Below are 57,671 nucleotides of genomic sequence, written 5' to 3' on the forward strand. Positions count from 1 at the left end.
CCGCCTTGGTGCGCAGCGCCGAGGCGAGGTCGCGGCGGGACTGCGGGGAGCGCGGGTTGAAGCTCTTCGGGATCCGCATGCGGTCCAGCGGCTCGACGGGCACCGGGAAGTCCATCGACGCCAGCCGCTTGACCTGCCGTTCGGCGGTCAGCACCAGCGGGCGCGGGCCGTCGTGGTGGTCGAAGCCGCGGTGGCCGTTGGACCGGCCGGCCGGCAGCCCGGGGTCCAGCACCAGGGCCAGCCCCGCGTACTTGCCCGTCGGGACGTGGATGACGTCACCCGGCTTGAGCCGCTCCAGGGCGACGGCGGCCTCCGCGCGCCGCAGGTTCGCGCCCTGCCGGGCCAGTTCGTTCTCGCGGTCCTTCAGTTCGCGGCGCAGCCGCGCGTACTCCTCGAAGTCGCCGAGGTGGCAGGTCATGGAGGCCTTGTAGCCCTCCAGGCCCTCCTCGTTGCGCTGCACCTGCCGGGAGATCCCGACGACCGACTTGTCGGCCTGGAACTGCGCGAACGAGGTCTCCAGCAGTTCGCGCGAGCGGTGCCGCCCGAACTGCTCGACCAGGTTGACGGCCATGTTGTACGACGGCTTGAAGCTGGAGCGCAGCGGGTAGGTGCGCGTGCCCGCGAGACCGGCCAGGTGCTCGGGGCTCATGCCACGCTGCCAGAGCACCACAGCGTGGCCCTCGACATCGATGCCGCGGCGCCCCGCGCGGCCGGTGAGCTGGGTGTACTCGCCCGGTGTGATGTCGGCGTGCTGCTCGCCGTTCCACTTGACGAGCTTTTCCAGCACCACCGAGCGGGCGGGCATGTTGATGCCGAGCGCGAGGGTCTCGGTGGCGAACACGGCCTTCACCAGGCCCCGCACGAACAGCTCCTCCACGACCTCCTTGAAGGTCGGCAGCATGCCGGCGTGGTGGGCGGCGATGCCGCGCTCCAGGCCCTCCAGCCACTCGTAGTAGCCGAGGACGTGCAGGTCCTCCGGGGCGATGTGGGCGGTGCGCTCCTCGACCAGGACCCGGACCTTCTCCCGGGCCTCGTCGTCGTTGAGCCGCAGGCCCGCGTACAGGCACTGCTGGACGGCGGCCTCGCAGGCGGCCCGGCTGAAGATGAAGGTGATGGCCGGGAGCAGGCCCTCGGCGTCGAGCCGCTCGATGACCTCGGGGCGCCCCGGCGTCCACACGCGCGAGCGCTGCCGGCGCTCCCGCTCCCGGTCGGCCTCGCGCATGGCGCGGCCGCGCCGGCGGTCCTGGTACGACGGCCGGGTCGCCTCCATGCGGGCCATCCGCACGAGGTCGGGGTTGACGGCCTTCTTGTGGCCCTCGCCCTCCTCGAACAGGTCGTACATCCGGCGCCCGGCGAGCACGTGCTGGAACAGCGGCACCGGCCGGTGCTCGGAGACGATCACCTCGGTGTCGCCGCGGACGGTGTCCAGCCAGTCACCGAACTCCTCGGCGTTGGACACGGTCGCCGACAGCGACACCAGCGTCACCGACTCGGGCAGGTGGATGATCACCTCTTCCCAGACGGCGCCGCGGAAGCGGTCGGAGAGGTAGTGCACCTCGTCCATGACCACGTAGCCCAGGCCCAGGAGGGTCTGCGAGCCGGCGTAGAGCATGTTCCGCAGCACCTCGGTGGTCATCACGACCACCGGGGCGTCCGCGTTCACGCTGTTGTCGCCGGTCAGCAGGCCGACCTTCGCCGTGCCGTAGCGGCGGCACAGGTCGGAGTACTTCTGGTTCGACAGGGCCTTGATGGGTGTCGTGTAGAAGCACTTCTTGCCCTGGAGCAGGGCCAGGTGGACGGCGAACTCGCCCACGATCGTCTTGCCCGAGCCGGTGGGGGCGGCCACCAGCACGCCCTTCCCCGCCTCGAGCGCCTGGCAGGCCTCGATCTGGAAGGGGTCGAGGCCGAAGTCGTACATCTCGCGGAAGGACGCGAGGGCGGTGGCCTGCTCGGCTGCCCGCCTGCGGGCTGCCGCGTACCGCTCGGCCGGTGAGAGGTCCTCTGTCATCGTGCTTTCGAGCGTACCGGGCCCCACCGACAACAGGACGATCATTATCCGGAACGTGGGCTGATCGGCAAAGACGGATGCCCCCGTCCTCGCCGGGCGGGGGCATCACGCGCGGGCCCGGGGGCCGGGTGCGGGATCAGGTGACGTCGTCGTAGCCGTTGACCCGCTCCGCGGTGGTCTGCTCGGGCAGGGCGCGGGCGGCCGGGACGGGTTCGATCTCGCCGATGTCCTCGGGGGTCAGGTCCAGCTCGGACGCCTCGTCGTCGGCGGGACCCAGGGACGCGCGGCGGGCCCGGCGCCGGTCGTTCAGCAGCGAGAACGCCACGGCGATGAAGAACAGGCCCCAGATCGGCGCCGCCAGCGCCAGCATCGTCATCGGGTCGGGGCTGGGCGTGGCCACGGCGGCGAAGACGGTGATGCCGACGACCATGCCGCGCCACCAGCCGAGCATGCGCCGCCCGGAGAGCACGCCGGTGAGGTTCAGCATGACCAGCAGCAGCGGCATCTCGAAGGCGAGGCCGAAGACGACGATCATGCGGGTGATCAGGTCCAGCAGGTTGTCCAGCGGCAGCAGGTTCTCGGCGCTGTCCGGCGTGAGGTCGATCATCACCTTCGCCGTGGTGGGCAGCACGTGGTAGGCGAGGTAGCCGCCGCCCAGGAAGAGCGGGAAGCCGAAGCCGACGAAGGCGTAGGCGTACTTCTTCTCGTTGCGGTGCAGCCCCGGCGCGACGAACGCCCACAGCTGGTAGAGCCAGACCGGCGACGCGAGCACGACGCCCGCCGTCAGCGCGACCTTCAGGGCCAGGGTGAACGGCGCCAGCAGGCCGCTGACCGTGATGTGCGCGCAGTGGGCGTTCTTGACCTTGGCCAGCTCCCCGAAGGTCGCCTTGCAGCCGACCTCGTCGAGCACCGGCTCGGTGATGAAGTTGATGATGTCCCGGTAGAAGAACGCCGCCACGATCGTGACGACCAGGATGGCCAGGACGCCCTTCGCGAGCCGGTTGCGCAGCTCACGCAGGTGATCCGCGAGCGGCATCCGCCCCTCGGGATCTCTCTCCTTCTTGCGGGCAGGCTTGAGCAACCCACATCCTCATCTCGTGCAGCGGACCGGTGGCATCCGGCCCTCGCGTCAGCGCTGGGTCGTGTCCGTCGGCTCGTTGACCGGGCGGGAGCTGGTCACGTCGCCGGGAGCGGCCTTGATCGTGCGCTGAGCCGGAGCGGGCTCCTCGGTGGACTGGGCGGTGCCGGCCGGCTGCTTGCCGTCCTCCTTCATCGCCTTCGCCTCGCTCTTGAGGATGCGCGCGGACTTGCCGAGCGAGCGCGCCATGTCCGGAAGCTTCTTGGAGCCGAACACGACGACGAGCACCAGTACGAGGACCACCAGGTGCCACGGCTCAAGTCCGTTGCGGAACATAGTTCTTCACCTTCTCACCGAGGCGGGGAGTGTCCGACGGGTCGGACACGAGTCTGACCATCGTGCTGGCAGCGATCGTAACGCCCGGGAGTGAACGTGGAACAATCCCCTCGCGTATTTCTCCGCCGGCGGACCGTGCCTCGTTCACCGGCCCGCGACCTGCAGCGTACCTGGCCGGACCCGGGCCATGACAGGGCGAAGTGCCCCAGACCGTATGAGACGCGAGACTCACAGCGCGTCCACGGCGCGGGCGGTGCCGGCCGCCGCACGCTCCAGGTCCGCGGCGGCCCGGTCGATCCGGCTCGCGGACCGCGCCACCTGCTCCCCGAGGCGCCGCGCCTCCACGAAGACCCTCACGGCGAGCACCCCCAGCACGGCGAGACCCACGAAACCCACGGCTACGGCGAACATCGGCCAGAACATGCGTCGACCCTAGACCGTCCCGGACCGGACCTACACCGTGGAGTGCAGCCGCAGGGTGCGCACGCCGCCGCCGGTGAGCAGTTCGACGATGCGCTCCCCGGCCGGCTTGCGCACGGCGGCTCCGCAGTCGGGGCAGGTGAAGGAGTAGAACGTCGTCCGGCTCGTGGCGCCGATGGCGAGGCGCAGGGCGCCGGCGGCGAGCTCGAAGCGGCCCCGGCAGTCCGGGCAGCCGGCCCGGAACACCACGGGCACCACTCTTCTCATCCCGGCGAAGGCGGCCGACACCGTCATCTGGCCCGCGCCGTCCTGCGCGCCCGGCCCCGCGAACTCGCTCACACCCGCTCCTGACCATCGGGAACACCGTGCACCGCCCGCGGCGGTGTGTCGTCGTACGCCGCCAGTGCCTCCGCGGCCGCCCGGCGGGCGCTGTCGGCCAGCTCGGGCGGCGAGACGATCCGGCCGTCGCGGCCGAGCCGCAGGGCCAGCCGGCGCAGGGAGGCCGGATCGGGGGTGCGCAGAGTGATACGCAGCCCGCCGTCGGGAAGCTCATCGGCGCTGTCGTGCGGGTAGTACTCGGCCACCCAGCGGCCGCCGGGGCCGACCTCGATCACGACCTCCGGGTCCTCGGCGGCCGGCTGGACCAGCGCCTGCGACAGGTCCCGCAGCTCCACCTCGGGCGGCGCGGACGGCTCGTCGAGGATCCTGATCTCGGCGACCCGGTCCAGCCGGAAGGTGCGCCGGGCCTCGGAGCGGCGGCACCAGGCCTCCACGTAGGTGTGGCCGACGCTGACCAGGCGGATGGGGTCGATCTCGCGCTCGGTGACCTCGTCCCGGGCCGGCGAGTAGTAGCGGATCCACAGCCGGCGGCGCTCGGATATGGCCCGGTCGACGTCGGCGAAGACGCCCCCCTCGGACTCGAACGTCACCGACAGCCGGGCGCTGGCGCCGGCGGCTTCGCCGGCCGCCGTCTCCACCTTGGCGGTGGCCCGCAGCAGGGCCTGCCGGTCGCTCTCCCGGAGGCCCGGCAGGGTGGACACCGCGCGGGCGGCCACCAGCAGGGCGGTGGCCTCGTCGGCCGCGAGCCGCAGCGGCTCGGCCGCCTCCTCGCCGAGCGCGGCCGGGTTGTGCCACCAGATGCGCTCGCCGTCGGTGTCGATGTCCAGCAGGTCGCCGCCGCGGAAGCTGGTGCCGCACATGGGCAGCAGATCGAGGTCGGAGACCAGCTCGTCCTCGGTGATGCCGAAGGCGCGCGCGACGTCCTTGATCCGCGCGCCGGGGCGCTCCCTGAGGTAGGTCACCAGGGAGAGCATCCGCCGGGTCTGGTCGATGGCGTTCACGGGCCTGACCGGTTTGCCTGCCATTGGTTGTGCTCCGCTCCCCCTCAGCCCTTGGCCACGGCACGCAGCCGGTCGACCACGTCGGCGCGCAGCTCGGCCGGCTCCAGGACCACCACGTCCGGCCCGAACTCCACCAGCCAGGCGTCCAGGCCGTGCCCGTACGGAATCTCCAACTCGTCCCAGCCGTCGCCGAGTTCCCGGACACGCACGGCTTTCGCCCGAAGGGGGTAACCGGCGCCGGAACGCAGCCGGATCAGCGCCGTGCCGTCGGCGATCTCGCCGGCCCAGCTCGCGACGGTCTCGCGGACGGTGACCACGTCGGGGACGGGAGCGGTGAAGCCGGTGCCGCGCGAGCGGACCCTGCCGGTGATCCGGGAGAGCCGGAAGACGCGCTCGGCGCCCCGGTCGCGGTCGAAGCCGGCCAGGTACCAGTGGCCGCGCCAGCACTCCAGCGCCCAGGGTTCGACGTGCCGGGGCTCGGGGCGGGCGGCGGAGGCCTTGCGGTAGTCGAAGACGACCGGGCGCCGGTCGCGGCAGGCCAGCATCAGCGGCTCGAAGGCCGCCTCGTGCACGGGGATGCGCGGTTCGAGGGCGCCGTGCGCCTCGTAGGGGTCGACGTCCTCGGGGAGTCCGGCGGCGCGCAGCTTCTGCAGGGCGCCGCTGGCGGCGCCGGCGAGGCGGGCCTGCTGCCAGACCTTGGCGGCCAGGCCCAGGGCGGCGGCCTCCTCGGCGTCCAGGGTGATGGCGGGCAGGCGGTTGCTGTCGCGGCGGGCGAGGTAGCCGACCTCGCCGTCGATGTTCTCCACCGTCTCGATGACCAGGCCCAGCTCGCGCAGGTCGTCCTTGTCCCGCTCGAACATCCGGTTGAAGGAGTCGTCCGACGCCGCCGCTCCCTTGTCCGTCCTGGGGGCCTCGACGTATGCCTCGATGGAGTCGCGCAGCTCGCGCTTGCTGAGCGGCCGCCGCGTGCCGAGCAGGCACAGCGCGAGGTTCATCAGCCGCTCGGCCTTGGCAATCGCCATGGACGCCCTTCGCCTTCCCTGTGGTGCTTTCGACCGATGACCGTACCGCTCCGGGGTGGCGCGGCAAAAGCCGGAGCCGGGAAGGCGGGCCGGTACGGACCCGGGGTGCCGCGCGGACGGGGCCCGTGCTGTCGGCACGGGCCCCGTTCGAACCGGCTCCGGTCAGCGCTTGCCCACGCCCACCAGGTCGCAGACGAAGATCAGGGTCTCGCCCGGGGCGATCGCGCCGCCGGCGCCGCGGTCGCCGTAGGCGAGGTGCGCGGGGATGGTCAGCTGGCGGCGGCCGCCGACCTTCATGCCCTGCACGCCCTTGTCCCAGCCCTGGATGACCTGGCCGACACCGAGCTGGAAGTCCAGCGGGGTGCCGCGGTTCCAGGAGGCGTCGAACTCCTCGCCGGTGGAGAACGCGACGCCCACGTAGTGGACCTTGACGAAGTCCCCGGCCTGGGCGACCTCTCCGTCGCCCTCCCAGATGTCCTTGATCTCGAGGTCGGCCGGCGGCTCGCCGCCCGGGAAGTCGATCTCGGGCTTCTCGATGCTCACGTCAAAAGCTCCTGCTTGTGTACGACACGAAACACGGACAGTCTGTCATCCCCGCAGGTCTGCCGCCCGCCATCACGGCTGCGGCGGGCCGGGCTACATCGCGGCGAGGATGTCCACCGAGAAGACCAGCGTGGAGCCCTTCTGGACGACGCCGCCGCTCGGCGGGGTGTTGCCGTAGCCGAGGTCCGGCGGGATGACGACCAGGACCCGGCTGCCCACCTTCTTGCCGGTCAGTCCCTGGGCCAGGCCCTTGACGGCCTGCTGCATCTGCTCCAGCGAGAACTGGGCGAGCCGCCCGGACCCGTAGGTCTCCTGAAAGGTCTTGCCGCTCTCCCAGACCACGCCCTTGAACTGGCACAGCACGGTCTGGTCCGCCGTGACCGCGGGGCCGTCGCCCTCGAGGACGTAGGTCGACACCAGCTTCTTCGGCGGGGCGTTCTTCTTGTCGATCTTGATGTCGGGGGCGCTGCCGTCGGTGTTGGTGCCGACCGTGGGCAGGGCGGCGTCGTTCTGCGGGACCGGCTTGCCCTTGGCGGAGCTCTTGGAGTTGAAGGAGTCGATCACGTCGATGACGAACACCAGCGTGTCGGTGCCCTTGATGCCTGCCTGGGCGTTGCCCGACTTGCCGTAGCCCCAGGTGGGCGGGACGGCGATCTGGACGCGACTGCCGGCCTTCTTGCCCGTGAGGGCGTAGCGCCAGCCGTCGATGATGCTGCCCTGGGCGAGCTGCAGGACCAGCGGGCGGTGGCGGTCGTAGGAGTTGTCGAAGACCTTGCCGGTCGCCCAGATCTGGCCGAGGTAGTTCGCCTCGACGAAGTCGTTCTCGGCGACCGTGCGGCCGCTGCCCGGGATGATCGTCTTGACCGCGAGGTCCTTCGAGGGGTCGCCCTGGCCCTTGGCGACGGTCGGCTTCTCACCGAACTTCGTGCCCGCCGTGATCGCCGGCAGCGGCCCCTCGACGATCTTGGGCGGGGGCGGGGCGGACGCCGAGGGCGTCGCGGAGGCGCTCGCCTTGCTCGAGTCGGACTTGCCGTCGCCGCACCCGGCGAGCGTGGCCAGGCCGGCGGGGACGGCGGCTAGGAGGAGTGAGCGTCGGCGCACGAAAAAGCCTCGTAATTCGTCGGTCTTGCGGATTCACGTGCGCGCAACTCTACGGGGCGCGACGGGCGCCGTACGGCAAACGTACGGCGCCCGTGTGGCGCCCCGGCATTTCGGTGCTCAAACGCTTGACTTGGCAGGCTTCGTCACATTCCGGCGATGAGCTTCTCCACCCGGTCGTCCACCGAACGGAACGGGTCCTTGCACAACACGGTGCGCTGGGCCTGGTCATTGAGCTTGAGGTGCACCCAGTCGACCGTGAAGTCCCGGCGCTGTTCCTGTGCCCGGCGGATGAAGTCGCCGCGCAGCCGGGCCCGAGTGGTCTGCGGGGGCACCGACTTGCCCTCGAAGATCTTCAAGTCGTTGCAGATCCGGGTGGCTTGCCCCTTCTTCTCCAGCAGGTAGTACAGGCCGCGACGGCGGTGGATGTCGTGGTAGGCGAGGTCTATCTGGGCGACCCGCGGGTGGGACATGGTCATGTTGTGCTTGGCCCGGTACCGCTCGATGAGCTTGTACTTCATCACCCAGTCGATCTCGGTGCCGATGCGGTCCAGTTCCTCGGTCTCGATCGCCTCCAGGGTGCGGCCCCACAGGTCGAGGACCTGCGCGACGGTGCCGGTGCGGATGCCGCGGCGGTCGCAGAAGTCGACGGCCTTGTCGAAGTACTCGCGCTGCACCTCCAGCGCGGAGGCCTCCCGGCCGCTGGCCAGGCGCACCTTGCGCCGGCCGGTGATGTCGTGGCTGACCTCGCGGATCGCCCGGATCGGGTTCTCCAGGGTGAGGTCGCGCATCACGGTGCCCGCCTCGATCATGCGCAGCACCAGGTCGGTGGCGCCGACCTTGAGCAGCATGGTCGTCTCGGACATGTTCGAGTCGCCGACGATGACGTGCAGCCGGCGGTACCGCTCGGCGTCCGCGTGCGGTTCGTCGCGGGTGTTGATGATGGGCCGGGAGCGGGTCGTCGCCGAGGAGACGCCCTCCCAGATGTGCTCCGCGCGCTGGCTGACGCAGTAGACGGCGCCGCGCGGGGTCTGCAGGACCTTGCCCGCGCCGCACAGCAGCTGTCTCGTCACCAGGAAGGGGATGAGGATGTCCGCGAGCCGGGAGAACTCCCCGTGCCGGGCCACCAGGTAGTTCTCGTGGCAGCCGTACGAGTTGCCCGCCGAGTCGGTGTTGTTCTTGAAGAGGTAGACGTCGCCCGCGATTCCCTCCTCGTGCAGGCGTCGTTCCGCGTCCACCAGGAGTCCTTCGAGAATGCGCTCGCCGGCCTTGTCGTGGGTGACCAGTTCGGTCACGTTGTCACATTCGGGTGTCGCGTATTCCGGATGTGAGCCCACGTCGAGATAGAGCCGGGCGCCGTTTCGCAGAAAGACATTGCTGCTGCGGCCCCATGACACGACACGGCGGAAGAGGTACCGCGCCACCTCGTCGGGAGACAGGCGCCGCTGTCCCCTGAACGTGCATGTGACGCCGTACTCGTTCTCCAGCCCGAAAATGCGGCGGTCCATGAGTGAACATTACGCCCGATCCCCTGAGCTGAAACGGGGTTCGGCAGCACGATTTGGATCATTTTCCGGTGAAGCCGCAACAACCTCGCCCCGCGCGGGAGCTGCGAGGACCCCCCGGGTGGCGAGCAGGACCAGCAGGGACACGGCTCCCGCGGCGCCCGGGAGCACGAATCCCCACCGGGCGCCACCGGCCTGCACGACCGGGCCCGCCAGGCCGGTTCCGACGGAGGCGCCGACGGTGAACGTGGTCACCAGCCAGGAGAAGGCCTCGGTGACCGCGCCGCGCGGCGCGTGCCGGTCGACGATGATGAACGCGCAGGCGATGCAGGGCGCGAGGAACACCCCCGCGACCACGGTGAGCAGCACCATGGCGACCGCCCCCGGCATCAGCGTCAGCGGCAGGTAACACACAGCCAGGAGCGCCACCAGCAGGCGCAGCCGCCGCTCGGGCACGCCGCTCCACCGGCGGGCGCCGTAGGCGGTGCCGCCGACCAGGGCGCCGAGGCCGATCCCGGCCATCATCCAGCCGTACACGGCGTCGCCGCCGTGGCCGTCGGCGTACGACACCGAGGCGACCGTGATGGAGCCGAGCGCGATCCCGACGAACAGGAAGGCGCCGAGCAGGGCGAGCAGGCCCGGCGAGCGCAGGGCGCCCAGCCAGTGGGCCTCGCGCGGGGCCGAGCGCCACGCGCGCGAGGGCGGCGCGAGCACCACCCACAGGGCGCCGAGGACGCCGACGGCGCTGAGCACCAGCAGGGCGGCCCGCGCCGACCACAGCGACACGCACAGGGTGACGAGCAGCGGTCCGACGGTGAACATGATCTCCTGGGCGACCGCGTCCATGGCGTACGCGGTGTGCACCTGGTCCTCGCGGGGCAGCACGGAGGGCCACAGGGCGCGCAGGCCGCCCTCCAGGGGCGGGGTGAACAGGCCCGCGGCCGCGACGGCCGCGTACGCGAGGGCCGGCGAGCCGGTACCGCGGACGGCGAAGACGGACATCGACAGGGCGGACAGGACGGCGGCGGGCAGCTGGACGCGCGGCTGCCCGTGGAGATCGACCAGCCTGCCGAGCAGCGGCTGGCCGACCGCGTTGGCGACGCCGTACACCGCCGCGAGGCCGCCCGCGAGGCTGTAGGTGCCGCCCTCGGCGCGGACGAACAGCACCAGGGCGATCGCGGCCGTCGCGTTGGGCAGCCGGCCCACCAGGGTGCCGGTGAGCAGCCGCAGCGCGTGCCGTGCCCGGAGTATCTCCAGGTATCCCGTGGCCATGTCCTGCCTTCCCGTGGCTCGTACGGGACGCCTCGACGGCCCGACGTTTTACGTATAACCCCGCTTGCCATACGTACCATGTGCGCTGTCACACGTCCAGGCGGACGACCCCACGGCAGCAAGAGGAGCACCCCCACGGTGGCACCCAGCAGCACGCGCCCGACCAGCCGGGACGTCGCCCAGGCGGCCGGGGTCTCCCAGGCGGCCGTCTCGCTCGTGCTCGGCGACAAGTGGCGCGGCCGCGTCTCCGAGACCACCGCCGAACGCGTCCGCGAGGCCGCCCGCGACCTCGGCTACCGGCCCAACCTCGCCGCCCGCAACCTGCGCCTGGGCCGCACCCGCACCGTCCTGCTCGTCGTCCCCGCGCTGACCACCGAGTTCTTCGCCGGCGTCTACACCGGCGCCGCCCGCGTGGCCGCCCGGCACGGCTTCGGCGTCGTCCTCTACCCCTCCCCCGAGGGCATCGGCCCGGCCCGCGACCCCTTCGCCTCCGCCCAGGCCGCCCTGGACGGCGTCATCGCCTCCTCCATGGCCGCCGACGCCCTCACCGCCATCCGCGGCGACCAGCTCCCCCTCGTCATGCTCGACAGCGACCCCCACGGCAGCCTCGGCGCGGCCACCGTCAACCTCGACATCGCCGACGGCGTCCGCCAGATCGCCGACCACCTGCTCGGCCTCGGCCACCGCCGCATCCTGCACCTCGCCGCCGACGTCCCCTCCTGGACCTTCGAGGTCCGCGCCCGCGAACTGGCCGCCCGCCTGGCCGCCGTACCGGGCACCCGGCTGAGCACGGCCCGCGCCCCCATCTCCATCGACGGCGCCCAGGCCGCCGCCGACGCCGCCCTCACCGCGCCCGGAGACCGTCCCACCGCCCTCGTCTGCGACGACGACAAGCTCGCCGCCGGCGCCTACAAGGCACTGCGCCGCCTCGGCCTCGCCGTACCGGACGACATCTCCGTCACCGGCCTGGACGACCTGGCCCTGGCCACCGCCCTCGACCCGGAACTGACCACGGTACGGCTGGACGCCGAGCGCTTCGGCGAACGCGGCATGGAGGCCCTCCTGGCCGTCCTGGACGGCCGCGAGCCCGACGCCGGCGACATCCCCGTCCAGCTCGTCGTCCGCGGCTCCACCGCGCCGCCACCGGTGTCCTAGGCCCTGTCGTCGTACTCCCGACCGCCCCCACCCGCCCGAAGGGCGTGGGAGGTGCCACCACTCGCCGCACCCGGCCCCGGCCCGAGTCCGTCCGGTACGAGGGCCGGGGGCCCGGCACCCCCAGCCTCCGGCCGGGGACTTCAGAGCACGCACCCGACGCCGCGGGAGCCGCCCCGCGGGCGGGCGGCGCGAGGGCTCGACGACAGGACCTAGCCCGCGTCCGGCACCGGCACCAGCCGCCCCACGGCCCGCTCCAGCCGCGGCAGGGCCCGCTGCCCGGCCAGCGCCACCGCGATGCCCAGGACGACACCCGCCCACGCCACCGGACCCAGCGGCGTACAGCCGACCGCACGGGTCACCACCGGCGTCTGGATCAGCGCGACCAGCGCCACCGCCGAACCCAGCGACGTGAACCGCACCAGCGGGCTGCCCCGCCGGTCCAGCAGCGTCTGCGCCAGCTGCGTGCCCACCACCCCGCACAGCGCCATCGTGCTCGAACGGCGCGCCGTGCCCGGCGTGAACCGGCCCACCAGCCAGGCCGTCACCGCGCCCAGGCACGTCGTCAGCGCCCGGTGCCGGATCTGGCGGATCAGCGGCTCCCCCAGCACCCCGCCCGCCACGTCCTCAGGCGAGCGCGGCCCCGTCTGCCGGCCGGCCTCCTCGCCCGCCTTCGGCGTCACCGCCACCGCCATCGCCGGGAACAGGTCCGTGAACAGGTTCACCAGCAGCATCTGCCGCGTCGACAGCGGCGCCCGGCCCGACAGCAACGTACCGACCAGACCGAAACCGACCTCCCCCGCGTTGCCGCCGATCAGGATGGCGATCGCGTCCGCGACGCTGTGCCACAGGGCCCGCCCCTCACCGATCGCGTCGATCAGCACCGTCAGGTCGTCGTCCGTCAGCACGATGTCCGCGGCGTTGCGCGCGGCAGCAGAACCCCGCGCGCTGATCCCGACACCGATGTCCGCGGCCCGGATCGCCGCCGCGTCGTTGGCGCCGTCACCCACCATGCCGATCACCCGGCCCGCGTCCCGCAACGCCTCCACGACCTGCAGCTTCTGCTCCGGCGCCACCCGGGCCACCACGCCCGCGTCCCGCAGCATCCGGGCCCGCGCCGAACGGTCCGCCGCCGCCAGCTCGTCCCCGGTCACCACCACCAGGTCCGCCGGCCAGCCCAGCTCGGCCGCGATCGCCCGCGCCGTCTGCGGATGGTCCCCCGTGAGCATCACCGGCCGCACCCCCGCCTCGTACAGCCCCCGCACCAGGGCCGTGGACGTCTCGCGCGCCACGTCCGACAGCGCCAGCAGCCCCGTGAACCGCAGGCCCCGCAGCGGCTCCTCCAGGACGTCCGCCTCCCGCTCGCCCTCCGCGAGCCGCCGCTCCGCCACCGCCAGCACCCGCAGACCGTCACCCGCCAGCCCGTGAGCCGCCTCCGCCGCGTGCGACGGCAGCTCCGCACAGGCCGGCAGCACCGTCTCCGGCGCCCCCTTCACCACCAGCACCCGGTCCTGCCCGACCCGGCCCACGGCGGCCGCGTAACCGCGGGCCGCCTCGAACGGCCGCCCCTCCAGCTGCACCCACTCCTCGTCCGGCCCGGCCGCGTCCAGCACCGCCTCGTCCGTCGCGTGCACCGGCCGCTCCGACCCGCCGTTCAGCCGCGGGCACGCCCGCGCCGCCGACCGCACCGTCCCCGCGACCCGCGCGTCCCCCACCGCGCACACCACACCCTCGGCATCCGACACCCGCACCAGCCGCAACCGGTTCTCGGTCAGCGTGCCCGTCTTGTCGAAGCAGATCGTGTCCATCCGCCCCAGCGCCTCCAGCGTGCGCGGCGTCCGCACCAGCACACCGCCCCGGCTCAACCGCCGGGCCGCAGCCAGCTGCGCCACCGTCGCCACCAGCGGCAACCCCTCCGGCACGGCGGCCACCGCCACCGCCACCCCGCCGCTGACCGCCTCCCGGATCGGCGTACCCCGCACCAGCGCCAGCCCCGTCACCGCCGCCCCACCCGCCAGCGTCAACGGCAGCGCCTTGCGCGTCAGCTCCTGCAACCTGGCCTGCACCCCCGCCGCCGGCGGCACCCGAGCCGCCAGATGCACCGCACGGGCGGCCTCCGTCTGCTCACCCGTGTCCACGACCACGCCACGGCCCTGCCCCGCCACCACCGTCGTGCCCTCGAACACCATGCAGCGCCGATCCGCCACCGCCGCGTGCGGCGTCGGAGCCGTCTGCTTCTGCACCGGCAGCGACTCCCCCGTCAGCGCCGACTCGTCGACCTCCAGACCGTCCTCCCACAGCAGGCGCGCGTCGGCGGGCACCACGTCGTCGCCCTTCAGCTCGATCACGTCACCCGGCCGCAAACCGCCCGCGTCCACCGTGTAGGTCCCGCCGGCCGGCGCCTCCGCCTCCGACGGCGCCACCCGCGCCTTGCGCTTCTGATCCGCCCGCAATCCCGACAACGCCCGCTCCGCGCGCAACCGCTGCACGCCCCCCACCAGCGCGTTCAGATCCAGCGCGCCCACGACCAGCAGAGCGTCCACCACCGACCCCAGGATCGCCGACGCCGCCGACCCCACCGCCAGAACCGGCGTCAACGGATCGTGCAGCTCACCGCGGACCGCCCGGCCCAGCAGCACGCCCCAGCGCAACGGCGCCACCGCCGGATGCCCCGCCACCGTCCGCGCGGCCCCACGCACCCCCTCGGCCACCCGCCGCACCCCCGTCGGCGCGGCCTCCACCGGCTCCCGCTCCAGCCGCTCCCGGGCCTCCTTCGTCCCCAGCTCGTGCCAGTGCACCCGTGCCCGCGGATGCGGCGCCCTGGCCACCGCCACCCCCAGCGCCGACCGCACCCCCGACAGCAACGCGCCCGCCGCCGCCACGTCCACCGGCGCATGCCGCATCCCCGGCAGCACCGCCAGACGCCCACGCCCGCGCCCGGACTCCCCCACCGCCACCAGCAGCCCCGACAACGCGGCCCCCGACCGGGCCAGCATCTGCGACCGCCGCCCCACGGCCCGGGCGACCGGAACCGCCAGCAGCACCCGCCACACATCCGGCAGACCACGCCGCGCCACGACATCCGCGCCCCACACCACGGCCCCGTCGTCGTCCGCCAGAGCGAGCGCCAGGTCACTGCCCAGCAGCCCCGCCAGCACCTCCCGCTCCTGCCCCGACCGCATCCGGGCCACCGTGATCACGGCCCCCTCGCCCCGGCGCACCTCGTACACCACGTCGTCCAGCGGCCGCCGGGCGTCCACCACCTGATCCGCCAGCCCCGTGAAGTCCTCCAGCGCCGGATCGTCCACCAGCACCACCTTCAGCCCCGCCCGGCGCGCCGCGTCCAGCACCGGCTCCGCCCACGGATCCGGCTCCCCGTCCGCCCTGCACAGCGCACTCGGATGCAGCACCACCGTGCCCGCCGTCTCCAGCGGCCACAGCCGCTCCGGACTGCGCACCAGCACACCCGCCCGCGCCAGGGCGCCGCCCAGCACCGCGTGGAACGCGGCCGGACCGTACCGGGCGGCCTTCGGCGAACCGGCGAGCACCGCCTCCGCCGCCTCGGCCACGTCGTGCTTCACCAGCAGCGTCGCCGCAGCCCCCAGCACACTGCCCATCGCCGCGTGCGACGCGTACTCCTGCGCCGGCGTCCCCCGCAGCGGCGGGCGCTCCACGTCCACCGCACCCGACCCGACACTCACCCGGTCCGGAGCACACAACTCGTCGTGCACCGCCTCGAACGCGGCGGCACGCGCCACCGCGTCCGCCAGCTGGCACACCCGCAGCGACCCGTCCAGCAGCAAAGACGTCGGAGTCTGCCCCGCACCGTGCGCCGCCGCGTTCGCACAGGCCAGCACCAGATCCATCCCCGGCCCGCCCAGCCTGCCCCGCAGCACCCACCGCACCCGCGGGTTCTCCCGCAGGAACGTCACCAGCGCCGTCACCACCCGCGGCGACGGCGGCAACCGCCACGCGTTCGCCGCCAGCGCCACACCCGTACCCACCAGATCCGCGGCCAGCGCGGCCCCCGCCACCCGCACCCCGATCGGATCCCCCGGGTGCACACCCGCCTCGGCGTCGGCGTCCGCCAGGACCAGCCCGTGCCGCTCCGCCACCTCCAGCACGTACTCCAGCACCTCGTCCGAGAGTCCGTCCTCGGCCGCCGTCACCACCAGCCGCGCCAGCCCCTGGTCCCAGTACGCCAGCACCACGTCCGGATGCTCCGCGACCACCTCCGCCACCCGGCGCGCCAACCGCGCCGTCCCCCGCCTCGCCGCCTCCGCGTGCGCCGGCCGCAACGCCACATGCTGACGGGCACCCGCCCGCCACCGGCCCGCCCCACCCGGCAGCGCGTTCCCGGCGACCCGCGCCACCCGCACCGCCGCGTCCGCACCGCGCACCCCGGCACGTGCCGTACCGGCCACCGCACCCGCCGCCACCCCCACGGCAGGAGCGGCCGTCCTCGCCAGCGCTCGCCGCGCCACGGGCAGCAGCCGCACCGCGGCGGCCGGAGACCTCAACAGGGTGGACGTCATACCAGCATCCTCAGTGCGTCGCACGAGCAGACCGCGCCGTGGGCCCCAGCGGGCCCCCGTGCCCCCCGCGCGGCGATTCCGTGCCCCCCGCCCGCTGCGGGCCCTCATGCGCCGGCGGCCCCGCATGCGTCGCCGCCCGCACCACCGCCTCGTCATCGGGCTCCGCCGGCCGCGCCCCCGCACCCGGCTCCACCGCCTCGCCGCCCCCACCGGCCCCCGCGGAAGGCTGCGCCGGCCGCGGCTGCGTCAGCCACGCCACCGCCGCACCGGTCAGCGCCACCGGCCACTCCACCACCCCGGCGACACCCAGCACACCGGCCCCCGTGTACACAGCCATCCGGCGCCCGCGCGGCGACACCGCGCCCACCTTGTCCAGCGCGCCCTCCGCGGCCCGGGTCACCGTCCCCGCGCCGGGCAGCCGCCCCAGCACCGAGGCCGCGCCCCGCACCGGGGCGGTGAGAACCGAGGACGCCCTCTGCTCAGCCATGACACTCCACCTCTCACCGCACCGACGTCCTGCCGTGCCCCCGAGTGCCCACGACGCGGCAGGTCACCCACGCGCGGGACACGACCCCGGAACGCACCGCGCCCCGGCCGCGTGAACGGCCGGGGCGCGCAGGGTGAGGTGCCCGAGATGCCTGAGGCGTACCAGGCGGAACAGCGGTCCTACTCCTCCTCGGAGCCACCCTCCTCCGAGCTCTCCGCCTCGGTCGCCGCGCCCTGCGCCTCGAGCAGACGGGCGAGCTGACGGCCGACGATCCGCTTGAACTTGCGCTTCTGCGGACGCGTACGGTCCAGCACGGCCACCTCCAGCCGCTCCGCGGGAATCTCCCGCTCACTGCCGTTCGTGTCCCGGGACAGGGCCTGCACGGCCAGCTTCAGCGCCTCGGCCAGCGACATCCCGTCACGGTGCCGCTGGTCCAGGAAGCCGCTGATCTGCTCCGCGTTGCCACCCACCGCCACCGAGCCGTGCTCGTCCACGATGGACCCGTCGTGCGGCAGCCGGTAGATCTGGTCGCCCTCGGGGGTCTCCCCCACCTCGGCGACCACGAGCTCCACCTCGTACGGCTTCTCGGCCGCCGAGGAGAAGATCGTGCCCAGCGTCTGCGCGTACACGTTCGCCAGACCCCGGGCCGTCACGTCGTCCCGGTCGTAGGTGTACCCGCGCAGATCGGCGTACCGCACACCGCCGATCCGCAGGTTCTCGTACTCGTTGTACTTGCCGGCGGCCGCGAAACCGATCCGGTCGTAGATCTCGCTGAACTTGTGCAGCGCACGGGACGGGTTCTCGCCGACGAACACGATGCCGTCGGCGTACTGCAGCACGACCAGGCTGCGGCCACGGGCGATGCCCTTGCGGGCGTACTCCGCCCGGTCGGCCATGGCCTGCTGGGGTGAGACATAGAACGGCGTCGACACCGGTTATCCGTCCCTTTCTGTCAAGGTCACTGTGATCATCTCGCCAAGAACCGGGCCGCGCTCAGAGCAGGGCGGCCTTCGGGCCGTCCGGCTCCTCCAGACGCCCCTGGAGCACCGCACGGGACAGCCCGGAGGACTCCTCCTCCGTCAGCCGGCGGAAACCGTCCTCGGTGATCACGGTGATGATCGGGTAGATCCGGCGGGCGACATCGGGACCACCGGTCGCCGAGTCGTCGTCAGCCGCGTCGTACAGAGCCTGGACCACCAGGGTCGTGGCCTGCTCCTCGGTCAGGTCGTCACGGAACAGCTTCTTCATCGCACCCCGCGCGAAGATCGAGCCCGAGCCCGTCGCCGCGAAGTGGTGCTCCTCGGAACGGCCGCCCGTCACGTCGTACGAGAAGATCCGGCCCCGCTCCCGGTCCACGTCGTACCCCGCGAACAGGGGCACCACGGCCAGGCCCTGCATGGCCATGCCGAGGTTGGAGCGGATCATCGTCGACAGCCGGTTCGCCTTGCCCTCCAGCGACAGCTGCGCGCCCTCGACCTTCTCGAAGTGCTCCAGCTCCAGCTGGAAGAGCTTGACCATCTCCACGGCGAGACCGGCGGTGCCGGCGATGCCGACCGCGGAGTACTCGTCCGCCGGGAACACCTTCTCGATGTCCCGCTGCGCGATCACGTTGCCCATCGTCGCCCGGCGGTCACCGGCGAGCACGACGCCCCCGGGGAAGGTGACCGCCACGATCGTCGTCCCGTGCGGCGCCTCGATCACCCCCTGCGTGGGCGGCAGCTGCCGCTTGCCGGGCAGCAGCTCGGGCTGGTGCTCGGACAGGAAGTCCATGAAGGAGGAGGATCCTGGCGTCAGGAAGGCAGCTGGTAGACGCCCGGTGCTACGAGGATTGGCTTCCACGCGTTTCCTTCCACATATGCAGCAGCCCGCCGTATGGCCTCGGGCTGATCCTTGAACTGCCCCAGCGCGGCATTGCAGCTGAAGCACAGTACGCCTCGGACCCTACCCGTGTTGTGGCAGTGATCCACATGTGCGGGCACGGCAGCCAGGCATGTACAACAGACGCCTCCTTGGGAGGCGATCAACTCGTCGCGCTCGGCTTCGGTGATGCCGTACTGGCGCTTGAGGTGGTCCTGACGCCCGCGCTCGGCGCGGCATGCCTTGCAGCGGGTCGACAAGCCGTCGGAAGCCGTCGCATTGCGATGCCACTCACTGTGCGGCTTGACCTCGCCGCACGCCCGGCAGAGCTTGTGCCCGTCCGGGACGTCCGCCTTCTCGCGGACGGGTTTTCCGATTGCCTCCCGGCGCCGCCGGTAGTGTGCGGCGCTGTATTCCGCCACACACTCCCGGCAGTGCGCCTGGAGGCCATCGCGTCGATTCCTGCCCCTCGCGAACGCCTCCAGAGGCCGGTCCCGCTTGCACTTGGCGCAGCGCTTGCCCGATTCCTCAGCCACCCGAATCCCCCGCCGCCTTCACTTCGAAGGTCAAGCGACCGACAATCCTTTACTCGCCACCCTTTTGCACGAATGAGCGCACGAAATCCTCGGCATTTTCCTCGAGTACGTCATCGATCTCGTCCAGCACGGAGTCCACGTCGTCGCTCAGCTTCTCGTGCCGCTCCTTGAGGTCCTCCGAAGCCTGCGCCTCCTGCGTCTGCTCCTCGGCCTGTTCGGTCGAGTGCGTCGCCTTCGCCTGGCCGCCGCCGGTGTCCTTGGTTGCCATAACCCTCACCCCGCTCAGATCGCCCGACATGGTCGTCAGGTCGGCATTCCTGCCGATCGGTGATGATCAGACCCTACAAGCCGGGTCCGACATCGGCCCCGCAGTTTCCGGAACGTGCGGCGGCCACCTCGATGATTCCCGGGCGGTGGGGTTTCCACCCTGCCCGCCCGGGGCGGTACGAGTACCCGCAATCCCTGCTCAGCCGCCCGACAGCACCCTGACCAGGTCTTCCGCGGTACGGCACCGGTCCAGCAGCTCCTTGACGTGATTTCGCGTTCCGCGTAGCGGTTCCAGGGTTGGGACGCGCTGCAGCGAGTCCCGGCCCGGGAGGTCGAAGATGACCGAGTCCCAGCTGGCCGCGGCCACGTCGTCCGCGTACTGCTCCAGGCAGCGGCCGCGGAAGTAGGCGCGGGTGTCCTCCGGCGGCTTCGTACGGGCCCTGTCGACCTCGGACTCGTCCAGGAGGCGCTTCATGCGCCCGCGGGCCACCAGGCGGTTGTACAGGCCCTTCTCGGCGCGTACGTCGGCGTACTGGAGGTCGACGAGGTGGAGGCGGGCCGCGTCCCAGTCGAGGTCGTCGCGGCGGCGGTAGCCCTCCATGAGCTCGCGCTTGGCAACCCAGTCCAGCTCGCCGGCCAGGCTCATGGGGTCGTTCTCCAGCCGGGTGAGGGTGTCCTCCCAGCGGGCCAGGACGTCCTTGGTCTGCTCGTCGGCGTCCGCGCCGAACCGCTCCTCGACGTACTTGCGGGACAGCTCGTAGTACTCCATCTGGAGCTGGACCGCGGTGAGGGTGCGGCCGCTGCGCAGGGTGATCAGGCGCTGGAGGCCGGGGTCGTGCGAGACCTGGTGGAGGGTGCGTACGGGCTGGTCGACGGCCAGGTCGACCGCGATGAAGCCGTCCTCGATCATGGACAGGACGAGCGCGGTCGTGCCCAGCTTGAGGTAGGTGGAGATCTCCGACAGGTTCGCGTCGCCGATGATCACGTGGAGGCGTCGGTACTTCTCCGCGTCGGCGTGGGGCTCGTCCCGGGTGTTGATGATGGGGCGCTTCAGCGTCGTCTCGAGGCCCACCTCGACCTCGAAGTAGTCGGCGCGCTGGCTGAGCTGGAAGCCGTGCTCGTGGCCGTCCTGGCCGATGCCGACGCGGCCGGCGCCGGTGACGACCTGGCGGGAGACGAAGAAGGGGGTGAGGTGGCGCACGATGTCCGAGAAGGGGGTCTCCCGCTTCATCAGGTAGTTCTCGTGCGTGCCGTAGCTGGCGCCCTTGTTGTCGGTGTTGTTCTTGTAGAGGTGGATGGGCTGGGCGCCGGGGAGCTGGGCCGCCCGCTCGGCCGCTTCCGCCATGATCCGCTCGCCGGCCTTGTCCCAGAGGACGGCGTCGCGCGGGTTGGTGACCTCGGGGGCGCTGTACTCCGGGTGGGCGTGGTCGACGTAGAGCCGCGCACCGTTGGTGAGGATCACGTTGGCGAGGCCGATGTCCTCGTCGGTGAGCTGGCTGGAGTCGGCGGCCTCGCGGGCCAGGTCGAAGCCCCGTGCGTCCCGTAGCGGGTTCTCCTCCTCGAAGTCCCAGCGGGCCCGGCGGGCCCGGTGCATCGCCGCCGCGTAGGCGTTGACGATCTGGGACGAGGTGAGCATGGCATTGGCGTTGGGGTGGCCGGGGACGGAGATCCCGTACTCCGTCTCGATGCCCATTACTCGCCGTACGGTCATGCGGCCCTCCTTGCCCGGCGGCGCCCTCGGTCGTGGGCGCCGCTCGCGTACCGCCGGTGGTGCGGTGCGTGTGCGGTGCCCGTCCCCGCACTGCGCGACTTGGCGGTAGGAAAGAGCCTAGAACGCCTTTGCGCTGGTGGGGAGATCATTTGCGTCATTGCCTGCTCCGGTCGTGGCCTGGAAAACAGTCGGCTGCGGGTACCCGCCGAGGGCACCCGCAGCCGCCCTGCCGTTACAGGTACTGACCGGTATTCGCCACCGTGTCGATGGAGCGTCCGGTGTCGGCGCCCTGCTTTCCGGTGATGAGGGTGCGGATGTAGACGATCCGTTCGCCCTTCTTTCCGGAGATGCGGGCCCAGTCGTCGGGGTTGGTGGTGTTGGGCAGGTCCTCGTTCTCCTTGAACTCGTCCACGCAGGCCTGGAGGAGGTGGGAGACGCGGAGGCCCTTCTGGCTCTTCTCGAGGAAGTCCTTGATCGCCATCTTCTTGGCGCGTCCGACGATGTTCTCGATCATGGCGCCGGAGTTGAAGTCCTTGAAGTAGAGGACTTCCTTGTCGCCGTTGGCGTAGGTGACCTCCAGGAAGCGGTTCTCCTCGGATTCGGCGTACATGTGCTCGACCGCGGTCTGGATCATGCCCTGGACCGTGGTGCTCTTGTCGCCGCTGTGCTCGGCGAGATCGTCCGCGTGGAGCGGGAGACGCTCGGTGAGGTACTTGCCGAAGATGTCCTTGGCGGCCTCGGCGTCCGGGCGCTCGATCTTGATCTTCACGTCGAGGCGGCCGGGGCGCAGGATGGCGGGGTCGATCATGTCCTCGCGGTTGGAGGCGCCGATGACGACCACGTTCTGCAGGCCTTCGACGCCGTCGATCTCGGCGAGGAGCTGGGGGACGATGGTGTTCTCCACGTCCGAGCTGACGCCGGAGCCGCGGGTGCGGAAGAGGGACTCCATCTCGTCGAAGAAGACGATGACGGGGGTGCCCTCGCTGGCCTTCTCGCGGGCACGCTGGAAGACCAGGCGGATCTGCCGCTCGGTCTCGCCGACGTACTTGTTGAGCAGCTCGGGACCCTTGATGTTGAGGAAGAAGCTCTTGCCGGCGGCCTGGCCGGTGACCTCGGCGACCTTCTTGGCCAGGGAGTTGGCGACGGCCTTGGCGATGAGTGTCTTGCCGCATCCGGGGGGGCCGTAGAGCAGGACGCCCTTGGGCGGGCGGAGCTCGTGCTCCTTGAAGAGGTCGGGGTAGAGGTAGGGGAGCTCGACGGCGTCGCGGATGGCCTCGATCTGGTTGCCGAGGCCGCCGATCTGCTCGTAGCCGATGTCGGGGACCTCTTCGAGGACCAGTTCCTCGACCTCGCTCTTGGGGACGACCTCGTAGACGTACCCGGAGCGGGGTTCGAGCAGCAGGGCGTCGCCGGGGCGGATGGTGACGTCCAGCAGCGGCTCGGCGAGCCGTACCACCCGTTCCTCGTCGGTGTGCCCCAGCACGAGGGCGCGTTCGCCGTCCTCGAGGATCTCCTTGAGGGTGACGATGTCGCCGACGCGCTCGTACTCCATGGCCTCGACCACGTTGAGCGCTTCGTTGAGCATGACTTCCTGGCCGCGCCTGAGGTCGTCGAGGTCGACGCTGGGGCTGACGTTCACGCGGAGCTTGCGGCCGCCGGTGAAGATGTCGGCGGTGCCGTCCTCGTTGGCCTGCAGGAAGACTCCGAAGCCGGCCGGCGGCTGGGCGAGCCGGTCGACCTCTTCCTTGAGGGCCACGATCTGGTCGCGGGCCTCGCGGAGGGTGTTGGCCAGGCGCTCGTTCTGGGCGGAGACGCCGGCCAGGTTGGTCTGCAGCTCGACGATCCGCTCCTCGAGAATCCTCGTGTGCCGCGGAGAGTCGGCGAGCTTGCGTCGCAGGACGGCGATCTCCTGCTCAAGGTAGGCGATCTGCCCGGCCGGGTCGTCGGACCCTCGTCCCGGGCGGATGCCGCGGTTCATGTCGTCGTCGTGGGCTGCCACGGTCCTCACCTCCTCCAAGGGGAGCTGGACGCTTCCAGACCCTACCTGGGTGGGTGACGATTGAAACCCCTAGATCACAGAGACTGTCAAGGTGTGTCGTCGGTCACCCGGTGCGCTCTCCCTCGTGCCGAGGGGATACCCACTCAACGTGATTCGGAAGCCGCTTGTTCCGGGTCGGGAACGGTCAAAACCCTTCAGGAGTGGCCGGAGTTGTCCGTTCCGGGGCGGTCGTCCGGTTGGTGGGCAGCGCTGTGAGCGCTCGCGCGCTCATCACGCAGAGCGACGGTTCAGGCGGTGGGCGTCACGCTCGGAGCGGCCTGAAGTGGTCGTCCCGGCGTCCGGGGCTCCCTTCCCCGGTCGCCCGGTCGTACCCGCGGGGGCGGGCGGGAAACCGCGTTTCGCCCGAACGTGGGGCAGGTGAGGGCGGAGGTAGGGTCGGGGGTGTCCAACAACCGCTGGAGCGGACCGGGCTGGCGTGCGCGCCGGGCGGGCCGTCCGGCGAACCGACGGCAGGAGAGGTGACCGTGCAGCAGGAGGCCCCGGGCGGCGAGGCGCTGGAGGTCTGGATCGACCAGGACCTGTGTACCGGCGACGGGATCTGCGCGCAGTACGCCCCTGAGGTGTTCGAGCTGGACATCGACGGGCTGGCGTATGTGAAGGGCGCGGACGACGAGCTGCTGCAGAACCGGGGGGCGACGGTGCCGGTGCCGTTGCCGCTGCTGGCTGATGTGGTGGACTCGGCGAAGGAGTGTCCCGGCGAGTGCATTCACGTGCGCCGGGCCGAAGACGGTGTCGAGGTGTACGGGCCGGACGCGGAGTAGGCCGGGGCCGGACGGGCCGGTCCGCGGGGTGCCGCGGGCCGCGGTGGCCGTCCGGCCGGGCACGCGCGGGTGGGCCCGGTGACCGGTGCGGTGCGGCCGGGTCAGACGCTGTGGGCCGTGGCGGTGGTGGAGCGGACGAACGCGGTGCCGTTCCACCGCCATGTGGTGGGGATCTTCAGGTCGGGGCAGCAACTGGGTACGTCGGCCGTGGAGTAGCCGAGCAGGGTGGCGGTGACGGTGCGCGCCCGGAGGGCGAAGTCGGTGACGGTGCGGCGGTCCTTGGGGTCGACGAGGGTGGCGACCACGCGGGGCTTGGGGTTGTCGGCGCCGCGGGTGAGGACGTAGACGCCGTCGGGCGGGGTGCCCATGGGCGCGTCGCAGTGCACGACGGCGACGGTTTCCGGCCTTCCGTCGCCGTCGAGGTCGCCGGTGGCCTTCTTGACGACGATCGCCTTGACGGGTCCGCAGTCCAGGGGGAAGGTCACGCCGGTGGTACTGGGCGGTGCCGCGGCGGCGGGGGCGGACTTGGCCTCGGTGCCGGGGGCCGCCTGGGCGGCCGTGGCCGAACCGGGCTGTGCCACGGAGGACAGGGCGATCACGCCGGCGACCGCGGTCGCGGTGGCGACCCAGTGGATGGGCCGGGCGTGCGTGTGGGCGAGCTCCGGAACGGCGGATTGCTGCACTAGGAGTGTCTCCTGTGAGGGCTGTGCCGGTGGGGTGGCCAGCATGGTGCCACACGTCACAGTGCGGGGGAACGGCGGGGTCGGTACGGATCGGCGTGGGCCCGCGCCCGGGGGCGGGTGGTGCGCCTTTCCGGTGCCGGCCGGCACCGGCCGGTGCCGGGTCAACGCGCGGGCGCCGTGGCCGAGTTCCCGGGTCGGGTGGGAACTCGGTCACGGCGCCCGTGCGTTGTGGTGTCCGGTGGCGGGCTGTCAGCGGCCGGTGCCGCCGTCGGCGTTGGGGCCGGCGTAGTCCTCGCCGTAGGCGCCCTTGGCGGGGCGGCGGCGGCGCATGGGGGGCTCGACGCCGTCCGCCAGGCGGCGGGCGGTGAGGAGGAAACCGGTGTGGCCGATCATGCGGTGGTCGGGGCGGACGGCCAGGCCCTCGATGTGCCAGTTGCGGATCATGGTCTCCCAGGCGGTCGGCTCGTTGAAGCAGCCGATCTCCCGGATGGACTCCACGGTCCGGGCGAGCTGGGTGGTGGTGGCCACGTAGCAGCACAGGATGCCGCCGGGGACGAGGGCCTTGGAGACGGCCTCGAGGCATTCCCAGGGGGCGAGCATGTCGAGGATGACGCGGTCGACGTCGGTGTCGGACAGGTTGTCCTGGAGGTCGCCGACGGTGAGCTGCCAGGCGGGGTGGGGTCCGCCGAAGTAGCGTTCCACGTTCTGCCGGGCGATGTCGGCGAAGTCCTCGCGGCGCTCGTAGGAGTGCAGCATGCCCTGGTCGCCGATGGCGCGCAGCAGGAAGCTGCTGAGCGAGCCGGAGCCGACGCCGGCCTCGACGACGCGGGCGCCGGGGAAGATGTCGGCGAAGGCGAGGATCTGCCCCGCGTCCTTGGGGTAGACGACGGCTGCCCCGCGGGGCATGGACAGGACGTAGTCGGGGAGCAGGGGGCGCAGCGCGAGGTAGGCGACGTTGCCGGTGGTGCGGACAACGCTGCCCTCGGGAGCGCCGATCAGTTCGTCGTGCGGGAAGGAGCCCTTGTGGGTGTGGAAGTTCTTCCCGGCTTCGAGCGTGAACGTGTAGTGGCGGCCCTTGGGGTCGGTCAGCTGTACCTGGTCCCCGACCTTGAAGGGCCCGCGCCTGCGGGCGGCACCGGTCGGTTCGGACATGTGACCAGCCTACCGGCAGCCGGGCGGGCCGCCGACCACTAGCTGGGGCGGGCCATGGCCTTCACGAAGGCGCGTTCCACGTCGGCGGCGGACAGGACGCCGTAGATCTCGCCGGTCTCCTCGACGACGAGGTACTCGGTGGCCGGGGTGGCCCGCAGGGCGTCGAGGAGTTCCTCGCCGGACAGCTCGGCGGAGACGCGCATGCCGTCGGTGAGTTCCTGGGCGAGGCCGCTGACGGCGACCCAGGGGCGGCGGTGCTCGGGTACGCCGACGATGGCGGCCTCGCGGACGAGGGCGAGGGGGTGGCCGTCGGCGTCGACGACGACGAGGGCGCGGGCGCCGGCGGCGTTGGCGCGGCGCAGGGCCTCGGAGAGCGGGGTGTCGTTCTCGACCGGTACGGCGCGGCGGGTGAGGCTGCGGGCCTTGAGTTCCGGGAGGTGTTCGCGCAGGCGGGCCATGCGCAGGCTGTTGCCGGCGCCGGTCCAGATGATCGCGGCGAGGATGGCGGCGAGCAGGGCGTCGGTGACCGTGTCCATGCCGTTGACGTCCGTGCCGCTGCCGCCGAAGGCGCCGGAGTGGTTGACCAGGGGCAGGCCGACCAGGACGGAGAGGGCGAGGGCGCGGCCGACCCAGGCGGCGGCGACGGTGCCGCTCATCGGCTTGCCGGTGATCTTCCAGACGACGGCGCGGAGCATGCGGCCGCCGTCCAGCGGGAGGCCGGGGAGCAGGTTGAAGATCGCCACGATGAGGTTGGAGATCATGAGGCCGGCGAGCAGGACCCCGAGGACGGTGTCGGGCCGGACCGGCTGCATGGCGAGGTAGAAGACGCCGGCGAGGACGAGGGAGAGCAGGGGGCCGACGAAGGCGAGGACGAACTCGCGGCCGGGGGCCTCGGCCTCCTTCTCGATCTCCGAGACGCCGCCGAAGAACTGGAGCTGGATGCGGCGGACGGGGAGTCCGAAGCGGATGGCGGCGACCGTGTGGGCCAGTTCGTGGACCAGGACGGAGGCGTAGAAGGCGACGGCGAAGAAGAGGGAGACCAGGTAGCGGGCGGCGCCGAGTTCGGGCAGCACGCGGTCGAGCTGGCCGCCGAAGACCCAGGTGATGAGCGCGGCGACGAGGAACCAGCTCGGCGCCACGTACACCGGGACCCCGAACGGCCGTCCCATCAGCAGCCCGCCTCCGGGCTCCTTGGGCCGGCGCTGCGGCGGCTCGCCCTTGGCGATCCCGGACGTGGCGACGGCCCGGTGCTCGGCGGGCGCGGTCCGGTGCCCCGCGGCAGGGACGGCAGGGGGCTGCTCCGCACCGGCCGTGGGGTCGGTGGCCGGAGGCCGGGCCGCCCCTGAGGACGGTGGGACCGCGGCGTGGTCTCCGCGCGGCGGCTCAGGGCGGGCGTCCTCGCCGTCGGGCGCCTGCGCGGGCGCGGGCCGCGCGGTCCGACCCTGCGGGGCGTGAGGCGGGCTGGCTGCGGTGGTTCCGGGCGGTGCGACCGGGACTGTTTCCGGTGCGCCCGGCTCGCCCCCGTCCGGCCCGGGGCGCGGATCCGCGGGTCGCTCGGGGGTGTCCCGGTCGGGGGTCGCGGGGGTCGCCTGGCTTTCCGGGCCGGGGTGGCCGGCGGGATCGGTGGCGTCCCGGGACGGGGGCGCGGGGGTGGCCCGCGGCTCCGGGCCTGGGTGGCCGGTGCGCTCGGTGGCGTCCCGGGACGGGGCCGCGGGAGTCGCCTGGCTTTCCGAGCCGGAGTCGTTGGCAGGACCGGTGGCGTCACGGGACGGGAGCGCAGGAGTCGCCTGGTGCTCCGAACCGGGGTCGCCGGCAGGCTCACGGACGTCCCGGGACGGGGCCGCGGGAGTCGCCCGGCTTCCCGGGCCGCGGTCGCCGGCGGGATCGGTGGCGTCCCGGGACGGGGTCGCGGGAGTCGCCTGGCTTTCCGAGCCGGAGTCGTTGGCAGGACCGGTGGCGTCACGGGACGGGAGCGCAGGAGTCGCCTGGTGCTCCGAACCGGGGTCGCCGGCAGGCTCGCGGGTGTCCCGGGACGGGGCCGCGGGAGTCGCCCGGCTTCCCGGGCCGCGGTCGCCGGCGGGCTCGGTGGCGTCCCGGGACGGGGCCGCGGGAGTCGCCCGGCTTTCCGAGCCGGAGTCGTTGGCAGGACCGGTGGCGTCACGGGACGGGAGCGCAGGAGTCGCCTGGTGCCCCGAACCGGGGTCGCCGGCAGGCTCGCGGGTGTCCCGGGACGGGGGCGTGGGAGTCGCCCGGCTTCCCGGGCCGCGGTCGCCGGCGGGATCGGTGGCGTCCCGGGACGGGGGCGTGGGGGTGGCCCGGGGTTCCGGGCCGGCGGGGTCGGTGGGGTCGGTTGGCGGGGGCACAGGACCCGCGGGGTGCTCGGCCGGCTTGTCGTCGCCGGGCCGCGGCTGCCCGTTCCCGCCGCTCACGTCCACGGTGTCCCCTCGTTCGAAGCGTCTTCCGCGCCTGCCGGGCAGAAGGTCTCGGGTCGATGGTATGCGGCCGTGGTGGCACGTTCCGCCCCGGCTCCCTTTGTGTTTGCCCCGGCGTAGCGCGTCCACGCGGCCCGCGGCTGGGTCACTGTCGGTGCCGGCCCGTATGGTCTGTGGTCATGGACAGCAGCATCGAGGACGCGGGGGCCCGGCCGGGCGCGGCGGAGCCGTCGGCGGCGGGGGCGGACGCGGGGGCTGCCTCGGCGGCCGGGGCCGCCGGTGCGGCCACCGTGCCGGCCGGGGCTACGGCCGAGGTGACAGCCGCGCTCGCCGGGACGGCCGCGCGGACGGGTTCCGTCGTCGCGCCGGTGCCGGAGGCCAGATCGGGTGAGCGGGTGGCGGTGGCACCGGCCTCGTTGTCCCCGTCCCGGGCCAGTGACTTCATGCAGTGCCCGCTGCTGTACCGCTTCCGGGTGATCGACCGGCTGCCGGAGAAGCCAAGCGAGGCGGCGACCCGGGGCACGCTGGTGCACGCCGTGCTGGAGCGGCTGTTCGACGCGCCGGCCGCGGAGCGGACCGCGCCGCGGGCGAAGTCGCTGATCCCGGGGCAGTGGGACCGGCTGCGGGAGAGCAGGCCCGAGGTGGGCGAGCTGTTCGCCGACGATCCGGACGGGGAGCGGCTGGCCCGGTGGCTCGCCGAGGCGGAGCGGCTGGTGGAGCGCTGGTTCACGCTGGAGGACCCGGCGCGGCTGGAGCCGGCCGAGCGTGAGCTGTTCGTGGAGGCGGAGCTGGAGTCGGGGCTGCGGCTGCGCGGCATCATCGACCGGGTGGACGTCGCGCCGACCGGTGAGGTGCGGATCGTCGACTACAAGACGGGCAAGGCGCCGCGGCCGGAGTACGCGGAGGGCGCGCTGTTCCAGATGAAGTTCTACGCCCTGGTGGTGTGGCGGCTGAAGCGGGTCGTGCCGCGGCGGCTGCAGCTGGTGTACCTCGGCAGCGGGGACGTGCTCACCTACGATCCGGTGCTCGCCGATCTGGAGCGGGTGGAGCGCAAGCTGCTGGCGCTGTGGGAGGCGATCCGGGAGGCCACGGAGAGCGGGAACTGGCGGCCGCGGCCGACGAAGCTGTGCGGCTGGTGCGATCACCAGGCGCACTGCCCGGAGTTCGGCGGTACTCCCCCGCCGTACCCGCTGGAGTCGGCGCCGAGGGGGGCCGGTTCCGGCTCCGGGGGGCAGGGCAGAATGGGGCCGGACTAGCGAAGGAGTGTCACGTGGCCATCCGTGTCCTACTGGTCGACGACCAGCCCCTGCTGCGCACCGGTTTCCGGATGATCCTGGAGGCCGAGCAGGACATCGCGGTCGTGGGTGAGGCCGGCGACGGCCTGCAGGCCCTCGACCAGGTGCGTGCGCTGCAGCCGGATGTCGTGCTCATGGACATCCGGATGCCCAGGATGGACGGGGTGGAGGCGACCCGGCAGATCACCGGTCCGGGCCGGGACGGGCCGGCGAAGGTGCTGGTGCTGACCACGTTCGATCTGGACGAGTACGTGGTGGAGGCGCTGCGGGCCGGGGCCAGCGGGTTCCTGCTGAAGGACGCGCCCGCCAACGAGCTGGTGCAGGCGATCCGGGTGGTGGCCGGGGGTGAGGCGATGCTGGCGCCGAGCATCACCCGGCGTCTGCTGGACAAGTACGCCACGCACCTTCCCTCGGGTGAGGAGCCGGTGCCGGACACCCTGCACACCCTCACCGACCGTGAGGTGGAGGTGCTGAAGCTGGTGGCGCGCGGGCTGTCGAACGCGGAGATCGCCGCGGACCTGTTCGTCAGCGAGACGACGGTGAAGACGCACGTGGGGCATGTGCTGACCAAGCTCGGTCTCCGGGACCGGGTGCAGGCCGCGGTGTACGCCTACGAGAGCGGGCTGGTGCGTCCCGGGGCGCAGTGAGGTCCTGAGGACATGAGGTCCTTGAGGACACGGCGAAGGGCGCCCCCCGTCCGGGGGGCGCCCTTCGTGCTGCCGGTCGGCCGCGGGTGCGGTGGTGCCCGTCAGCCGTTCACGCCGCGGCCGAGCTCCCACAGCTGGAGCGTCGCGGACGAGTTGAGGGCGTAGGAGACGCCCGTGACGTCGTCGCGCGCGGCGACGTACTGCTTGCCCTGCCACAGCGGCAGGATGGGGACGTCCTCGGCGACGATGTCCTGAATCTGCGTCAGGGTCTTGGCGGCGTTGAGCCGGTCGGCCTCGCGGCGGGACTCCGGGATCAGCGTGCGCTGGATGGTGCTGTTGGAGTACGGCGAGCCGAGGGTGTTGTCCTTGTCGAGGAAGGGCGCGAGGAAGTTGTCGGCGTCGGGGAAGTCGGGGAACCAGCCCATGCCGTAGACGTCGTACTGGCCCTTCTGCTCGGCGGGCCGGAACGTCGCCCAGGGGTGGCCCTGGATGCTGACGTCGAACAGACCGCTGCCGTTGAGCTGCTTCTGCAGGATCTCGAACTCCTGCTTGGTGGCCGAGCCGTAGTGGTCGGTGGTGTAGTGCAGGGTGAGCTTGACCGGGGTGGTGATGCCGGCCTTGCTGAGCAGTTCCTTCGCCTTGGCGGCGCTGGGGTTGCCGTAGGTGTTGAAGAACGAGTTCGAGTGGCCGGTGACGCTCGCGGGGACCAGCGAGTACAGGGGCTGGGCCTGGGTGCCGTAGACCTTGGAGACGAGCTCACCGCGGTTGATGAGCTGGGCCATGGCCTGGCGGACGGCCTTGTCCTTCACGCTCGGCGCGTTCGTGTTGAAGGCGAGGTAGCGGATCTCCAGGCCGGGCATGTCGACGAGGTCGGCGTTCTCGTCGGAGCCGGCGTCGAGCTTCTGGATCTGCGCCGGGGACATGGTGCGGGTCATGACGTCGATGTCGCCCTTGTCGATCGCGGCGCCCATGTCCTGGGCGTCGTCGAAGGAGCGGAGCACGACCTGGTCGTTGTTCAGCTTCACGTAGCCCTTGTAGTTCGGGTTCTTCGTGAAGGTGGCGCTGACGATCGTGTTGTCCTTGACGTCGGCCTTCATCGTGTAGGGGCCGGAGCCGTCGATGTCGAAGCCGTCCCGCAGCTTGCCCTTGTCGTAGTCCGCGGGGTCGATGATGCCCGCGACCGGGGTGGACAGCTTGAACGGGAAGGTGGCGTCGGCGGTCTTCAGGTGGAAGATGACCTCGCGGTCGCCCTGGGTCTCGACGGTGTCGATGGTGCTGAGCAGGGCGAAGACACCGCTGTCCGCCTTGATGCGCAGGGCGCGCTCGATGGAGTACTTGACGTCCTGGGCGGTGACCTTGTCGCCGTTGGCGAACTTCAGGTCCGCGCGCAGCTTGCAGGCGTACCGTTCGTTGCCGGTGTCGGTGAACGAGCAGCTCTCGGCGGCGTCGGGCACGGGGTCGCCCTCGCCCTTGGGCTGGGTCATCAGCGTCTGCACGGTCTGGCGCAGGATGTTCCAGGTGCCGACGTCGTAGGCGTAGGCGGGGTCGAGAGGCGCGGGGGCGTCGCTCGTGGCGGTGAACCGGTCCGTGGTACCGACGACGATGGCGTTGTCGCTCTTGCTCCCGCTGTCGGATCCGCCGCACGCGGCGAGAACCGGCGTGAGCAGGCCGGCGACTGCCGGCAGCACCAAAGTCTTGCGGTTCATGCGGGAGTTTCTCCAGAGCTGTTCGGGTCCGTGTATCCGGCATGCATCGGTGGTGCGGCGGCACACGGGGGTTACGGCGATGTTCTCGCGACGAGATTAGTCCGCGCCCGCGGGGCGGTTCACAGTCAGCCGAGCCGGTACGCCATCACGGAGTGAAACCGGCTGCCGACACACCGAACACCCGACAGCGGCAGGATTAGTGCAGCGTCCCATGAAACGGGACACAAGGATCCGCCCGGCGACCCCCGTCCGGGCCGGTCGGCATACTTTGGCAACGATGTCGAGCCGTTCGGGGGTGGGGAACGTCACACTGCCAACTGTGGTAGCGCTTACCGGAATTCGGCCGGGCGTTCCCCAGGTAATTACCCGCGGGTGTACTTCCCCGTAATTTTGTCCACCACTCTCCGGCCCTGAGGGTACTCCCCGTGAACGGCTAGAGCATTTCCGTCATCAGGCCGCGCAGAAATGTCAGGTCGACCTCTTCCAGGGAGGTCACGACGGTGCGCCGTTCGGCGGGGACGATGGGGGCGACCGAGGGGACGGCGACGACGTGGCAGCCGGCCGCCTCGGCGGCGGCGACGCCGGTGGCGGTGTCCTCGACGACCGCGCATCGCGCCGGGTCCGCGCCGAGTCCGGCGGCGGCGAGCAGGTAGGGGTCGGGGTGGGGCTTGGTGCGGGAGACCTCGTCGCCGGCGATGGAGAGGTGGAAGTGGTGGTGGCCCAGCACGGACAGCACCCGGTCGATGATGCGCCGGTGGGAGGCGGAGACCAGGGCGGTGGGGACGGCGTGCGTGTGGAGTTCGGCCAGGAGCCGGGCGGCGCCGGGCATCAGGGGCAGGCTGCGGCCGATACGGCTCTCGAAGCCGTCGTTGAGCAGCACCGTGAGTTCGGCGAGGGTGATGTCGGCGCCGGTGGCCTCGATGAGGAAGCCGGCGCTGCGGGTCATCGGGCCGCCGACCACGACGTGCCGCCAGGACTCGTCGAGGGTGTGGCCGAGGGTGGCGAAGACCTCCACCTCGACGTCCCACCAGAAGCCCTCGGTGTCCACCAGGGTGCCGTCCATGTCGAGGAGCACGGCCTGCAGGGTGGAGCCTTCGGCCGTACGTCTTCCGAGCGCGGGGACCGTACTGGTCATCCGGGCGCACCTCCTTGAGGGACGAGCAGGCCGGTTCCCGTACGGGAACCGGCCTGCGGTGGACCGACCAGTGTACGACTCCGCCGGGCAAAGCGCCTCGTTTATCCCACCGGTGTCGGGGTACCCCCTTCAACACCTTCGCGCAGGCCAGGAGGCCCTTCACTATGCCCGCGCGCGGACCGCGCGGGAGGCTCCGCGGCCCGGCGGACGCGGCCGGCCGGCCCCCGGAAGGACGCGGGCGGCGCACCGGCTCTCGACGGGAGCGCCGCACCCGCGGTGGGCCGCACCCGCTGTCGCCCAGCCGCTGTCGCCCAGGCGCCACACCGGGCGCACCGGCCCGACCCCCGTCGGCCGAGCGGGCGTCACCGGTGGCGAGCCCCCGGAGTCCGGCGACCACCGACGCGCACCGGCTGCGAGCCCGCACCGACCCCCGACCGAGCGCGCCGCACCAGCCCGACCGCCGTCGGCCGAGCGGGCGTCACCGGTGCGAGCCCCCGGAGTCCGGCGACCATCGACGCGGCCGGTTGCGGGCAGCGCCACGCGGCCGGCCGGCGCCCCGTGCGGAACGGGGCGTGTCCGGCGTTCCCCGGCCGACCCCGGGAGGGGTCAGCGGGCGTTGAAGTACTTGGCCTCCGGGTGGTGGATCACGATGGCGTCCGTGGACTGTTCGGGGTGGAGCTGGAACTCCTCCGACAGGTGGACGCCGATGCGCTCCGGCCTGAGGAGTTCGGCGATCTTGGCGCGGTCCTCCAGGTCGGGGCAGGCGCCGTAGCCGAGGGAGAAGCGGGCGCCGCGGTACTTCAGGGCGAACATGTCCTCGATGCCGGCGGGGTCCTCGCCGGCGAAGCCGAGTTCCGCGCGGACGCGGGCGTGCCAGTACTCGGCGAGGGCCTCGGCCAGCTGGACGGACAGGCCGTGCAGTTCGAGGTAGTCGCGGTAGGCGTCGGCGGCGAAGAGCTTGGCGGTCTCCTCGCCGATGCGGGAGCCGACGGTGACGACCTGGAGGCCGACGACGTCGGTCTCCCCCGACTCCTCGGGGCGGAAGAAGTCGGCCAGGCACAGGCGGCGGCCGCGGCGCTGGCGCGGGAAGGTGAAGCGGGTGCGTTCGTTGCCCTGCTCGTCCAGGATGATCAGGTCGTCGTCCTTGGACACGCAGGGGAAGTAGCCGTAGACGACGGCCGCTTCGAGGAGGTTCTCGGTCTGCAGCCGGTCGAGCAGGCCGCGCAGCCGGGGGCGGCCATCGGTCTCGACGAGTTCCTCGTACGACGGCCCCTCGCCGGTGCGGGCCTGCCTGAGGCCCCACTGGCCCTTGAACAGCGCGCCCTCGTCCAGCCAGCTCGCGTACTCCTTGAGCTGGATGCCCTTGACGATCCGGGTGTCCCAGAAGGGCGGGGTGGGCACGGGGTTGTCGGTGGCGACGTCGGAGCGGACGTGCCCCTCCTCCGGGCGCTCGGTCACCTCCACGGCGGCCGTGCCGCGCACCCGGCGCTGGCGCAGTTCGGGCAGCTTCGCCCCCGGCACGCCCCGCTTGACGCCGATCAGGGCGTCCATCAGGCGCAGTCCCTCGAAGGCGTCGCGGGCGTAGCGGACCTCGCCCTGGTAGAGCTCGTGCAGGTCCTGCTCGACGTAGGCGCGGGTCAGGGCGGCGCCGCCGAGGATGACCGGGAAGCGGGCGGCGAGGCCGCGCTGGTTGAGCTCCTCCAGGTTCTCCTTCATGATCACGGTGGACTTCACCAGGAGGCCGGACATGCCGATGACGTCGGCCCGGTGCTCCTCGGCGGCTTCCAGGATCGCGGAGACGGGCTGCTTGATGCCCAGGTTGACGACGTTGTAGCCGTTGTTGGACAGGATGATGTCGACGAGGTTCTTGCCGATGTCGTGCACGTCGCCGCGGACGGTGGCGAGCACGATGGTGCCCTTGCCCTCGGCGTCGGACTTCTCCATGTGCGGTTCGAGGTGGGCGACGGCCGCCTTCATCACCTCGGCGGACTGGAGCACGAACGGCAGCTGCATCTGGCCGGAGCCGAACAGCTCGCCGACGACCTTCATGCCGTCCAGGAGGGTGTCGTTGACGATGTCGAGGGCGGGGCGTTCCTGCAGCGCCTCGTCGAGGTCGGCCTCCAGGCCGTTGCGCTCGCCGTCGATGATGCGGCGCTTGAGGCGCTCCTCCAGCGGCAGTGCGGCCAGTTCCTCGGCCTTGCCCGCCTTGAGGGACTTGGCGGTGGCGCCCTCGAAGAGCTGCATGAGCCTCTGCAGCGGGTCGTAGCCCTCGCGGCGGCGGTCGTGGATGAGGTCGAGGGCGGTCTGCACCTCTTCCTCGCTGAACCGGGCGATCGGCAGGATCTTGGAGGCGTGGACGATCGCCGAGTCCAGGCCCGCCTTGACGCACTCGTCGAGGAAGACGGAGTTCAGCAGGATGCGGGCGGCCGGGTTGAGGCCGAAGGAGATGTTGGACAGGCCGAGGGTGGTCTGGACGTCCGGGTGGCGGCGCTTGAGTTCGCGGATGGCCTCGATGGTGGCGACGCCGTCCTTGCGGGACTCCTCCTGGCCGGTGCAGATGGTGAAGGTCAGGGTGTCGATGAGGATGTCGGACTCGTGGATGCCCCAGTTCACCGTCAGGTCCTCGATCAGCCGTTCGGCGATCTCGACCTTCTTCTCGGGGGTGCGGGCCTGGCCCTCCTCGTCGATGGTGAGCGCGATCAGGGCGGCGCCGTGCTCGCGGGCGAGCGCGGTGACGCGCGCGAAGCGCGAGTCGGGGCCTGCGCCGTCCTCGTAGTTCACGGAGTTGATCACCGCGCGGCCGCCCAGCTTCTCCAGGCCCGCCCGGATGACGTCGACCTCGGTGGAGTCCAGGACGATCGGCAGGGTGGAGGCGGTGGCGAAGCGGCCGGCGAGCTCCTCCATGTCGGCGACGCCGTCCCGGCCGACGTAGTCGACGCAGAGGTCGAGCATGTGCGCGCCCTCGCGGATCTGCTCCCGGGCGATCTCCACGCAGTCGTCCCAGCGGCCCTCCAGCATGGCCTCGCGGAACTTCTTGGAGCCGTTGGCGTTGGTCCGCTCGCCGATGGCCAGGTAGGAGGTGTCCTGGCGGAAGGGGACGCTCTGGTAGAGGGAGGCGGCGCCGGGTTCGGGCCGGGGGCGGCGCTCGGTGGGGGTGAGGCCCCGGACCCGTTCGACGACCTGGCGCAGGTGCTCGGGGGTGGTGCCGCAGCAGCCGCCGACGAGGGAGAGGCCGTAGTCCCGTACGAAGTTCTGCTGGGCGTCGGCCAGGCCCTCGGGGCCGAGCGGGAAGTGGGCGCCGTCCTTGGTGAGGACCGGCAGGCCGGCGTTCGGCATGCACAGCAGCGGGATGCGGGAGTGCCGGGTGAGGTAGCGCAGGTGCTCGCTCATCTCGGCGGGGCCGGTCGAGCAGTTCAGGCCGATCATGTCGATGCCGAGCGGCTCCAGCGCGGTCAGCGCGGCGCCGATCTCGGAGCCCAGCAGCATCGTGCCGGTGGTCTCGAACGCCATGGAGCACAGCAGCGGCACCTCGATGCCGAGGCGTTCCATGGCGCGGCGGGCGCCGAGGACGGAGGCCTTTGTCTGCAGCAGGTCCTGGGTGGTCTCCACGATCAGCGCGTCGGCGCCGCCGGTGAGCAGGCCTTCGGCGTTGGCCTGGAAGCCGTCGCGCAGCGTGGTGTACCCGATGTGGCCGAGGGTGGGCAGCTTGGTGCCGGGGCCGATGGAGCCGAGGACCCAGCGCTGGCGGCCGTCGGCGGAGAACGCGTCGGCCACCTCGCGGGCGATGCGGGCGCCGGCCTCGGACAGTTCGTACACGCGGTCGGCGATGTCGTACTCCGCCATGGCCGCGTGGTTGGCCCCGAACGTGTTGGTCTCGACGCAGTCGACGCCCACGGCGAAGTACGCCTCGTGGACGGAGCGGACGATGTCGGGGCGGGTGAGGTTGAGGATCTCGTTGCAGCCCTCGAGGTGCTGGAAGTCCTCGAGGGTGGGGTCCTGGGCCTGGAGCATGGTGCCCATCGCTCCGTCGGCGACCACCACACGGGTGGCGAGGGCCTCTCGGAGCGCGGACGCACGGGTCCGGCTGTCGGCGGAAGGGGTCGGCGGCAACGAGGCCATGAAGGTGCTCCCTGGGATGCGACGGCTGTCGGCTATGCGGCTTGCCCGGACGCGGCCGGGCAAGGGGCACGGCGCCAGGGTAACCGGGTGTGGGCTTGGATGGGCACCGGCGTCCACGAGGCGGACGCGGGCGGACGCCGGGGACCGGGCCATGTGGCCGAAGGACGACGGCTGCGCCACCGCGGATGTAACAGGTGTGGGCGGACCATTGGCGGTCGGTCGACAACGACCGGTAGTGTTCGGCATTGCCGAACAGCATGGTTGATGCTGTTCGGTGACGGCCGAAGAGGACGGAGGCAGGACGGCGATGGCACGGAACATCCAGTCGCTCGAACGGGCGGCCGCGATGCTGCGGCTGCTCGCGGGTGGCGAGCGACGGCTCGGCCTGTCGGACATCGCCTCGTCGCTGGGCCTCGCCAAGGGCACCGCCCACGGCATCCTGCGCACCCTCCAGCAGGAGGGCTTCGTCGAGCAGGACGACACCTCCGGGCGCTACCAGCTGGGCGCGGAGCTGCTGCGCCTGGGCACCACCTACCTCGACGTGCACGAGCTGCGGGCGCGGGCGCTGGTGTGGACGGACGACCTGGCCCGCTCCAGCGGGGAGAGCGTGTACCTGGGGGTGCTGCACCAGCAGGGCGTGCTGATCGTGCACCACGTGTTCCGGCCGGACGACAGCCGGCAGGTGCTGGAGATCGGGGCCATGCAGCCGCTGCACTCCACGGCGCTGGGCAAGGTGCTGTCCGCCTACGACCCGGTGGCGCACAGCGAGGCGCTGGAGGCCGACCGCAAGCCGTTCACCGACCGTACGGTGTGCGAGCCGGCGGACTTCGAGCACCTGCTGGACCTCACGCGCGCGCGGGGGTACGCGGCGGACGTGGAGGAGACCTGGGAGGGCGTGGCCTCGGTGGCCGCGCCCATCCACGACCGGCGCCGCATGCCGGTGGGCGCGGTGGGCATCACGGGCGCGGTGGAGCGGCTGTGCCGCGGGGGCGAGCTGCGGCCCGACCTGATCGCGGCGGTGCGGGACTGCGCGCGTGCGGTGTCCCGGGACCTGGGCGCGCAGCGGTTCTGACCGGCCGCACCGGGGCCCCTTTCACGCGGCGGTGATCGCCGCCCGCCGGCAGGTGATCAGCACGGACGACCGGGACGCGAGCGGCGTTCCGGTTCTCGCCATACCCTGAAATGGACATACGGGGAGAAACGTGTGTCAGTGCAGGAAAAGCCAGGAAAGCCGGGAAATCCGGAAACGGTCAGGAAAGGGCGACAACCGGCAGCGATCGATAACGATCCTGTTTTCGACAACACAACCCTTGACGCATGCGTGACGCCGCAGCGAGACTCCCGTCCATCGGTCGGCATTGTCGAACACCTACCGGCAATACGCGCTAGAGTGTGACAACGCCAAGGGCCGGCATCGCTCTCACCCCCGAGGGCGCCAATCCCCGGAGGGACCCGGGGTTCGGCTTCCCTGGACGAAGGACAAAGGAGTCGCGGGTGTCCAGCTCCGACATCTTCATCGGCGAGACCATCGGTACCGCCATACTCATCCTGCTCGGCGGTGGCGTGTGCGCCGCCGTGACGCTGAAGGCCTCCAAGGCCCGTAACGCCGGTTGGCTCGCCATCACCTTCGGGTGGGGTTTCGCCGTTCTCACGGCCGTTTACACCTCCGCGCCGCTTTCCGGCGCCCATCTGAACCCGGCCGTGACGCTCGCCCTCGCGATCAAGGACAAGGACTTCAGCAACGTCCCCGTGTACTGGGGCGGCCAGCTGCTGGGCGCCATGATCGGCGCGGCCCTGGTGTGGGTGGCCTACTACGGCCAGTTCCACGCGCACCTCACCGACAAGGAGATCGTCGGCGGCCCGGGTGCGCAGGCCACGACGGCCAAGGCCGTCGAGGCGCAGGAGAAGGGCGCCGGCCCGGTGCTCGGTGTCTTCTCCACCGGTCCTGAGATCCGCAACGCGGTGCAGAACCTGCTCACGGAGATCATCGGCACCGTGGTGCTGGTGCTGGCCGTCCTCACGCAGGGCCTGAACGACAAGGGCAACGGCCTGGGCACCCTGGGCGCCCTGATCACCGCCCTGGTGGTCGTCTCCATCGGTCTCTCGCTCGGCGGCCCCACGGGCTACGCGATCAACCCCGCCCGTGACCTGGGTCCGCGCATCGTGCACGCCCTGCTGCCCCTGCCCAACAAGGGCGGCTCCGACTGGAGCTACGCCTGGGTCCCGGTGGTCGGTCCGCTGGTCGGCGGCGCGATCGCCGCAGGCATCTACAACGTCGCTTTCGCCTAAGGGCGCGCTGCGCGCACGCGCCGTACGCACAGCCCCACACCCACGGATTCCAGGAGCACACAGTGACCGACGCCCACACCGCAGGCCCGTTCATCGCTGCTATCGACCAGGGCACCACCTCCTCGCGCTGCATCGTCTTCGACCGGGACGGCCGCATCGTCTCCGTCGACCAGAAGGAGCACGAGCAGATCTTCCCCAAGCCGGGCTGGGTCGAGCACAACGCCACGGAGATCTGGACCAACGTCCAGGAGGTCGTCGCCGGAGCCGTCGAGAAGGCCGGCATCACCCGTGACGACATCAAGGCCATCGGCATCACCAACCAGCGCGAGACCACCGTGCTGTGGGACAAGAACACCGGTGAGCCCGTCCACAACGCGATCGTCTGGCAGGACACCCGCACCGACGGCCTGTGCCGGGAGCTCGGGCGCAACGTCGGCCAGGACCGCTTCCGCCGCGAGACCGGCCTCCCGCTGGCCTCGTACTTCGCCGGCCCGAAGGCCCGCTGGCTGCTCGACCACGTCGACGGGCTCCAGGAGCGCGCCGAGGCGGGCGACATCCTGTTCGGCACCATGGACAGCTGGGTCATCTGGAACCTGACCGGCGGTGTCAACGGCGGCAAGCACGTCACCGACGTCACCAACGCCTCGCGCACCCTGCTGATGAACCTGCACACCATGCAGTGGGACCCGAAGATCGCCGAGTCCATCGGCGTCCCGCTGGCGATGCTGCCCGAGATCCGCTCCTCCGCCGAGGTCTACGGCGAGATCACCGGCGGCAAGCTGGGCGACCTGCTCGGCGGCATCCCGGTCGCCTCCGCGCTCGGCGACCAGCAGGCGGCCCTGTTCGGCCAGACCTGTTTCTCCGAGGGCGAGACCAAGTCGACGTACGGCACCGGCACCTTCATGGTGATGAACACCGGCTCCAAGATCATCAACTCCTACGCCGGTCTGCTGACCACCGTCGGCTACAAGATCGGCGACCAGCCGACGGTCTACGCCCTGGAGGGCTCGATCGCCGTCACCGGCTCGCTGGTGCAGTGGATGCGCGACCAGATGGGCCTGATCTCCACCGCCGCCGAGATCGAGACACTCGCGCTCTCGGTCGAGGACAACGGCGGCGCCTACTTCGTACCGGCCTTCTCCGGCCTGTTCGCCCCGCACTGGCGCTCCGACGCCCGCGGTGTGATCGCCGGCCTGACCCGGTACGTCACCAAGGCGCACCTCGCGCGCGCCGTCCTGGAGGCCACCGCCTGGCAGACCCGGGAGATCGCCGACGCCATGGTCAAGGACTCCGGCGACGAGCTGGTGACCCTCAAGGTCGACGGCGGCATGACCTCCAACAACCTGCTGATGCAGACCCTCTCGGACGTCCTGGACGCACCCGTGGTGCGCCCGATGGTCGCCGAGACCACCTGCCTCGGCGCCGCCTACGCCGCCGGCCTCGCCGTCGGCTTCTGGTCCAGCACCGACGAACTGCGTGCCAACTGGCGCCGGGCAGCCGAGTGGACCCCCCACATGGACGCGGCCACCCGCGACCGTGAGTACAAGAACTGGCTCAAGGCCGTCGACCGGACCATGGGCTGGCTCGAAGACGAGAGCTGAGCGGCCGACCACGGCCGGCTCAGACAGCTCTGACGAGGAGTAAGTACCCGACATGACCAGTCCCTCCACCCTGCAGACCCTGCCTGCCCTGGGGACGCACCCGGCCTCCGGCTCGCTCCCGAGCCGGGCCGAGACCAGGGAGCAGCTCGCCAAGGCGTCGTACGACCTTCTTGTGATCGGCGGCGGCATCCTGGGCATCTCCACCGCCTGGCACGCCGCGCAGTCCGGGCTCAGGGTGGCGCTGGTCGACGCCGGCGACTTCGCCGGTGCCACCTCCTCCGCCTCCTCCAAGCTGCTCCACGGCGGCCTGCGCTACCTGCAGACCGGCGCGGTGAAGCTGGTGGCGGAGAACCACTTCGAGCGCCGTGCGGTCTCCCGCCAGGTGGCCCCCCACCTGGCGAACCCTCTCACCTTCTACCTCCCCGTGTACAAGGGCGGGCCGCACGGCGCGGCGAAGCTCGGGGCGGGCGTCTTCGCCTACTCCGCGCTCTCCGCGTTCGGTGACGGCGTGGGCCACCTGCTCTCCCCCGCCAAGGCGGCGCAGGACGTGCCCGAGCTGCGCACCGAGAACCTCAGGGCCGTCGCGGTGTACGGCGACGACCAGATGAACGACGCCCGGATGGCGCTGATGACGGTCCGCGCGGCCGTCGAGGCGGGCGCCGTCGTCCTCAACCACGCCGAGGTCACCGGCCTGCGCTTCACCAAGGGCCGGGTCACCGGCGCCGAGCTCAGGGACCGGATGTCCGGCGAGGAGTTCGGGGTCAACGCCCGCCTGGTGCTGAACGCGACCGGCCCCTGGGTCGACCACCTGCGCCGCATGGAGGACGCGAACGCGGCCCCGTCCATCCGGCTGTCCAAGGGCGCGCACCTGGTGCTGAAGCGGACCTCTCCGTGGAAGGCCGCCCTCGCGACCCCGATCGACAAGTACCGCATCACCTTCGCCCTCCCGTGGGAGGACATGCTGCTGCTCGGCACCACCGACGAGGAGTACGAGGGCGACCCGGCGGACGTGTCCGTCACCGAGAAGGACATAGCCCAGATCCTGGACGAGGCCGCGTTCTCCGTCCGGGACCGGCAGCTCAGGCGTGAGCTGATGACCTACGCCTTCGCCGGCCTGCGCGTGCTGCCGGGCGGCCCGGGCGACACCGCCAAGGCCAAGCGCGAGACGGTCGTCACCGAGGGCAGGGGCGGCATGCTGTCCGTGGCGGGCGGCAAGTGGACCACCTTCCGGCACATCGGCCGCACGGTGATGAAGAAGCTCGAGGAGCTGCCGGGCCACCCGCTGGGCGACGACTTCGAGCCGATCTCCGCGCTGCCGAAGAAGCTGCCGCTGCCGGGCATCGCCAACCCGCGCGCGGTCGCCCACCGGCTGCTGACCGACCGTCCCGCGCCCGGCCCGCGGATGGCCGCCGACACCGCCCGGCACCTGGCCACCCACTACGGCTCCCTGGCCTTCGACATCGCCCGTCTGGCCAACGACAACCCGGAGCTGGCCGAGCGCGTCCACCCCGACGCCCCGGAGATCTGGGCCCAGGTGGTCTGGGCCCGGGACCACGAGTGGGCCGAGACGACGGACGACGTGCTGCGCCGCCGGACCACGCTGACCATCCGGGGCCTGGCCACGGACGAGGTCCGCACCAAGGTCCAGGACCTGCTCGACAAGAAGTAGGCCTCGGCGGGATCCGGTTCCTCCTCCCCTGACCGGGACCGGACCCCGCCGACGCTCCGGACCCCGCCGCACCGGGTCCGGAACAGCCGGGAGGGGCGGCTCCACGCCGATGGAGCCGCCCCTCCCGCGCGTGGGCGCCCGCTGTCGGCAGCCAGGCGCCGGGCCGCGTGAGGTGGCCTAGGGTGACCTGGACATCCGATGTCTGAGGCCGAGGGAGACCCGTCGTGGCAGTGACCGACGAGGCGATCGAGAAGATCAAGGACATGATCGTCTCGGGTGCGCTGCGCCCCGGTGACCGGCTGCCCAAGGAGAGCGAACTCGCCGCCGGGCTGGGTCTGTCCCGCAACTCGCTGCGGGAGGCCGTACGGGCGCTGTCGCTGATGCGGATCCTCGACGTGCGGCAGGGCGACGGCACCTACGTCACCAGCCTGGACCCCCAACTCCTGCTGGAGGCACTGGGCTTCGTCGTCGACTTCCACCGCGACGACACGGTGCTGGAGTTCCTGGCCGTGCGCCGCGTCCTGGAGCCGGCCGCGACGGCGATGGCGGCGCCGCGCATCAGCGAGCGGCAGCTGGACGCGCTGTCGGCCGGGCTGGACGCGCTCGGTGACGAACCGTCGGTGGACGAACTGGTCGCCGCCGACCTGGAGTTCCACCGGGGCATCGTGCGCGGCGCCGGGAACCCGGTGCTGTGCTCCCTGCTGGACGGGCTGTCGGGGCCCACCACGCGGGCCCGGATCTGGCGCGGGCTCACCCAGGAGGACGCGGTCGGGCGCACCCTGCGCGAGCACCGGGCGATCCTGGCCGCGCTGCGCGACCGGGACGCGGAGGCGGCGCGCTGCTGGGCGACCGTCCACATCGCCGGCGTGGAGCGGTGGCTGCGGTCCACGCTGTGAGCCGGGGCGCCGCGGGGCCGGCCCGGTCGGCACGCCGGGGTGTTCCGGCCTGGTGATCGGGGCAGTGATCCGGGCATCCCCCCGGGCCGGGGGGCTGCGGGCGCCCCCGCCGGACGCCGTAAGGTTGGGACGTCAGGCGAGGGCACGTCGGAAGGAGGCACTGGGTGATCGAGCTGGAGGGGGTTCCCGAGCTGATCGACCCAGTCATGGTGGCCGCGTTCGAGGGCTGGAACGATGCCGGCGACGCCGCCTCCACCGCGGTCGCGCATCTGGAACGCGAATGGAAGGGCGAGGTGTTCGCGGCGCTGGACGCCGAGGACTACTACGACTTCCAGGTGAACCGGCCCACGGTCTTCATGGACAACGGGGTGCGCAAGATCACATGGCCGACGACGCGGCTGTCGGTGGTCCGGGTCGGCGGGGAGAAACCGCGCGACCTGGTGCTGGTGCGCGGCATCGAACCGTCCATGCGCTGGCGGTCGTTCTGCAACGAGCTGCTGGGCTTCGCGCACGAACTGGGCGTGGAGCTGGTGGTCATCCTGGGCGCCCTGCTCGGTGACACCCCGCACACCCGCCCGGTGCCGGTCAGCGGGGTCACGTCCGACGCCGACCTGGCCCGGCGCATGGACCTGGAGGAGACCAAGTACGAGGGCCCGACGGGCATCGTCGGCGTCCTGCAGGAGGCGTGCGCGCACGCGGGCGTCCCGGCGGTGTCGCTGTGGGCGGCCGTGCCGCACTACGTCTCCCAGCCGCCCAACCCCAAGGCCACGCTGGCCCTTCTCAACCGCCTGGAGGACCTGCTGGACCTGCGCGTCCCGCAGGGTGAGCTGCCCGAGGACGCGCGGGCCTGGCAGGTGGGCGTGGACCAGCTGGCGGCCGAGGACAGCGAGGTCGCCGAGTACGTGCAGACGCTCGAAGAGGCGCGGGACACCGCGGAGTTGCCCGAGGCGTCCGGCGAGGCGATCGCCCGCGAGTTCGAGCGCTATCTGCGGCGCCGGGACAGTCCGCAGGGCGGGCACGCCACGGCGGACGGCGGGGAGGGCGGTTCCTTCCGGCGCGACACGCCCGGTGGCCGCAGCCGGCCGCCGAAGCCGCCGAAGCCGGACACGACGGAATCCGCGGACGGCGAGGACGAGGACACCTCCGAGGACTGAGAAGGGCGGTTCCCCCGGTGGGGAGCCGCCCTTCCGCCGTTTGCGCGGCCGTGTCCGGTACGGCTACAGGGCCACGCCCAGCAGCGCGTCGACGGTCCGGGTCACCAGACCGGGCGCGGCCGTGTCCGTGCCGCCCTCCGCCTCCTGGCGGGCCGCCCAGCGGTCCACCGCGGCGAGCGCGGCGGGCGCGTCCAGGTCGTCGGCGAGGGCCTCGCGGACCTCCTCGACGAGCGCGTCGGCGGACGGCCCGTCGGGCCGGGAGACGGCCGCGCGCCAGCGGCCGAGGCGGTCCAGGGCGTCCTGGAGGACCTGGTCGGTCCACTCCCAGTCGGAGCGGTAGTGGTGGGCGAGCAGGGCGAGCCGGATCGCGGCCGGGTCGACGCCGTCGCGGCGGAGCCGGGAGACGAACACGAGGTTGCCCTTGGACTTGGACATCTTCTCGCCGTGCAGGGCGACCATGCCGGCGTGGACGTAGGCCTTGGCCATGGGGAACTCGCCGGTGAGCACCTGGGCGTGCGAGGCGCCCATCTCGTGGTGCGGGAAGGCCAGGTCGGAGCCGCCGCCCTGGACGTCGAAGCCCATGCCCAGGTGGTCGAGGGCGATGGCCACGCACTCGATGTGCCAGCCGGGCCGGCCCCGGCCGAGGGAGCCGCCGTCCCAGCTGGGCTCGCCCTCGCGGGCGGCCAACCACAGGATCGGGTCCAGCGGGTTCTTCTTGCCGGGGCGGTCCGGGTCGCCGCCGCGCTCGGCGGACAGCAGCCGCATGGCCTCGGCGTCGAGGCGGGAGACGCCGCCGAAGTGCGGGTCGGCCTCGACGGAGAAGTAGACGTCGCCCTCCAGATCGTAGGCCGCGCCGAGGTCGCGCAGCCGCTCCACGAGCGGGACGATGCCGGGTATGGCCTCGACGGCGCCTATGTAGTGCCGCGGCGGGAGCATCCTGAGGGCGGTCATGTCCTCGCGGAAGAGGGCCGTCTCCTGCTCGGCGAGGGCGGCCCAGTCGACGCCGTCGCGGTCCGCGCGCTCCAGCAGCGGGTCGTCGACGTCGGTGACGTTCTGGACGTAGTGCACCTGCCGCTTGGTGTCGAGCCACACGCGCTGCACGAGGTCGAACGCGTTGTAGGTCGCCGCGTGACCCATGTGGGTCGCGTCGTACGGGGTGATGCCGCAGACGTAGATACGGGCGACGGGACCGGGGTCGAGGGTGACGAGGCCGCCGGTCGCGGTGTCGTGGATCCTCAGGTCGCGGCCCTGACCAGGCAGGGCGGGGACCTCGGAAGCGGGCCAGGCATGCATGTACATGAGCCTAACCCGGCCGCGAGCTGCGTAGACGAACGGGATCGGGCCGAATGGCCGGTCGGGCACTCTTGCACTTTCCCGGCGGCTGTGGTGGGACCGGTGCGGTCACACCGGGGGCCAGGGGATCGCCGGCCACTCCCCGCCCGGCTCGGGGTGCCGGCCGGAGGCGAGGAGCGCGTCGACCCGCGCGCGTGTGGCGTCGATCTCGGCCGCCGTGATCAGCGCGGCCAGCCGTGCGCCCAGCCCGGCGTCGAGGGCGCCCCGCAGCCCCTCCAGGACGCGGACGGCCTCCTCGGTGAGGGGTTCCCCGGCCCAGCCCCACAGCAGGGTGCGCAGCTTGTCCTCGACGTTGAAGGTGACGCCGTGGTCGATGCCGTACAGGCGTCCGCCGGCGGTGGGCAGCAGGTGGCCGCCCTTGCGGTCGGCGTTGTTGATCACCGCGTCGAGCACGGCGAGGCGGCGCAGCCTCTCGTCGTCGGCGTGCACGAGCAGCGCGGTGCGGCCCTCGCCGACGTCGGCGAGTCCGATCGCCTTCCAGCCCGGCTCGGGCTCCTCGCCGTCCACCAGGGCGAGCAGTTCGGCCTCGGCGGCGACGTCGATCCACAGCTGGCACATGCCCTCGCCGTACGGGCCGTCGCGCAGCACGGTCGGGGGGACGAGGCCCCAGCCGGTGGCCTCGGAGACCTCGTAGGCGGCCACCTCGCGGCCCGCCAGGGTGCCGTCGGGGAAGTCCCACAGCGGGCGCTCGCCGGCCACGGGCTTGTACACGCAGCCGGCTTCCCTGCCGTCGAGGGCGACCGTGCAGAAGAGCGCCGCGTTCGACGCCTCGCGGATCCGGCCGCGCACGGTGAGCTCACCGCGCGCGAGCAGCTCGGCGGAGGCCGCGTCCGCGGCCACGTCGACGGGCGTCACGCTCCGCGGCGGTATCCGTTCTGGCGCGGACATACGTGTCCTTCCGGATCGAGCGGGAGGCTGCACAGCGGGCACGGCGGCCGCCCGGCGTTGACGACGTCCAGGGCGCGCTTGGCGAAGGCCCTCGCCTGCGCGCCGGTCAGCCGGACCCGCAGCATCGGGGGCCCGTTCTCCTCGTCCTGGAGAAGCCTTTCCTCGGCCTCGGCGAGGTCCTCGTCGGTGTCGGCCTCCAGCTCCACCAGGGCCTGGGCCTCCACGATCATGCGCTGTTCCTCGCCGTCCCAGGCGAGGGCCATGGTGCCGACCCGGAACTCCTCCTCGACGGGGGTCTCCAGCGGGTCGGTGTCGGCGACCTCCGTGGGCGCCACGGCGGGGACGGCCGCGCTGCCGCCGCTGCGCCGGACGACCTCGTCCAGCAGTTCGTCCATGCGCTCGGCGAGGGCGGCGACCTGGGTCTTCTCCAGGGCCACGCTGGTCACCCGGGAGCCTGCGGTGGCCTGGAGGAAGAACGTACGGCGTCCGGGCAGTCCGACCGTGCCGGCCACGAAGCGGTCCGGCGGATCGTAGAGGAACACCTGACGGGACACGTCCTGTCTCCATGGGTCTCGAGAGTTGCTGCCGTGCGGGGGCACGCGGGCGGGCGGCTGTGCGGATCGCTTCACCCTACTGCGGCAGACGATCACGGTGCGCCCGCACCACCTCCGACCGGTGCGTCGTCGGAAGGGGGCTCCTCGCGCGGGGCGAGGGAGGCGAAGTCCCCGGTGTCGCCGAGGCGGACGAGGAACGGCCTGAGGCGGGTGTAGCGGATCGCGGTGATGGAACACGGTTCCACCGAGATCCGCTGGAAGAGGTCGAGATGCAGCCCGAGCGCGTCCGCGACGAGCGCCTTGATGATGTCGCCGTGCGAGCACATGAGGTAGACGGCGTCGGCGCCGTGGTCGCGCTCCACGCGCGCGTTCCACTCGCGTACGGCCTCGGCGGCGCGGGTCTGCATGGCCCGCATGGACTCGCCGCCCGGGAAGGCGGCGGCCGACGGGTGGGCCTGGACGACCTCCATCAGCGGCTCGTCCTTCAGCTCGGCGAGCTTGCGGCCGGACCAGTCGCCGTAGTGGCACTCCCCGATCCGCTCGTCGGTGTGGCAGCGCAGACCCGGCCGGGCCTCGAGCAGTGGCCGTACGGTTTCCTGGCAGCGCTGCAGAGGGCTGGCGACGACCTCGCTGACGGGCAGGCCCGCGAGCCGGGCGGGCAGCGCGGCGGCCTGGGCGGTGCCGCGCTCGTCCAGGGCGACGCCGGGTGTCCAGCCGGCGAGGACACCCGAGGTGTTGGCGGTGGACCGTCCGTGCCTGAGAAGGATGAGCGTGGGCATGCGGACCAGCGTAAGCGCACCGCGGCGGCCGCCGGGGTGCGGACGAAGGGAGAATGCGCTCCGTGATCGTGGACTGTGCCATCTACCGGCACGGGCACCGTGCCGAGGGCCCGGAGGACCTGTCCGACGCGCTGCAGGAGGCCCGGGCGGCGGGCGGGTTCGTGTGGATCGGGCTGCATGAGCCCTCCGAGCGGGAGTTCACGCTGGTCACCGAGGAGTTCGGGCTGCACCCGCTGGCCGTCGAGGACGCCCTCAAGGCGCATCAGCGGCCGAAGCTGGAGGTGTACGACGACTCGCTGTTCATGGTGCTCAAGCCGGTCGTGTACGAGCCGGAGAGCGACACCGTGTCGGCGGGCGAGGTGATGGTCTTCGTCGGTGACGGGTTCGCCGTCACCGTCCGGCACGGCGAGGGCGCGCCGCTGGCCGCGGTGCGGCGCCGGCTGGAGGAGGAGCCCGAGATGCTGGGCAAGGGTCCCACCTCGGTGCTGTACGCGATCGCCGACGCCACCGTCGACCACTACCTGGACGTGGCGACGGAGCTGCAGACGGACCTGGAGGAGCTGGAGGCGGAGGTGTTCTCGCCGGACGGCGGCGGCTCGCGGCACACCGCGTCGCGGATCTACACCTTCAAGCGGCAGGTCCTGGAGTTCCGCCGGGCCACGGGGCCGCTCGCGCCGCCGCTGACCCGGCTGTCGGGCACCGGCGCGCTCGGCGGCGGGGTGGCGTTCGTGGACGACAAGGCGCGGCCCTTCTTCCGGGACGTGAACGACCACCTCTCGCGCGTGAACGAGTCCGTGGAGGGTCTGGACCGGCTGGTGTCGGACATCCTGTCCGCGCATCTGGCGCAGATGAGCGTGCGGCAGAACGACGACATGCGGAAGATCTCGGCGTGGGCGGCGATGGCCGCGGTCCCGACGATGATCGCGGGGATCTACGGCATGAACTTCGACCACATGCCCGAGCTGCACTGGATGTGGTCGTACCCGGCGGTGATCGCGGTGATGGCCGTCCTGGAGGTGCTGCTGTACCGGCTGTTCAAGCGGCGGGGCTGGATGTGAGCCGGGCTCAGGCGGCCTCGGAGGCGGGTGTGGCGGGCCCGCCGAGGGCGTCGCGGCGCTCGGGCATCCGCAGGGTGGTCATGCGGCGCAGGCCGCCGAGGCGCTCGTAGGCGTACAGGGCGTGGATGCCGGCCGCGAGGGCGGCGGACCTGGCGCGGGACCAGCCGAGGATGCGGCCCATACGGGCCATGACGGCGAGGCTGACGTCCCGGTGGACGCGGACCTCGGCGCGCGCGCACGCGCGCAGGGTGTCCCGGATGAAGCGGCCGTGCCCGGCGGCGGCGAGGCGCAGGAGCTCCTCGTGGGTGTAGGCGAGGTGGTTGTCCTCGTCGCGTGCGATCACGCGGACGGCCCTGCCGATCTCGGGGTGGCCGGCGAAGAGGGTGCACAGCAGGCGCATCTGCTCGGCGGCGCGCTGTTCGGTGACGCGGCTGTGCGCGAGGTAGACGACGATGTCGCGGACGGTGAGCGGATCGTCCCGCCGGAGCCTGGAGTGGGCGAGTCCGATGCCGCGCCGCTCCAGGAGCATCGTGTAGTCGGTGTCGGGCGGGACCGGGACCGGGGTGAGTCCCCGCTTGGTCAGAAGGGCCCGGAAGATCCGTCCGTGCTTGTCCTCGTCGGCGCCGTGGCGGGCGATCTTCGGGGCGAGGCCGCGTTCGCTCTCGGGGACGAGGGCGGCGATCCGGGCGTTCTCCCAGCCGCCCTGGGTCTCCCCGCCGGCGGCGATGGAGCAGAAGAGCCGGAAGGACTCGTCGTCGCCGAGGATCTCCCGGAACAGACTCTTGGCCGACAGCATGGACGACACCTCTCTGCAGAATCCCCGCGGAGAATGAGTCAAATGGGGGCACAGTGGGCGCGCAACACGTGCCCGGGCACGCTGGGCCGAAAGGAGCACCGCCGGGGTCGTAACCGTGCGGCGTCCGGCGCGTTGTCCTTCGTGACGGCCGTGGCGGGGAAGACCCCCCGAGCCCCCACCACGGCCGCTGAATCCTTCCCTACGCCAGCCCGGCGCGCTCCAGGGCCTCGCTGCCGGCCCGCAGGGAGGCGATGCGCTCGTCGAGCGTGAAGCCGGCGGGGGCCAGGCTGAGCGTGGTGACGCCGGCGGCCGCGTAGGCCTTCATCCGGTCCGCGATGCGGTCGACGGAGCCCAGCAGGGTCGTCTTGTCGATGAGGTCCTGCGGGATCGCGGCGGCGGCGCCCTGCTTGTCGCCGGACAGGTACTTCTCCTGGATCTCGGCGGCCTCCCTCTCGTACCCCATGCGCTGGGCGAGCCGGTTGTAGAAGTTCTGCTTGGCGCTGCCCATGCCGCCGACGTACAGCGCGGTGTAGGGGCGGAAGGTGTCGGCGAGCCGGGCCACGTCCTTGTCGTCGCCGACCGCGAGGGGCAGGGTCGGGCAGACGTCGAAGCCGTCGAGGGACTTGCCGGCCTTCTCGCGGCCGGCGCGCAGGTGGGTGATCGTCGTCTCCTCCAGGTGCTCGGCGGAGGGGAAGATCAGCAGGGCGCCGTCGGCGATCTCGCCGGTCTGTTCCAGGTTCTTCGGGCCGATCGCGGCGATGTACAGCGGGATGTGCTCGCGCTGCGGGTGCACGGTCAGCTTGATGGGCTTGCCGGGGCCGCCGGGCAGCGGCAGCGTCCAGTGCTCGCCCTCGAACGTCAGGCGCTCGCGCGTCATCGCCCGGCGGACGATCTCCACGTACTCGCGGGTGCGGGCCAGCGGCTTGTCGAACCGGACGCCGTACCAGCCCTCGCTGACCTGTGGGCCGGACACGCCGAGGCCCAGCCGGAAGCGGCCGCCGGACAGCGAGTCCAGCGTCGCCGCCGTCATCGCGGTCATCGCGGGCTGCCGGGCCGGAATCTGGAAGATGGCCGAGCCGACGTCGATGCGCTCGGTCTGTGCGGCGACCCAGCTGAGCACCGTGGCCGCGTCCGAGCCGTACGCCTCGGCGGCCCAGCACACGGAGTAGCCCAGCCGCTCGGCCTCCTGCGCCACGGCCAGATTGTCCGCGTCCATTCCGGCGCCCCAGTAGCCGAGGTTGATCCCGAGCTGCATGGCCGATCCCCTTACCCATGAGTAACGTCCTGTGGCGCAGACCTTAGCGCGGGGGCGGGGCCGAGGGGCAGGGCGTGCCGCGATCCGGGCCCCGAACGGGGCGCTGCGCTGCGGCGGAGCGAGTTGTCCACAGGCAACCCACCGCACCGGCTCTGGCCAGTAATCTCCCGCACATGGAGCAGAGGCATCTCGGCCGTACCGGCCTGCGCGTGTCCCGGATCGGGCTCGGCACCCTCACCTGGGGCCGGGACACCGACGAGCACGACGCCGCGGACATGCTGAAGGCGTTCTGGGAGGCCGGGGGCACCCTCGTCGACACCGCGGACGTGTACGGCGACGGCGAGGCCGAATACCTGCTCGGACAGCTCATGGACGGGCTCGTCCCGCGCCGCGACCTGGTGATCTCCACCAAGGCGGGCAGCGTGCCCGACCCGGACCGCCGCTTCGACGGCTCCCGCGGGCACCTGCTCGCCGCCCTGGACGCCTCGCTGGCCCGGCTGGGCACGGACCACGTCGACCTGTGGCAGCTCCACGTCTACGACCCCGAGACCCCGCTGGAGGAGACCCTCCACGCCCTGGACCTGGCCGTGAGCAGCGGCCGCGCCCGGTACGCGGGGGTCGCCGACTTCTGCGGCTGGCAGCTCGCCAAGGCGGCCACCTGGCAGCTGGCGGCCCCTGGCCTGCGCACCCGGATCGCCAGCACCCAGATGGAGTACTCGCTGCTCCAGCGGGGTGTCGAGCGGGAGGTGCTGCCCGCCGCGATCGACCTGGGCGTCGGGCTGCTGCCCTCCTCGCCGCTGGGCCGGGGCGTGCTCACCGGCAAGTACCGGCACACCACTCCCCCGGACTCGCGCGGTGCCTCCGAGCACCTGGCGCCGTTCGTCGAGCCCTATCTGGACGACACCGCGAGCCGCATCGTCGACGCGGTGACGACGGCCGCCGACGGGCTCGCGGTGACCCCGCTGCAGGTGGCCCTCGCCTGGGTGCGGGACCGGCCCGGCGTGGCCGCACCGATCGTCGGCGCCCGCAACGCACAGCAGCTCACGGCGGCATTGTCAGTGGAGACCCTTAGTCTTCCTGACGAGATCTGCCGGGCGCTGGACGACGTGTCGGCGCCCGTGCACCGCTATCCCGATCACGACTGGAGCACGCTGTGAGCACGGAGCCGGAGACCACGGAGGAAGCCGGTCCGGGGACGCCGGACTCCCCGGACACGGGGACCGGAGAGACTCCGGGGCGCACCGGGGCGGCCGGCGCCGGCCCGGCCGGGGAGCCGGAGCCGGCCGCCGGCGGGGCTGCGGAGCCGGCCGGGGGCGAGGGCGACGCACGGGCGGAGGGAGCCGCGGACGCTGCCGCGGTGGGTCAGGGAGCGGCGGGCTCCGGCGACGGGGGCGCCCGGCCGGCGGAGGAAGCGGCGGGCGGTCGTGACGCGCGTGCCGAGACGGCCGGCGGTGGGACGGCGGGGGACGCCACGCGCGGGAGCGCTGGAGCGGCAGAACGAGCCACGGACGACCGCGGCGCGGACGCCGGAGCGGCCGGCGGCGAGACGGCCGAGGGCGCCACGAGCGGCGGCGACGCGACGGCAGGAGGACTTGCCGGCGACCGTGGCGCGGGCGCCGAGATCACCGGCGGGGAGGCGGAGGCCGACGGGGCGGCGGTCGCTGCCGGGGGCGGCGACGGTGGGTCCCAGCTGTCCGAGGTGGAGGCCGAGCTGGCGGCTCAGCGGGTCGAGCGGGAGCGGATCGAGCAGCGCAAGGCCGCGAAGAAGGGGCCCGTCGAGAGCGGTACGAAACTGAGCGGCAAGGCCGCCGACCTGCTCGCGGCGGTCCGCGCGGTGGAGAGCGGCCAGAAGCCGGCCGCGACGGTCTTCGAGGAGCCCGCACCGGCCCCGCGCCGCCCGGCACCCGAGCCGGTGCGCCGGCCGCAGCCCGCCCCGCCCGCCCCGGGCCCGGCGCCCGCCGCTCCCGGCGCCGAGGCCGTCGAGGCCGTGCGCCGGGTGCTGGCCGAGGGCGGCGCGCCCGAGAGCCTGGCCGCGCAGGCGGCCGCGGCGCTCGGCGAGGGCGCCGGCACGGTGCTCCGGGAGGACCCCTGGCAGCTGCTGCGGCTCGGCGGTGTCCGGCCGGACCAGGCCGACGCGTTCGCGCGGGCGCTGCCCGGCGCGGCGGCCGGCCCGGACGACGAGCGGCGCGGCCGCGCGGTGACCGTGTGGCTGCTGGAGCAGGCGGCGCTGGCCGGGCACACCGCGCTGGAGCTGCCCGCCCTCAAGGCGGCCCTGGACCGGCAGGGCGTGCCCGGCGCGGACGCGGCCGTGCAGGGCGCCCTCGCCGAGGGCGAGGCGCTGGCCTTCCAGGACGCCCTGGAGGAGCCGGGCGCACCGGCGCCGCAGGAGGAAGAGGACGGCGAGGCGGAGCGTCCGGCCCGCGTCCTGGTCGGGCTGGAGCGCTACGCGCTCGCCGAGGAGAGCCTCGCCGACGGTTTGGCCCGGCTGGTCACCTCGGTGCCGAAGGAGGACGGCTCCGCCGCCGGCTGGGAGGCGGCCGCCGGCTCCGCCCGGGGCTCCGCCGCCGAGCTGATCCGCGCGGTCGCGGGCCACGCCCTCGTCCTGCACACGGGCGCGGAGGCGTCCCGAGGCGAGGCGGCGCGGTTGCTGGACGCGGCACGGGGGCTGGGCCTGCGCGCCTGGGCCGCCACCCACAGCCCCCTCGGCCGGGAGGCCTTCGCGCGTCTGCTGCCCGGAGGTGAATCCGGGCCGGAGCCTGTCGCCACCGTGGCCGGTCTCCTCTCCGGCGCCGAGGGTCCCGGCCGGGACACCGACGGGGCGCTGGACCTCGATCTGCTGGTCGTGCTGGACGCGCCGCAGCTCGACGTGGAGAGTGCCGCGATGCTGGCGGAGTCGCTGCCGGACGGCGCCCGGCTGGTGCTGAGCGGGGATCCCGCGGTGCTGTGGTCGGCCGGGGCCGGGCGGGTCTTCGCCGACCTGGCCGCGGCCCGGGTCTGCCCGCAGGTGGCCTCCCGCACCCCGGACACCGGCCCGCTGGGCGAGCTGGTCTCCGGGATCGGGGCCGGGGAGCTGAACCAGGTCGAGGCGCCCGGCAAGGAGATCGTCATCGTGCCGGTGCGGGACGCGGGCGAGGCCGTGCACCGGACCGTGCAGCTGGTGGCGGACTCGGTGCCGCGGGCGATCGGCGTGCCGCCGGAGCAGACCGTGGTGATCACCCCGGGCCACGGCGGCGCCGCCGGCACCCGGGCCCTCAACGCCGCCCTGAAGGAACGCCTCAACCCCGGCCCCGGCCGCTTCGGCGGGTTCGACCCCGGCGACCGGATCGCCTACTCCCCCGCCCCGGGCCGTACGCTGCCGGGCCGGGTGACGGGCGCGGGCGCCGACGGGCTGCATCTGGAGTGCGCGGGCGCTCCCGTCGTCGTTCCCCGGGAGCGGGTGGAGCAGTCGGTGCGGCACGGCTGGGCGCTGACCGCGCACCAGGCGGTGGGCGGTCGCTGGCCCGCCGCGGTGGTGGTCCTGCCGGGCGACGCCGCGCAGACGCTCAGCAGACCGTGGGTGTACACGGCGTTCGGCCGGGCGGAGCGCCACCTGTCGGTGGTGCACGGTGTGGAGCAGGCGCTGCCGAGGGCGGTGGCCGAGGTCTTGGCCAAGCCGCGCACGACCCGTCTGCAGACGCTGCTGCGCACGCAGGTGCCGGCGGCGGGCTGACCCGGCCCGCCCGCCCGCGGGGGTGCCGGGCCGGCCGGCCCGGCACCCCCGGCCGGGGTCACCTCTCGACGACCTCCACCTCGTCGCCGTCCTCCGCCTCGTGCCCCTCCGCCGCGTCCTCGTCCTCCTCGGGGAAGTCGAGGTCGTCCTCGTCGTCGGAGACGTCCTCGTCGAACACCGCGCTGACGTCGAACCGGCACACCACCCGCTGCGCGTCCACCTGCTCGAAGGGCGCCTCCAGCCACTCGCCGGGGTCGGCCGGCTCGTCCGCGGCGGTGACCCAGAGCGTGGAGTCGCCCTCCTCGAGGCCGAACTCCTTGTGCCGGGAGGCGATCTCGTCCGGTTCGAACTCGCCGAACAGGATGCCCAGCGCCCCGGGGACCGTGCCGGCGACGCCGTCGTCCGCGCCGCCGTCGTCCTCGTACTCCGCCGCCACGACCCGCGCGGCCTGCGCCAGCAGCCGCTGGGGGTGCACCACGGCGTAGTCGCGGCGGATCAGCACGCTGATCGCGTTCGGTTCCTCGGGGCCCGCGTACGGCGGCAGCGTGTCCTCCGCACCGGGGATCTCGAAGGGCGTGACCTCGTCGTAGCGGTCGTAGAGCAGCTCGTCGTACGCCTCGGCGGCCGCGGCCAGCGCGTTGAACGCCTCGTACACGGCCGGGTCGTCCTCCCCCGACCTGCGTTCGACGGCCGCCAGGTGGTGGTCGAGCGCGGTCTTGACCGCCTCAGCGGCGGCGCGTACCTCGGCAGCGGTGGGCTGCGCAGCATCAGACATAGTGCAGACGCTATCCGTACCGGGCCCCAGCCCGCACAATAGATGCGATGCCGGAATACGAATTTGTCGACGTGTACGTGCCTCGCGGGGTGTCCCGCAAGGAGGCGACGCGTCTGCTGACGGACCATGCCGAGTACGGACACTGGGAGTTGGACCGACTGAGCCTGATGCGCGACGGCAGCCGCAGGGTGCGGTTGCGCCGGCGGATCATCCGCCAGGTGCGTGCCACGTGGTGAGTCAGGACGGCTGACACGGAAGCGGGCCCCGCCGGCATCGGCAGGGCCCGCTTCCGTCGTACCGGTCCGCCGTGTCACGCCGAGGCGCGGGCCTTGCGGTAGAGCACCGCGCCGGCCAGCAGCGCTCCGGCGCTCGCCGGCAGCGTGAGGCCCAGCGGAAGGTCGCTTCCGGTGTGCGCGAGCTGGTCGCCGCTCAGCGACATGGACGAGCCGCCGCCCTGCTGCTTCACCTGGGAGGAGCTGTGGGGCGTGTGGCCGCCGGGGTGCTGCGGCGTCCCGGGCTGACCCGGGTGTCCGGGCTGGCCCGGGTGTCCGGGCTGGCCCGGGTGGCCCGGGTGGCCCGGGTGGCCCGGGTGGCCCGGATGGCCCGGGTGGCCCGGATGTCCGGGGTGCCCCGGCTGTCCGGGCTGGCCCGGCTGGCCGGGCGGCTGCGTGTGGTGGCCGCCGCCGTTCGCGCAGTCGTTGCCCTTGGCCGCGTTGCCCAGGCCGACCACGTCGACGCTGTTGCCGCAGACGTTGACCGGGACGTCCACCGGCACCTGAACGGTGTTGCCGGAGCCGACGCCGGGCGAGCCGCCGGCGTGCGAGCCGCCGGAGCCGCTGTGGCTCCCGCCACCGGGCGCCCCCGATCCCCCGCCCTGGTTGACGCACGTGTTGCCCACCGCCGGGTTGAGGATCCCGATGACGTTGACGGTGTTGCCGCAGACGTTCACCGGCACGTGCACCGGCGCCTGCACCGTGTTGCCGGAGAGCACTCCGGGCGAGTGGGCGGCGGAACCGGTCGCGCCCGCGTCGGCGTGGGCGTAGCCGCTCGCGGCGGCGATCACGCCGGTCGCGGCCGCCATGGTCATCAGGCCCTTGCGGGTGCCCTGTCGCATGCTGAATTCCCTGCCTTCGATTTTCCGGTGAAGAAGCCGTCGGCCCCGGAGCGCATGGCGGGCGCTCCGAGGCCGACAGCGTGAAAAGACGCCTCTAAGGAGCCGACGTCACTTGTTGATGCAGGTGTTGCCGAAGGCGGGGTTCAGCAGCCCGATCACGGAGACCGTGTTGCCGCAGACGTTCACCGGGACGTGAACGGGCACCTGGACGACGTTGCCGGACACGATGCCCGGGGAGTGCACGGCGGCACCCTGGGCACCGGAGTCGGCGACGGCCAGGCCCGCGCCCGCGAGAACCAGCCCACCGGTGGCAGCCGCAGCAGCGACGACCTTCTTGATCATTATTCCTCCTTGTTGGCAAAAGCGATCTCGTATTGCTGATCGCATGAGATGTAACGAGGAGGGAGTAATGGAGCTACGAGCTTATGAGCGCATTCACTCTTCTCAGTCGATCTCGTACGGGCGGCCGATTACGTACGGCCGTTCACGATGTCTCACGACGCGTCGAGGAACCGGTCCAGCACCCGCACGCCGAACTTCAGCCCGTCCACCGGAACCCGCTCGTCCACGCCGTGGAACATGCCGGCGAAGTCCAGCTCCGGCGGCAGCTTCAGCGGGGCGAAGC

At 72.5% G+C, this 57,671-nt stretch carries 48 protein-coding genes and 1 pseudogene (2 of these 49 only partly in view); 14 read left to right on the plus strand and 35 right to left on the minus strand.

The window, feature by feature from the left end; genetic code table 11:
* From AQJ66_RS15285 to AQJ66_RS15335, 11 genes are all read right to left on the minus strand, one after another.
* Positions 1-2,053 carry the 5' portion of a DEAD/DEAH box helicase gene (locus tag AQJ66_RS15285; RefSeq protein ID WP_061921213.1) on the minus strand. The gene continues 800 nt to the left of window position 1, outside the view, so only the first 2,053 of its 2,853 coding nucleotides appear in the window; it begins with the start codon at positions 2,051-2,053; its stop codon lies off the left edge, out of view.
* Positions 2,054-2,144: 91 nt separating this feature from the next.
* Positions 2,145-3,089 (minus strand): twin-arginine translocase subunit TatC, encoded by a 945-nt coding sequence (gene tatC / locus AQJ66_RS15290; protein WP_208611366.1) that lies wholly within the window; start codon positions 3,087-3,089, stop codon positions 2,145-2,147.
* A gap of 48 nt (positions 3,090-3,137) precedes the next feature.
* On the minus strand, positions 3,138-3,422 hold the full coding sequence (gene tatA / locus AQJ66_RS15295) for a Sec-independent protein translocase subunit TatA (RefSeq protein WP_061921219.1): 285 nt from the start codon (positions 3,420-3,422) through the stop codon (positions 3,138-3,140).
* Positions 3,423-3,650: 228 nt separating this feature from the next.
* A complete protein-coding gene (locus tag AQJ66_RS15300; protein ID WP_061921222.1) occupies positions 3,651-3,845 on the minus strand; it encodes a hypothetical protein in 195 nt (64 codons plus the stop codon).
* 30 nt (positions 3,846-3,875) lie between these two features.
* On the minus strand, positions 3,876-4,136 hold the full coding sequence (locus AQJ66_RS15305; RefSeq protein ID WP_061921717.1) for a hypothetical protein: 261 nt from the start codon (positions 4,134-4,136) through the stop codon (positions 3,876-3,878).
* 41 nt (positions 4,137-4,177) lie between these two features.
* Positions 4,178-5,206: a helix-turn-helix transcriptional regulator gene (locus AQJ66_RS15310; RefSeq protein ID WP_061921225.1), complete on the minus strand. Its 1,029-nt coding sequence runs from the start codon at positions 5,204-5,206 to the stop codon at positions 4,178-4,180.
* Positions 5,207-5,226: 20 nt separating this feature from the next.
* A complete protein-coding gene (locus AQJ66_RS15315) occupies positions 5,227-6,204 on the minus strand; it encodes a helix-turn-helix transcriptional regulator (RefSeq protein WP_061921228.1) in 978 nt (325 codons plus the stop codon).
* 162 nt (positions 6,205-6,366) lie between these two features.
* The gene (locus AQJ66_RS15320) at positions 6,367-6,747 is read right to left on the minus strand and encodes an FKBP-type peptidyl-prolyl cis-trans isomerase (RefSeq protein WP_061921231.1); all 381 of its coding nucleotides are present in this window, start codon (positions 6,745-6,747) and stop codon (positions 6,367-6,369) included.
* A 93-nt stretch (positions 6,748-6,840) separates the two neighbouring features.
* On the minus strand, positions 6,841-7,848 hold the full coding sequence (locus tag AQJ66_RS15325) for an FKBP-type peptidyl-prolyl cis-trans isomerase (RefSeq protein ID WP_061921234.1): 1,008 nt from the start codon (positions 7,846-7,848) through the stop codon (positions 6,841-6,843).
* A 143-nt stretch (positions 7,849-7,991) separates the two neighbouring features.
* On the minus strand, positions 7,992-9,353 hold the full coding sequence (gene pafA, locus AQJ66_RS15330; protein ID WP_061921237.1) for a Pup--protein ligase: 1,362 nt from the start codon (positions 9,351-9,353) through the stop codon (positions 7,992-7,994).
* A 9-nt stretch (positions 9,354-9,362) separates the two neighbouring features.
* Positions 9,363-10,622, minus strand: a complete 1,260-nt coding sequence (locus AQJ66_RS15335) for an MFS transporter (protein WP_061921240.1) — start codon at positions 10,620-10,622, stop codon at positions 9,363-9,365.
* A gap of 138 nt (positions 10,623-10,760) precedes the next feature.
* Here AQJ66_RS15335 and AQJ66_RS15340 point away from each other — a divergent pair, with 138 nt between their 5' ends.
* Complete coding sequence (locus tag AQJ66_RS15340) at positions 10,761-11,777, plus strand: LacI family DNA-binding transcriptional regulator (RefSeq protein WP_061921243.1); 1,017 nt, start codon at positions 10,761-10,763, stop codon at positions 11,775-11,777.
* Positions 11,778-11,986: 209 nt separating this feature from the next.
* Here the strand turns inward: AQJ66_RS15340 and AQJ66_RS15345 are convergent, their stop codons facing one another.
* From AQJ66_RS15345 to arc, 8 genes are all read right to left on the minus strand, one after another.
* Positions 11,987-16,309 (minus strand): cation-translocating P-type ATPase, encoded by a 4,323-nt coding sequence (locus tag AQJ66_RS15345; protein WP_061921246.1) that lies wholly within the window; start codon positions 16,307-16,309, stop codon positions 11,987-11,989.
* A gap of 10 nt (positions 16,310-16,319) precedes the next feature.
* On the minus strand, positions 16,320-16,796 hold the full coding sequence (locus AQJ66_RS40055; RefSeq protein WP_244162832.1) for a hypothetical protein: 477 nt from the start codon (positions 16,794-16,796) through the stop codon (positions 16,320-16,322).
* A 179-nt stretch (positions 16,797-16,975) separates the two neighbouring features.
* Entirely contained in the window at positions 16,976-17,728 is a 753-nt protein-coding gene (gene prcA, locus AQJ66_RS15355; protein ID WP_061921249.1) for a proteasome subunit alpha, read from the minus strand.
* 61 nt (positions 17,729-17,789) lie between these two features.
* Positions 17,790-18,635, minus strand: a complete 846-nt coding sequence (gene prcB / locus AQJ66_RS15360) for a proteasome subunit beta (protein WP_061921251.1) — start codon at positions 18,633-18,635, stop codon at positions 17,790-17,792.
* Complete coding sequence (locus tag AQJ66_RS37280) at positions 18,587-19,189, minus strand: endonuclease VII domain-containing protein (RefSeq protein ID WP_079060233.1); 603 nt, start codon at positions 19,187-19,189, stop codon at positions 18,587-18,589. Before AQJ66_RS37280 ends, prcB begins: the two co-directional genes overlap by 49 nt.
* A 49-nt stretch (positions 19,190-19,238) precedes the next feature.
* Positions 19,239-19,457, minus strand: a complete 219-nt coding sequence (locus AQJ66_RS15365; protein WP_061921720.1) for a ubiquitin-like protein Pup — start codon at positions 19,455-19,457, stop codon at positions 19,239-19,241.
* A gap of 198 nt (positions 19,458-19,655) precedes the next feature.
* Positions 19,656-21,167 (minus strand): depupylase/deamidase Dop, encoded by a 1,512-nt coding sequence (gene dop / locus AQJ66_RS15370; protein ID WP_341849413.1) that lies wholly within the window; start codon positions 21,165-21,167, stop codon positions 19,656-19,658.
* 232 nt (positions 21,168-21,399) lie between these two features.
* Entirely contained in the window at positions 21,400-23,166 is a 1,767-nt protein-coding gene (gene arc / locus AQJ66_RS15375; protein ID WP_061921258.1) for a proteasome ATPase, read from the minus strand.
* Positions 23,167-23,684: 518 nt separating this feature from the next.
* On the opposite strand from arc, the gene AQJ66_RS15380 reads away from it, so the two are divergent.
* Positions 23,685-23,987 carry a ferredoxin gene (locus AQJ66_RS15380; RefSeq protein ID WP_061921261.1) on the plus strand — a complete coding sequence of 101 codons (303 nt, stop codon included), beginning with the start codon at positions 23,685-23,687 and terminating at the stop codon, positions 23,985-23,987.
* 101 nt (positions 23,988-24,088) lie between these two features.
* Here the strand turns inward: AQJ66_RS15380 and AQJ66_RS15385 are convergent, their stop codons facing one another.
* The 3 genes and pseudogenes from AQJ66_RS15385 to AQJ66_RS40850 all read right to left on the minus strand — a co-directional run.
* Positions 24,089-24,670, minus strand: coding sequence for a hypothetical protein (locus AQJ66_RS15385; RefSeq protein ID WP_061921264.1), 582 nt, complete (start codon positions 24,668-24,670; stop codon positions 24,089-24,091).
* 249 nt (positions 24,671-24,919) lie between these two features.
* The gene (locus AQJ66_RS15390) at positions 24,920-25,822 is read right to left on the minus strand and encodes a tRNA (adenine-N1)-methyltransferase (protein ID WP_061921269.1); all 903 of its coding nucleotides are present in this window, start codon (positions 25,820-25,822) and stop codon (positions 24,920-24,922) included.
* Between the two features lie 38 nt (positions 25,823-25,860).
* Positions 25,861-27,480, minus strand: a pseudogene (locus tag AQJ66_RS40850) (site-2 protease family protein); the annotation flags it as partial.
* A 953-nt stretch (positions 27,481-28,433) separates the two neighbouring features.
* Here AQJ66_RS40850 and AQJ66_RS15400 point away from each other — a divergent pair.
* Together AQJ66_RS15400 and AQJ66_RS15405 are read left to right on the plus strand one after the other, a co-directional pair.
* Positions 28,434-29,510 (plus strand): RecB family exonuclease, encoded by a 1,077-nt coding sequence (locus AQJ66_RS15400; protein ID WP_167359164.1) that lies wholly within the window; start codon positions 28,434-28,436, stop codon positions 29,508-29,510.
* Between the two features lie 14 nt (positions 29,511-29,524).
* Positions 29,525-30,196, plus strand: a complete 672-nt coding sequence (locus AQJ66_RS15405) for a response regulator (protein WP_020939010.1) — start codon at positions 29,525-29,527, stop codon at positions 30,194-30,196.
* A gap of 101 nt (positions 30,197-30,297) precedes the next feature.
* On the opposite strand, the gene AQJ66_RS15410 is transcribed toward AQJ66_RS15405, so the two are convergent.
* The 3 genes from AQJ66_RS15410 to metH all read right to left on the minus strand — a co-directional run bounded on the left by AQJ66_RS15410 (position 30,298) and on the right by metH (position 37,156).
* Positions 30,298-31,902 (minus strand): ABC transporter substrate-binding protein, encoded by a 1,605-nt coding sequence (locus AQJ66_RS15410; protein WP_061921274.1) that lies wholly within the window; start codon positions 31,900-31,902, stop codon positions 30,298-30,300.
* A gap of 433 nt (positions 31,903-32,335) precedes the next feature.
* Positions 32,336-33,037 (minus strand): HAD family hydrolase, encoded by a 702-nt coding sequence (locus AQJ66_RS15415; RefSeq protein WP_061921277.1) that lies wholly within the window; start codon positions 33,035-33,037, stop codon positions 32,336-32,338.
* Positions 33,038-33,643: 606 nt separating this feature from the next.
* A complete protein-coding gene (gene metH, locus AQJ66_RS15420) occupies positions 33,644-37,156 on the minus strand; it encodes a methionine synthase (RefSeq protein WP_061921280.1) in 3,513 nt (1,170 codons plus the stop codon).
* Positions 37,157-37,463: 307 nt separating this feature from the next.
* Between metH and AQJ66_RS15425 the strand changes: the two genes are divergently transcribed.
* From AQJ66_RS15425 to AQJ66_RS15450, 6 genes are all read left to right on the plus strand, one after another.
* Entirely contained in the window at positions 37,464-38,228 is a 765-nt protein-coding gene (locus tag AQJ66_RS15425) for an IclR family transcriptional regulator (RefSeq protein WP_061921283.1), read from the plus strand.
* 422 nt (positions 38,229-38,650) lie between these two features.
* Positions 38,651-39,445 (plus strand): MIP/aquaporin family protein, encoded by a 795-nt coding sequence (locus tag AQJ66_RS15430; protein WP_061921286.1) that lies wholly within the window; start codon positions 38,651-38,653, stop codon positions 39,443-39,445.
* Positions 39,446-39,507: 62 nt separating this feature from the next.
* Positions 39,508-41,046, plus strand: coding sequence for a glycerol kinase GlpK (gene glpK / locus AQJ66_RS15435; protein WP_061921289.1), 1,539 nt, complete (start codon positions 39,508-39,510; stop codon positions 41,044-41,046).
* 52 nt (positions 41,047-41,098) lie between these two features.
* On the plus strand, positions 41,099-42,715 hold the full coding sequence (locus AQJ66_RS15440; RefSeq protein WP_061921292.1) for a glycerol-3-phosphate dehydrogenase/oxidase: 1,617 nt from the start codon (positions 41,099-41,101) through the stop codon (positions 42,713-42,715).
* A gap of 224 nt (positions 42,716-42,939) precedes the next feature.
* On the plus strand, positions 42,940-43,611 hold the full coding sequence (locus tag AQJ66_RS15445; RefSeq protein WP_061921295.1) for a FadR/GntR family transcriptional regulator: 672 nt from the start codon (positions 42,940-42,942) through the stop codon (positions 43,609-43,611).
* Positions 43,612-43,775: 164 nt separating this feature from the next.
* Positions 43,776-44,765: a PAC2 family protein gene (locus tag AQJ66_RS15450; RefSeq protein ID WP_061921298.1), complete on the plus strand. Its 990-nt coding sequence runs from the start codon at positions 43,776-43,778 to the stop codon at positions 44,763-44,765.
* Positions 44,766-44,828: 63 nt separating this feature from the next.
* Here AQJ66_RS15450 and mshC read toward each other — a convergent pair whose 3' ends face one another.
* From mshC to AQJ66_RS15470, 4 genes are all read right to left on the minus strand, one after another.
* Positions 44,829-46,058 (minus strand): cysteine--1-D-myo-inosityl 2-amino-2-deoxy-alpha-D-glucopyranoside ligase, encoded by a 1,230-nt coding sequence (mshC, locus tag AQJ66_RS15455; RefSeq protein ID WP_061921726.1) that lies wholly within the window; start codon positions 46,056-46,058, stop codon positions 44,829-44,831.
* 108 nt (positions 46,059-46,166) lie between these two features.
* Positions 46,167-47,006, minus strand: a complete 840-nt coding sequence (locus AQJ66_RS15460; RefSeq protein WP_061921309.1) for an SCO1664 family protein — start codon at positions 47,004-47,006, stop codon at positions 46,167-46,169.
* The gene (locus AQJ66_RS15465; RefSeq protein WP_061921312.1) at positions 46,970-47,560 is read right to left on the minus strand and encodes a DUF3090 domain-containing protein; all 591 of its coding nucleotides are present in this window, start codon (positions 47,558-47,560) and stop codon (positions 46,970-46,972) included. The genes AQJ66_RS15460 and AQJ66_RS15465 overlap by 37 nt, the downstream gene beginning before the upstream one ends.
* 92 nt (positions 47,561-47,652) lie before the next feature.
* Positions 47,653-48,339, minus strand: a complete 687-nt coding sequence (locus AQJ66_RS15470) for a histidine phosphatase family protein (protein ID WP_061921315.1) — start codon at positions 48,337-48,339, stop codon at positions 47,653-47,655.
* Positions 48,340-48,401: 62 nt separating this feature from the next.
* On the opposite strand from AQJ66_RS15470, the gene corA reads away from it, so the two are divergent.
* On the plus strand, positions 48,402-49,397 hold the full coding sequence (corA, locus tag AQJ66_RS15475; protein WP_061921729.1) for a magnesium/cobalt transporter CorA: 996 nt from the start codon (positions 48,402-48,404) through the stop codon (positions 49,395-49,397).
* Positions 49,398-49,404: 7 nt separating this feature from the next.
* Here the strand turns inward: corA and AQJ66_RS15480 are convergent, their stop codons facing one another.
* Both AQJ66_RS15480 and AQJ66_RS15485 read right to left on the minus strand, forming a co-directional pair.
* The gene (locus AQJ66_RS15480) at positions 49,405-50,193 is read right to left on the minus strand and encodes a hypothetical protein (protein ID WP_061921316.1); all 789 of its coding nucleotides are present in this window, start codon (positions 50,191-50,193) and stop codon (positions 49,405-49,407) included.
* A 199-nt stretch (positions 50,194-50,392) separates the two neighbouring features.
* Entirely contained in the window at positions 50,393-51,448 is a 1,056-nt protein-coding gene (locus tag AQJ66_RS15485; protein ID WP_061921318.1) for an LLM class F420-dependent oxidoreductase, read from the minus strand.
* A gap of 173 nt (positions 51,449-51,621) precedes the next feature.
* Here AQJ66_RS15485 and AQJ66_RS15490 point away from each other — a divergent pair, with 173 nt between their 5' ends.
* The gene (locus tag AQJ66_RS15490; protein WP_061921322.1) at positions 51,622-52,605 is read left to right on the plus strand and encodes an aldo/keto reductase; all 984 of its coding nucleotides are present in this window, start codon (positions 51,622-51,624) and stop codon (positions 52,603-52,605) included.
* The gene (locus tag AQJ66_RS15495; protein WP_061921325.1) at positions 52,602-55,157 is read left to right on the plus strand and encodes a helix-hairpin-helix domain-containing protein; all 2,556 of its coding nucleotides are present in this window, start codon (positions 52,602-52,604) and stop codon (positions 55,155-55,157) included. The genes AQJ66_RS15490 and AQJ66_RS15495 overlap by 4 nt, the downstream gene beginning before the upstream one ends.
* A 58-nt stretch (positions 55,158-55,215) precedes the next feature.
* Here AQJ66_RS15495 and AQJ66_RS15500 read toward each other — a convergent pair whose 3' ends face one another.
* Positions 55,216-55,932, minus strand: coding sequence for a hypothetical protein (locus AQJ66_RS15500; protein WP_061921328.1), 717 nt, complete (start codon positions 55,930-55,932; stop codon positions 55,216-55,218).
* 47 nt (positions 55,933-55,979) lie between these two features.
* On the opposite strand from AQJ66_RS15500, the gene AQJ66_RS15505 reads away from it, so the two are divergent.
* The gene (locus AQJ66_RS15505; RefSeq protein ID WP_046732800.1) at positions 55,980-56,168 is read left to right on the plus strand and encodes a DUF5703 family protein; all 189 of its coding nucleotides are present in this window, start codon (positions 55,980-55,982) and stop codon (positions 56,166-56,168) included.
* 74 nt (positions 56,169-56,242) lie between these two features.
* Here the strand turns inward: AQJ66_RS15505 and AQJ66_RS15510 are convergent, their stop codons facing one another.
* From AQJ66_RS15510 to AQJ66_RS15520, 3 genes are all read right to left on the minus strand, one after another.
* A complete protein-coding gene (locus AQJ66_RS15510; protein WP_061921331.1) occupies positions 56,243-57,046 on the minus strand; it encodes a chaplin in 804 nt (267 codons plus the stop codon).
* Positions 57,047-57,154: 108 nt separating this feature from the next.
* Complete coding sequence (gene chpH, locus AQJ66_RS15515; RefSeq protein WP_061921333.1) at positions 57,155-57,388, minus strand: chaplin ChpH; 234 nt, start codon at positions 57,386-57,388, stop codon at positions 57,155-57,157.
* Between the two features lie 152 nt (positions 57,389-57,540).
* Positions 57,541-57,671 carry the end of a M20/M25/M40 family metallo-hydrolase gene (locus AQJ66_RS15520; protein WP_061921336.1) on the minus strand. The gene runs 1,195 nt beyond the window's last position, so only the last 131 of its 1,326 coding nucleotides appear in the window; its start codon lies off the right edge, out of view — the gene reads right to left on this strand; it ends in the stop codon at positions 57,541-57,543.

This window comes from Streptomyces bungoensis, assembly GCF_001514215.1.
Lineage (GTDB): Bacteria > Actinomycetota > Actinomycetes > Streptomycetales > Streptomycetaceae > Streptomyces > Streptomyces bungoensis.

Excerpts from the sequence above, each read along its gene's own strand:
- tatA (WP_061921219.1), bottom strand. The coding sequence starts at position 3,422 with ATGTTCCGCAACGGACTTGAGCCGTGGCACCTGGTGGTCCTCGTACTG.
- AQJ66_RS15300 (WP_061921222.1), bottom strand. The coding sequence starts at position 3,845 with ATGTTCTGGCCGATGTTCGCCGTAGCCGTGGGTTTCGTGGGTCTCGCC.
- AQJ66_RS15305 (WP_061921717.1), bottom strand. The coding sequence starts at position 4,136 with ATGACGGTGTCGGCCGCCTTCGCCGGGATGAGAAGAGTGGTGCCCGTG.
- AQJ66_RS15310 (WP_061921225.1), bottom strand. The coding sequence starts at position 5,206 with ATGGCAGGCAAACCGGTCAGGCCCGTGAACGCCATCGACCAGACCCGG.
- AQJ66_RS15315 (WP_061921228.1), bottom strand. The coding sequence starts at position 6,204 with ATGGCGATTGCCAAGGCCGAGCGGCTGATGAACCTCGCGCTGTGCCTG.
- pafA (WP_061921237.1), bottom strand. The coding sequence starts at position 9,353 with ATGGACCGCCGCATTTTCGGGCTGGAGAACGAGTACGGCGTCACATGC.
- AQJ66_RS15335 (WP_061921240.1), bottom strand. The coding sequence starts at position 10,622 with ATGGCCACGGGATACCTGGAGATACTCCGGGCACGGCACGCGCTGCGG.
- AQJ66_RS15345 (WP_061921246.1), bottom strand. The coding sequence starts at position 16,309 with ATGACGTCCACCCTGTTGAGGTCTCCGGCCGCCGCGGTGCGGCTGCTG.
- AQJ66_RS40055 (WP_244162832.1), bottom strand. The coding sequence starts at position 16,796 with ATGGCTGAGCAGAGGGCGTCCTCGGTTCTCACCGCCCCGGTGCGGGGC.
- AQJ66_RS15365 (WP_061921720.1), bottom strand. The coding sequence starts at position 19,457 with ATGGCAACCAAGGACACCGGCGGCGGCCAGGCGAAGGCGACGCACTCG.
- dop (WP_341849413.1), bottom strand. The coding sequence starts at position 21,167 with ATGACCGTACGGCGAGTAATGGGCATCGAGACGGAGTACGGGATCTCC.
- AQJ66_RS15390 (WP_061921269.1), bottom strand. The coding sequence starts at position 25,822 with ATGTCCGAACCGACCGGTGCCGCCCGCAGGCGCGGGCCCTTCAAGGTC.
- AQJ66_RS15400 (WP_167359164.1), top strand. The coding sequence starts at position 28,434 with ATGGACAGCAGCATCGAGGACGCGGGGGCCCGGCCGGGCGCGGCGGAG.
- AQJ66_RS15410 (WP_061921274.1), bottom strand. The coding sequence starts at position 31,902 with ATGAACCGCAAGACTTTGGTGCTGCCGGCAGTCGCCGGCCTGCTCACG.
- AQJ66_RS15415 (WP_061921277.1), bottom strand. The coding sequence starts at position 33,037 with ATGACCAGTACGGTCCCCGCGCTCGGAAGACGTACGGCCGAAGGCTCC.
- metH (WP_061921280.1), bottom strand. The coding sequence starts at position 37,156 with ATGGCCTCGTTGCCGCCGACCCCTTCCGCCGACAGCCGGACCCGTGCG.
- AQJ66_RS15425 (WP_061921283.1), top strand. The coding sequence starts at position 37,464 with ATGGCACGGAACATCCAGTCGCTCGAACGGGCGGCCGCGATGCTGCGG.
- AQJ66_RS15440 (WP_061921292.1), top strand. The coding sequence starts at position 41,099 with ATGACCAGTCCCTCCACCCTGCAGACCCTGCCTGCCCTGGGGACGCAC.
- mshC (WP_061921726.1), bottom strand. The coding sequence starts at position 46,058 with ATGCATGCCTGGCCCGCTTCCGAGGTCCCCGCCCTGCCTGGTCAGGGC.
- AQJ66_RS15460 (WP_061921309.1), bottom strand. The coding sequence starts at position 47,006 with ATGTCCGCGCCAGAACGGATACCGCCGCGGAGCGTGACGCCCGTCGAC.
- AQJ66_RS15470 (WP_061921315.1), bottom strand. The coding sequence starts at position 48,339 with ATGCCCACGCTCATCCTTCTCAGGCACGGACGGTCCACCGCCAACACC.
- AQJ66_RS15480 (WP_061921316.1), bottom strand. The coding sequence starts at position 50,193 with ATGCTGTCGGCCAAGAGTCTGTTCCGGGAGATCCTCGGCGACGACGAG.
- AQJ66_RS15485 (WP_061921318.1), bottom strand. The coding sequence starts at position 51,448 with ATGCAGCTCGGGATCAACCTCGGCTACTGGGGCGCCGGAATGGACGCG.
- AQJ66_RS15490 (WP_061921322.1), top strand. The coding sequence starts at position 51,622 with ATGGAGCAGAGGCATCTCGGCCGTACCGGCCTGCGCGTGTCCCGGATC.
- AQJ66_RS15500 (WP_061921328.1), bottom strand. The coding sequence starts at position 55,932 with ATGTCTGATGCTGCGCAGCCCACCGCTGCCGAGGTACGCGCCGCCGCT.
- AQJ66_RS15505 (WP_046732800.1), top strand. The coding sequence starts at position 55,980 with ATGCCGGAATACGAATTTGTCGACGTGTACGTGCCTCGCGGGGTGTCC.
- AQJ66_RS15510 (WP_061921331.1), bottom strand. The coding sequence starts at position 57,046 with ATGCGACAGGGCACCCGCAAGGGCCTGATGACCATGGCGGCCGCGACC.
- chpH (WP_061921333.1), bottom strand. The coding sequence starts at position 57,388 with ATGATCAAGAAGGTCGTCGCTGCTGCGGCTGCCACCGGTGGGCTGGTT.